The sequence below is a fragment of the Nocardia sp. NPDC005745 genome (assembly GCF_040630775.1).
Classification (GTDB): Bacteria; Actinomycetota; Actinomycetes; order Mycobacteriales; family Mycobacteriaceae; genus Nocardia.
The window spans coordinates 1-57,671 of record NZ_JBEXYF010000017.1; the positions used below are offsets into that span (position 1 = coordinate 1).

A 57,671-nucleotide genomic window follows, 5' to 3' on the forward strand; every position below is an offset into this window, starting at 1 on the left:
GGCGAAACTGTTCCAGCCCGGCGCGCGCACGGAGTCGGCCGAAGGCGCGAGTCTCGATCGCTGGAACGCGAGCCATCGAGGGGCCGCGAACACGCAGCGCCGCAGGCGCTGCAAATCGAACAGAGCTCAGGCGCGCACGCTGAGGCCGACCTTCTGGAATTCCTTCAGATCCGAGTAACCGGCCTTGGCCATCGAACGACGCAGTCCACCAACGAGGTTCAGCGATCCGAACGGATCGTCGGACGGCCCGAACAGCACCCGCTCCAGGCTCGGGCGCACCGTGTCACCGACCGGCTCGCCACCGAGATCCCACGGATCGTCGACGTGCAGCAGCGACCCGCGCGGAACCGAAGGGTGCGCGGCCGCCGACGGCCAGTACCAGCCGCGGCCCGGCGCCTCCGCCGCCACGGCGAGCGGAACTCCGAGCATGGCGGCGTCCGCGCCGCACGCGATCGCCTTGGCCAGCTGCCCCGAGGTGGCGACGTCGCCGTCCGCGATGACGTGCACGTAGCGGCCGCCGGTCTCGTCCAGGTAGTCGCGGCGCGCGGCGGCGGCATCCGCGATCGCGGTGGCCATCGGCACGCCGATGCCCAGCACCTCGCCGGTGGTCGTCGCGCCGGGGTAGGAGCCGTAGCCGACGATGACACCCGCCGCCCCGGTGCGCATCAGGTGCAGCGCGGTGCGGTGATCGCTCACGCCGCCCGCGACCACGGGCACGTCCAGTTCGGCGATGAAGGTCTTCAGATTCAACGGCTCACCGTCGCCGACATGCTCGGCGGAGATGATCGTGCCGTGCACAACGAGCAGGTCGATGCCGGCCTGCAGCAGCGCCGGGGTGAGCGTGCGCGCGTTCTGCGGGCTCACCCGCACCGCCACGGTGACACCGGCGGCGCGGACCTGCGCGACCGCGGCGGCGAGCAGGTCCGGCTGCATCGGCGCGGCGTGCAGTTCCTGCAGCAACGCCACGGCGCGCTCGTAGCCGCCCTTGCCGACCAGCTCGAGCAGCTGGTCGATCTTCGCACCGACATCGGCGTGCCGCGCCCACAGACCCTCGCCGTTGATCACGCCGAGCCCGCCGAGGCGGCCGAGCTCGATGGCGAACTCCGGCGATACCAGCGCGTCGGTGGGATGCGCGAGGAACGGGATCTCGAAACGGTAGGCGTCCAGCTGCCAGGACAGCGAGACCTGCTTCGACGAGCGGGTCCGGCGCGAGGGGACGATATCGACGTCGTCCAGCTCATAGGTACGCCGGGCGGTCCGGCCCATGCCGATCTCCACCATGTCGCGCACGCGAAATCTCCTTAATTTTTGGCAGCGCCTGCGGCGCTGCGTGTTCGCGGCCCCCGATGGCTCGCGTTCCAGCGATCGAGACTCGCGCCTTCGGCGCATGCGCTTCGACCGCTGGAACGCGACCCGGGCCGCGAACGGCGCTCGTAAGACTCACGCCTCCAGTGGTTACTTATGGGGGCAGGTGGGCAGCACGAATGAACCGCCAACTCCCGCGCGGCTTGCTCTCCGCCACAGCCGGTGGGCAAGCTCCATCATGCACGGACCGGTTGGTCCTGTACATGAACCTAGTGGGCTAACCGCGTCCGGTGTAGTTAGGGGCCTCGACGGTCATGGTGATGTCGTGCGGATGACTCTCCTTCAGGCCCGCCGCGGTGATCTGCACGAACTGGGCCTCCTGCAGATGCGCGATCGACTGGGAGCCGGTGTAGCCCATGGCAGCGCGCAGGCCGCCGACCAGCTGGTGGATCACCTGGTTGACCGGGCCGCGGAACGGCACCCTGCCCTCGATGCCCTCGGGGACCAGCTTGTCCTCGGCCAGTACGTCGTCCTGGAAGTAGCGGTCCTTGGAGAACGACTTGGCCTGGCCGCGACCCTGCATGGCGCCCAGCGAGCCCATGCCGCGGTAGCTCTTGAACTGCTTGCCGCCGACCAGGATCAGCTCGCCTGGCGACTCGGCGGTGCCCGCGAGCAGCGAGCCGAGCATCACGGTGGACGCGCCCGCGGCGATGGCCTTGGCGATGTCGCCGGAGAACTGGATGCCGCCGTCGGCGATCACCGGGACGCCCGCGGGCTTGCACGCGGCGACCGCCTCCAGGATCGCGGTGATCTGCGGCGCGCCGACGCCCGCGACGACACGGGTGGTGCAGATGGAGCCGGGGCCGACGCCCACCTTGACGGCGTCCGCGCCCGCTTCGACCAGGGCCGCCGCGCCCGCACGGGTGGCCACGTTGCCGCCGACCACCTGGATTCGATCGCCGACCTCGGTCTTGACCTTGGTCACCATCTGCAGCACCTGCGCCTGGTGACCGTGCGCGGTGTCCACCACCAGCACGTCGACGCCCGCGTCGGCCAGCGTCATGGCACGCGACCACGCGTCCTCACCGACACCGACCGCGGCGCCGACCAGCAGGCGGCCGTCACGGTCCTTGGTGGCGTGGGGGTACTGATCGGTCTTGACGAAGTCCTTGACGGTGATCAGGCCGCGCAGGCGTCCGTTGCCGTCGACGATCGGCAGCTTCTCCACCTTGTGCCTGCGCAGCAGCCCCAGCGCGGCCTCGGCGGTCACGCCCTCCTGCGCGGTGATCAGCGGAGCCTTCGTCATCACGTCGGCGACGCGGCGGTTCTGGTCCACCTCGAACCGCATGTCGCGGTTGGTGATGATGCCCACAAGCGCACCGGTCTCGTCCACCACCGGAAGGCCGGAGATGCGGAACCTGGCGCACATGGCGTCGACCTCGGCGAGAGTGTCGTTCGGGCGGCAGGTCACCGGGTCGGTGACCATGCCGGCCTCCGACCGCTTGACCGTCTCCACCTGGGCGGCCTGGTCGGCTGCCGAGAGGTTGCGGTGCAACACACCCATGCCGCCCGCGCGGGCCATGGCGATCGCCATCCGTGCCTCGGTCACCGTGTCCATGGCCGAACTGACCAGCGGGGTCCGCAGGCGGATCTCCCTGGTGAGCCGGCTGGAGGTCTCGACAGAACTGGGGATGAGATCCGAGGCGGCAGGCAGCAACAGCACATCATCGAATGTGAGGCCGAGCATGGCGATCTTGTTCGGATCGTCGCCACCCGTAGGAGGGCGGACTGCGAGTCGTTCGCCCGGTACGGGATTACTCATTCGGATCGACCCCTCCTGGACGTCGATAGCGACCGGCGCGGGCATGACCTGCGCCGTGACGGCTGATGGGATGGACGTGGTTCGGCGGCGGTGCGGTCGAGACCCGCCGTAGCCTGTGCTCCATGGTATCTGTCCGGTGAACTCGCCGACGAAGTGAGCCCACCACCGAAACTGGCGGGCCGCATCGCTGGCGCAGACCACCCTGTTCTGCGTACCGTGGGGATGTGCGTGACCATCTACCACCTGGCTTGCCGCCGGATCCGTTCGCCGGAGACCCCTCCGACCCGTCCGCCGCGCTCGACGCCATCGAGCCCGGCGAACCGCTGGATCCCCACGAGCGCCTTGCGGTCGAGGAGGATCTCGCCGACCTCGCGGTGTACGAGGCGCTGCTGGCCCACCGCGGCATCCGCGGTCTCGTGGTCAGCTGCGAAGACTGCAGGCAGGACCATTACCACGACTGGGACATGTTGCGCGCCAACTTGCTTCAGTTGCTGGTCGACGGCACGGTCCGCCCGCACGAGCCCGCCTACGACCCGACGCCGGAAGCGTACGTCACCTGGGACTACTGCCGGGGCTACGCGGACGCCTCGATGAACGAGGCTTTTCACGGCGACGGGTTCGACGGATTCGACGGCTGAGACCGCCCTCACCGATACGCACGCGGGCCTCTCGAGGCTCGCGTACCCAGCCCTTGCCGATGTGATTCTCGACGCACACACTCACTTCGGCAAGCGGACATCGAGGCCCCGTCGCGGGCCGACACGCCGATGACTCATGGCCCGATGGGCCTCGCCCCACAGACCGTCGCCGCAAAGACAAAAAACCGACCGCCTGCCGGCGATCGGTTCTTGCCTTACGCGGTTACTTCGTCTATCAGCGACCGGGCGGCACGAACGACCCCGGGTTGGGGATGACGGGCACGCTGAAGGTCGGCGGCTGATTGTTGCCGTTCGTACCGGTGTTGCCCTGTGTGGGAGCGGTGGGCGGCTGCTGCGCCGACGGATTACCGGTGTCCGCCGTGGGCCCACCCGTAGGCGGCGGCTTGACCTCCGTGACCGGCGGCTCCTGCGGAACCGTCGGTTCCACGGTCGCCGGCGGCTGGGTGGTCACCGGAGGCACCGTGGTCACCGGCGGCACCGTGGTCGGCGCGCCGCCACCGTTCGAAGTTCCGCCGCCGTTCGATGTCCCGCCCCCGTTCGGAGCGGTGGCATCGACCGTGGTCGAAGGCTTCGTCGCATCGCCCGGCTGCTGCACGATTGTGGACGTCCCGCCGGTCGACTGGTTGGGCTTCGTGGTCGCGCTGGTGCCGGGGGTAGCGCGCGGATCGGTGGTCTTGGGCACCGTCGACTCGAGCTGGTCGGCCAGTTCCTTATCCACCGTGCGAAGCTTCGCGAGCAACTGCTCCCACTGGTTCATCAGCTCGGCGCGCTTGTCCGGATCGCTGACCTGCGCGGCGTTCTCCTTGGCCCGCTCCAAGCGCACCTTCGCCTCGGCGGGATTCTGCGAGACCAGCGTCGAGGCCTCGTTCAGATCGTTGCCCGCACGCTGCACCACGGTGGTCTGGGCCTGTTCGCTGAACACAACCTCCTTGACCCGCCACAGCGGATCACCCGGCTCAGCGTTGTACGAGAACGCCGTCATGCCGCCGAAGACCAAGGCCAGCGCGGCCGCGGCACCCATGATCGGACGCAGAAGCCTCAGTCGCCCGCCAGTGGGCGCCCCGATGCGAACCTGCCGCGCGCCGATCTCCTGGTTCACCGCGGCCACGATCGCATCCAGGTCCGGTTCGGCCGGCATCGGAGGTGCGATCAGTTCCGCTCGCCAATCCGCGAGCAACGTCGCGAGCTGATACTCCTCGGCGCTGTCGGTATGCACCGGACCATCGCTGGCGATGGCGTCGATCAGAGCATCGTCGCGGCGTACCGCGGCGATGTCGACCGGGCCGGTGTCCCCGGACGCCTCGGCGTAGGGACCGCTGTTTCGCGATCCAAGCCGCGCCTTCCAGTCACCCCGACCGCGCTCGCCATCCCTAGCCATACATTTCACCTGCCCTCGCCACTTGTGACTTGAGTTTCGCGAGTGCCCTGTGTTGGGCCACCCGGATCGCACCCGCCGTACTGCCCACGGCGACTGCGGTTTCTTCCGCTGACAAACCCATGACCAAGCGCAGGATCAAGATCTCTCGGTGCTTCTCGGGAAGCGTCGCGAGCAAACGGTTCATCTGTCTGCTCGTCTCTGATTCGAGAGCTCGTTGTTCCGGTCCCTGGTCGGTGGATATGACATCTGGTACTTCGGCCATCGCCTCCGCCTTGTTACGGGCGGCATTGCGATGAGCGTCGGCGACCTTGTGCGAAGCGATCCCGTAAACAAAGGCCATGAAGGGCCTGCCCTGGTCTTGATACCTGGGCAAGGCTGTCATCACAGCCAGGCAAACCTCCTGCGCAACGTCGTCCGCGGAGAGCTGCCCACGCTCCGCGGCTCCGATCCGCGCGCGGCAGTAGCGCACCACCAGCGGGCGGATCATCTCCAGTACCTGAGCTAAAGCGGATCTGTCGCCCTGCGCAGCGGCAGTGACGGCGAGGTCCAACTCTTCGCCCGTGTGCGTCATCGTCAGAGATATTCCTGGCGTTACAAGTGGCACGGTCCGGTGACGACCAGTGCTTCCACCGAAGGGGCGGAACGGATCTAACAATAGCGACCCGATGGCCGGAACTTGGCAACACGGTGGACTCCGTGATCACCTAGCCGCCACCCAGCGGGCGCAACGCTCCGCCGGCACGGGCGATGACCGCGGCGCACTCGGCCGCCTCGGCCGCCGCATCCGGTGCGCCGGAACCGGCGCGGAGCATGGCACAAGCCCAGCGCAACGGCAGCAGTCCGTGTTCGCGGCACTGCTCGGCGACGTCCTCGGCGGAAACACCGGATCGTCCGCGCGCGTCGCGGGCCGCGTCGGCCGCGGCGACCAGCAGGCGGGACTTGACCTGGTGCCGCACCGACGGGGATCGGTCGGCCAGCTCGAGCGCGGTCGCCGCGTGCGCCGCCGCCGTCTCGAAATCACCTGCCGCCAGGGCGGTTTCGGCGGACACCCAGCCCAGGCGGATCGCCGGACGCCAACCGGCCCCGTACTGCCGTGCCGCCGACGCGCTGCGCCGCAGCAGCCGATCGGCCAGCGCGAGCCGCCCGGTCCCGAGCGCGTCGGCGGCGAGCCCGGTGAGCGCGTCACAGATCGCGTCGGCGCGGCTGGGACGGTAACCGCCCGTCTCCTCCGAAGAACTCCCGGAGCCGGCTTCCGCCCGCGCGCCGGTGGTGAGGATCAGCGCGGCGGCCCGCCCGTCGAACGCCGCCGCACGCTCGTGCCTGCCGAGCTGGCGCAGAAAAGAGCCCGCGGTACTTCCCGCCAGTGAGAGGAGGACCGGGTCGGTGCTGTGGTTGCATACCCTTCGCAATTCGGCACGCGCCGCGGCATAACGCCCCTGGCCGCCGAGGACCACCGCGCGATACCACCCGCCGAGTGCGTCCGAGGCGGGCGGCAACTCGGCGGCAGCGCGCCCCGGATCGGCGCCGAAGGCGGCCTCGGCGAGGACCGCGACGTGAGGATCTCCGAGCGGAGCGGGCGCGAACACGGGCGCACTCTATCCTGTGCGGCACGCGGGCCGGGACGACGAAAGGTGAGCGACCACGGACGGGCCGGCACTCGGCATTTCCGCCGTCGAGCCGATGTTTCCATTAGGTAAATCTAGCCCTGGCAATCGCCGAGCGGCCGCGCCGGGAATTCATGCGCGTTTCGCGTAATTAACCTGCCCGCCCCGTTTCCGCCATCTTCGGATCCGCGCGCCCCGGACCCCCTCGGCCGCGGGCGCGGCCGTCGTCATGCCCGCATCATCCGGGCCGAAGCGGCTCCGCACCACAAAAAGCGGCCCTACCTGCGTAAATCTGATCGCCCACGACACATGCGGATACAACGGGCCTCCGGCCAACCGAACAGTATCGCCGGAACCAACGCGAAAAGTAAACAGTTCGGAGGTTAAATTTCACAGCGCGAGATTTGGAAAAGTGCTGCGCCGAACTATTGACGGAATTTCGCGGCTGGACCTAACGTAGCTCATCGCCACAGACGGCGCCGCGCGAAATTGCAGCGACCGCGAAGGGCGAGCCCGGGCACCGTCGCCGACACGGCGTCGTGGCCCACAACTGTTGCAGGACAACTGCTCGACAACGCTGACGAGCTCGCACCACGAGGAGTTCACCATGCCCATGCCGACCCACCTCCCGGGACCCAACGCCGATATCTGGGATTGGCAGATGCGAGGATCGTGCCGCGGGCAGGATTCCGCGGTGTTCTTCCATCCCGATGGCGAGCGTGGCCGAGCCCGCACCGCGCGCGAGATGCGTGCCAAGGAGATCTGCCGCACCTGCCCGGTGCTCATGCAATGCCGCACTCACGCGCTGAAAGTCAGCGAGCCCTACGGCATCTGGGGCGGCATGTCGGAGACGGAGCGCGAGATGCACGCGCGGCGCAACCGTCGCCGCATGGCCGTCTGAATCAATCCCCTCCCATCCACACGCCACCGGGCGTCGAATTCCTAGCAAATAACGGGCCACTGCAACATGCTCCGGTCGAGCCGCTCACGCGACACGGTGATCGGTTCAGCACCGGTACTCGGCGTGTGGGTTCCGATCGTCACCAACGATCGGCCGGCCGCTGAGCGAGGGCCGGGAACCGTAACTCTGCCGTTTCCGGCACGGTGCGACAGTGCTCGGCGTGTCACGGCGTGTCTCCTCCCGAGATAACCGGCGTGTCGGCGCTTTTCGCAACGCGGCGCCGGTTCCGCGCCGGGCTTGTGGACACCCCACCGGAAGGGAGGTCATAGCGGCACGCTACGGTAGTGACCGATGACACAGAATGGAGCGTTGTGACAACGCGGCCGCCAGCCGCAGAGGGCGACTCGTTCCGAAGAGAAGCCTTCCCACCCACGGTGGATTCTGCGGTTACGGCACGCGCAGCCGAAAGTATCGAGCTCGCCGCGCTTCTGCATCGGTGCGGCCGAGCCGACCAGGAAGCATTCGCCGAACTGTACGACCGGACGTGTGCGCGCGTCTTCGGTCTGGTGTTGCGCGTGCTGCACGATCCTGGATACGCGGAGGAGACCACACAGGAGGTCTATCTGCAGATCTGGCGGATGGCATCGAGCTTCGATCCGGCGAAGGGTTCCGCGGTGACGTGGTTGATGACGCTCGCCCACCGGCGCGCTGTCGACCGGGTCCGCGCCGAACAGGCCCACACCCAGCGCGAGGTCGCCTACGGGATACGGGTGCTCGGCAACGAATTCGACGAGGTCACCGAAGAGGTCGAGCGCAGGCTCGACCAACAGGCCGTCCTGGCCGGTCTCGCCACACTCACCGAAACCCAGCGGGAAGCCATCTCGCTCGCCTACTACGGTGGGCGCACCTATGCGGAGGTAGCCACCTACCTCGACGTAGGGTTACCTACGGTTAAGTCCCGGATTCGGGACGGATTGACACGACTGAAGAAAAGTTTGGGGGTGACGTGAGATGAACGAACGCCAGATCGATCTCGCGCACACCGTCGCGCTCGGATCGATCGACGACGAAGACCATCAAGAAGTGCAGGAACTGTTCGACAGCGAGGACCCCGTGCTACGCGCGGAGTTCATCCGGGAAGTCAGAGACACCAAAGAAGCGCTCTCCGCTCTCGCCACCGCCACGGCGGCCGCTCCGCCGCCCGCGCTGCGTGCTCGCCTACTCGCGGCCATCGCCGCGGAACAGCCGCCGGTCGCCAGCTGAACCCGGCGTCGCGCCAGGCATTCCCGCTCCACGCGTACGGGCCCGACGGTCCGGACCATCCGCCGACCCTTCCGGTCCCGCGGCAGACAGCGTGTCGAGCTTCGGAACCTATCACCGGTAGTCGCGTCCCGTGCCGCGAGAACCGGCAAGGCCCCCGAACCGCGCGGTTCGGGGGCCTTGCCGGTTGTCCTGCCCGACGGCCGGTTCAGTGCGAGTGGCCGTGGTGGCCGTGCTCGTTCTGCTCCTCGGCCGGCTTTTCGACCACGGCGCTCTCGGTGGTGAGCACCATACGCGCGACCGACGCCGCGTTCACGACGGCCGAACGGGTCACCTTCACCGGGTCGACGACGCCATCGGTGAGCAGGTCGCCGTAGGTGAGCGTGGCGGCGTTGAAGCCCTCCTTGCCCTCGGCCACCTTGCTGACCACCACCGCGCCGTCCAGGCCCGCGTTGGTGGCGATCCAGTACAGCGGCGCCCGCAGCGCGGTGCGGACCACCTCGACGCCGACGGCTTCGTCACCGGACAGCGAGTCGCGCAGCTCGACGAGCTTGCTCGCGGCCTGCACCAGCGCGGTGCCGCCTCCGGGCACGATGCCCTCCTCCACGGCGGCCTTGGCGGCGCTCACCGCGTCCTCGACGCGGTACTTGCGCTCCTTGAGCGCGGTCTCGGTGGCCGCACCGACCTTGATCACCGCGACGCCACCGGCCAGCTTGGCCAGCCGCTCCTCGAGCTTCTCGCGATCCCAGTCGGAATCGGTGGACTCGATCTCGCGGCGCAGCTGCGCGACACGCGCCTCCACGTCCGCCGCGGAACCGGCGCCGTCGATGATCGTGGTGTCGTCCTTGGTCACCACGACGCGACGCACCTTGCCGAGCACGTCCAGGCCCGCCTCGCGCAGCGTGATGCCCAGATCCGGGTTCACCACGGTGCCACCGGTGACCACGGCCAGGTCGTCGAGGAACGCCTTGCGGCGGTCGCCGAAGAACGGCGCCTTCACCGCGACGGCCTTGATCGTCTTGCGGATGGCGTTGACCACCAGGGTCGACAGCGCCTCGCCCTCCACGTCCTCGGCGATGATCAGGACGGGCTTGGCGCTCTCCGCGATCTTCTCCAGCAGCGGCAGGAAGTCCGGCAGCGAGCTGATCTTCTCGCGGTGCAGCAGGACGAACACGTCCTCCAGCACGGCCTGCTGGCTGTCGGGATCGGTGATGAAGTAGGGCGACAGGTAACCCTTGTCGAATTGCACGCCCTCGGTGACGACCAGTTCGGTCTGCAGCGTCGAGGACTCCTCGACGGTGACGACGCCGTCCTTGCCGACGGTGGTCAGCGCCTTGCCGACCATCTCGCCGATCTCCTCGTCGCGCGAGGACACCGTCGCGACCTGCGCGATGGCCTGCTCACCGGAGACCGGGGTGGCCAGCGCGAGCAGCGCCTCGGAGACCGCGTCGGCGGCCTTGGCGATGCCCGAGCCGATCGCGATCGGGTTCGCGCCCGCCGCAACGTTCTTCAGCCCGGCGCGAACCAGCGCCTGGGCCAGCACGGTGGCGGTGGTGGTGCCGTCGCCCGCGACATCGTTGGTCTTGGTGGCGACGCTCTTGACCAGCTGCGCGCCGAGGTTCTCGAACGGGTCCTCGAGCTCGATTTCGCGCGCGATGGTGACGCCGTCGTTGGTGACGGTCGGGCCGCCGAAGGACTTCGCGAGCACGACGTGCCGTCCGCGCGGGCCCAGGGTGACCTTGACCGCGTCGGCGAGCTTGTCGACGCCGCGTTCCAGAGCCCGGCGAGCCTTCTCGTCGAACTCGATCTGCTTTGCCATGGGAATTCGCTCCTGTAGTGGATTGCGGCGCTCCGGAGCCCATCGCTCGCACCGCGTGTCCGATGGGTGGTGCTCCCGGGGCCCTCCGTGGTTACGCAGGCTGCCGCCTACGGGCCCGTCGCTCGCACCGCTGTGTCCGATGGGTGGTGCTCCCGGGGCCCTCCGTGGTTACGCAGGCTGCCGCCTACGGGCCCGTCGCTCGCACCGCGTGTTTCAGTGCCGGGGTGTCGGCGCCGAACGCGTTCCGCCCCGGGTCACGAGAGACACCGGGGCGGAACGCATGCGTGCCCGATCGGCTACTTGGTGACGACGGCCAGCACGTCGCGCGCCGACAGGATGAGGTACTCCTCGCCCTGGTACTTGATCTCGGTGCCGCCGTACTTGCTGTAGATGACGGTGTCACCCTCCTGGACATCCAGCGGGATGCGCTTCTCGCCCTCGTCGTCCCACCGGCCGGGACCGACGGCGACAACGGTGCCCTCTTGCGGCTTTTCCTTCGCCGTGTCGGGGATGACCAGGCCGGAGGCCGTCGTCGTCTCGGCCTCGTTGGCCTGGACGAGGATCTTGTCCTCGAGCGGCTTGATGTTCACGCTCGCCACGTTGAGCCCTCCACTTTCAGGGGATTCGGTCGTCCGGAACCGTTGTTCCGGACGCGTCGGTTGGTCACGATGCTGACCCTGCGCATAGCCCCGTCGTCGCGGGTGCCGGGACCCCTGCCCAGTGGTCAAGCTGCTGGCACAAGCACTACACACAGTGCCGACTAGCACTCTATACATGAGAGTGCCAGCGCTCAAGGCTGGGCGGTGCCAACTTTGCCGCGGCGCGCCCGAGACGCTGCGGGCTTGGCGATAAGTTCGGGAAAACAGTAACGTTCGGATAACGGATTGTGACACTATTGACGACGGCTGCGGTCCGGCCGCCGGTTCGTCGCCGATCAGGCGGCGGCGCGGCGACCCAGGGGTACCACAGCGTCGCCGAGACTCGCAGCGCCGCAGCACGATCGTTGCACCACCAGCTTCACCAGAGAGCAAGACACACGTGATCCATGGCCGGTCCCCGCGACCCACACGGACGAGGGGCCGGTTCGTTTCCCGGTCCGGGTCGCGCGTCATCCATACCGCGGTCCGGCAGTTGATTCGAGATGGTCGGCGACACCATGACCATCCGCTCGAAGGGAGGTGAACATGCGAACATCCCTCGGCATCTCGGCCGGGGCCGAGGTCGTGTGCTCGGCGTTGGTCTCCACCGCGCCGAACGGCATGCAGAGCTTCGATTACCGCGTCGTCTCCGCCGACGCGGCCCATTCCGATCTCGGCGACCTGGTGGCGTCCTCGATCGAGTTGATGACCACGCAGCTGCCGACCACGCAGCCGCCGCGCGAGATCATCCGTCCGGTCGGCCGGTTCGCGGGTGGCCCACGCGATTTCGAGCCGATGACCGGTCAGCCGCCCACCAGCGTCGCGGTCGCCTACCGCACCAAGGAGCAGGCGCAGATCATCCGCTCGGCCACCGGCAAACAGCGTGAGCTGCGGCTGATCCCGGAAGGCACCGCCGCGCTGACGTACCTGCGGCACACCGGTCTGCTGGACCGTTACGACACCGTCGCCATCATCGATCTCGGCGCTTCGGGGCTCAGCGTCACCGTCGCCGACCGGGCCGAGGGCTCCCTGCTCCGTTCCGATCGCACCGCGACCGTCAGCGGCAAGGCGATCGATGACCTCATCTACCAGCATCTGGTGGACATGCACTTCGCCAGGCGCGGTACCCGCCCGAACCGCGGCATGCTCACCAACCGAGGCCGCGCGGCGAAGGAGCACCTGTCCATCGCGCCCGCGGTCACCATCGACCACGTCGCCGGGCGTCCGCTGAAGCTGACCAGGGCCGACTTCGAAGAGTTGATCGCCGACCTGCTGCGCGATCTCGCCCGCTTCGTCACGACGGCGTTCGCGCGGTCGCCCCGGCAACCGCAGGCGGTCGCGGTCATCGGAGGCGGCGCCAACATCCCCGCCGTGCTCGACACCCTCACCGCCGCGCTGGACGTCCCGGTGTTCACCGTGCCGGACCCGGAGGCGGTGACCGCGAAAGGCGCGGCCCTGGTCGCCGATTCGGTGCAGCCCTCGGTGTTCCCGGTCGGCGCGCTCGGCGGCGATGTTCCCGCGGGCACGGTCACCAAGGTGTTCGGCACCCTGGCCGGTGCGATCGTGGTCGTCGGGCTGATCGTCGGGTACGGGGTCAAGACGTTCTCCCCCACCGCGGACGACGAGGTCTCCCCCGCCGGGACCACGAGCAGCGCTTCCCAGCTGCCGAACCCGACATCCCCACCGCTCCCGACCGCGGCGGCCGGTACGCACGACCGCACGCCGGACAGCACCGGCGTCGCGCCGACCACCACGGAACACCGGCCGCAGAGCAGCACCGGCGGTGCGACGGCCACGCAGGTGATTCCGCCCACGCAGCCCACGCTGCGCCCGGATCCGAACCTTCCGCCGATCCCGTTCCCCGAACTGCTCGGTCCGCTGTTCGGCAATCCGAATGCCGCGCCGGGCAGTTCGCCGCAGGCGAGCCGGACCTTCGGACCCGTGGCGCCCAGCGCGACGACGCCCGGCACGAGTCCGGCCCAGGCGCCCGCGTGGTCGAGCCTGCCGTTACCGCCTCGGGGTCATTCAGGGGCCTCGTCTGATCCGGGACTCCTGGCGCCGAACTGATCTCCACAGTCGTGAGCCCGGCCGCTCGTCTCCGGTCGTCCGTCGACCGACATCATCGAGGCACTGTCCATCGAGCCCGCGGACGGCATCCGTGTGCCGGTATCGGCCCCGCCGAGCGAGCTGACCCGGCGATCGCAGCGGAACCCGTCGATCCGGCCGGTCACCGAGTACGAGCAGGTCAGCGAACCATACTGACCGACACCGGCAGACCGGGGTCGGTGGCGACCGTCAGCGGCGAAGGGGCCGCGCCACCCGCGATGACATGCGCGCCGAGCGCGGCGATCATCACGCCGTTGTCCGTGCACAGCCGGGGCTTGGGCACCCGCAGCGTCAAACCTGCCGCAGTACAGCGCTCCTCGGCCATCGAACGGATCCGCGAGTTGGCCGTGGCTCCGCCGCCGAGCACCAGCGTGCCGACGCCGACATCCTGAGCCGCCCGAATCGCTTTCATGGTCAGCACATCCGCGACCGACTCCTGGAACGACGCCGCGATGTCGGGGATCGGCAGATCGTCCGCGGCCACGCCGTCGCGCTGCGCCGCCTCCACGTGCCGGGCCACCGCGGTCTTGAGGCCCGAGAAGGAGAAGTCGTAGCGCGGGTCGCGCGGCCCGGTCATGCCACGGGGAAACGCGATGGCGCGCGGATCACCGGCCGCCGCGGCGGCGTCCAGCGCGGGACCGCCGGGGAAACCCAGCCCGAGCAGGCGCGCCACCTTGTCGAACGCCTCGCCCGCCGCGTCGTCGACGGTGCTGCCCAGCTCCACGATCGGCTCGGACAGATCCGTGACGTGTAGCAGGTGGGTGTGCCCGCCCGACACCAGCAGCGCGACGCACGGCGGCATCGGCCCGTGTTCCAGCGTGTCCACCGCGACGTGCCCGCCGAGATGGTTCAGCGCGTAGAAGGGCACATCCCACGCCGCCGCATACGCTTTCGCGGCGGCGACGCCGACCAGCAACGCACCGGCCAAGCCCGGGCCGATGGTCACCGCCAGCGCGTCCGGTTTCGCGATACCCGCCGCCGACAGCGCGCGGCGCATGGCGGGCACGATCGCCTCGAGATGTGCGCGCGAGGCGATCTCCGGGACGACGCCGCCGAAGCGCGCGTGCTGGTCGACGCTCGAGGCGACCTCGTCGGCGAGCAATTCGCAGGTGCCGTCGGGGTTCCTGCGGACGATGCCGACTCCGGTTTCGTCGCAGGAGCTTTCGATGCCCATGATGATCACGACAGCACCTCGTCCGGTGTCCGCCACCGATCCTCGCTGGTCAGCGCGGGTCTACGCATCGTGTACGCGTCCGCGCCACTGGGGTGGTAGTAGTTCTTGCGCAATCCGATGATGTGGAAGCCGTGCTTGGCGTACAGCGCGATCGCGGGCGCGTTGTCGGTGCGGACCTCCAGGAACACCGGTCCACCACGCCTGCCCGCCTCGGCGAGCAGCGCCTCCAGCAGGAGCGTGCCGACCCCGGCGCGATGGCAGCGGGGATCGACACCGATGGTGTGCACCTCGGCCTCGGGGTGTTCGGCGTCACCCAGCAGGGCGATACCCGCGTAGCCGATCATTCGCCCGTCCTCGTCGCGCGCGGTGATGTAGCGGTTGTGCCGGCCGGCCAGCTCGGACTGAAACGCCACGGCGGCCCACGGGTCGTCCTCCGGGAACAGCAACTGCTCCAGTTCCACGCAGCGTGTGATGTCGTCGGCCACCATCGGCTCGATCCGGAACGCCATCAGCCTCACGCTCCCGTCCGGTCGAGTCGGCGGTAAGCGTTCTCGACCGCGTCCGGCCTGCGCAGGTACAGCGGAACCAGCGGCTCCGGCACGCTGCGCGACAGCAGCTCGGGGGCGGCCACGCGCACCAAACCGGCGGGCGAGGGGGTCTCGGCGGGGAGCACGGGAAGATCGAAGAAGTCGACGTGCGAGGCGGATCCGGCGATCGCCGTGGCCTGACCCTCGTCCAATTCCGAGGGCTTGCACACCTCGGGTCCGGCTACGCGCGCGCCCTCCCGGTACCGCGCCCAGTACACCTCGCGCCGCCGCGCGTCGGTCACCACGAGCAGTTCGGCCTCGGGCGGGAGCTCGACCGGGGGTGCCACGGCGGGGTCGACGGCCGCGTCGGCCGCTATCGCGTCGAGGCTGCACACGCCGTACACCGGGATGCCGAGCGCGTCACCGAACGCGGCGGCGGTGGCCATGCCGACGCGCAGGCCGGTGAACGGACCCGGCCCGACGCCGACGACGATCGCGTCGATGTCGGTCCTGGAACGACCTGCCTCGGTGAGGCATTCGAGGATCTGCGGGGTGAGCACCTCGGCATGGGCGCGGGGGTCGACCCGTACCCGGTAGGCGATGGTGCGTGCCCGGACGGGGTCCGCCGCGCCGGCGCCCTGCTCCAGGTCCACCAGTCCCGCTGTGACGGCGGGTGTCGCGGTGTCGACGGCTAGTACAAGCATGATTGGGCCAACGATACCGGGTGGTAGGAGGCACCGACGCAGAGCTACCTGAGAGCTAACCCACCCATTCCCAGATGGCGGTGCGCACATCCGAATCCGGCGCGCGCGACAGCAGCACGCGCAGGTGCCGCTCCGCGAGGTGCTCCACCACGCCGCGCCCCCACTCCACGACGACCACCGCCTGATGCAGATCGGTGTCCAGGTCCAGGGCGTCCAGCTCGTCCAGGTCGCCGCCGAGCCGGTAGGCGTCCACATGCACCAGGGGCACCGACGGTCCGTCCTCGCGCTGCCCGGCGCGGTGCTGGCGGGCGATGATGAACGTCGGCGAGCTGACCCGGCCCTGCACGCCGAGCCCCGCGGCGATGCCACGGGTGAGCGCGGTCTTGCCCGCGCCGAGCGGACCGTCGAGCACCACCAGATCACCGGCGCGCAGATCCGCGGCCAGTTCCCGGCCGAGCGCCTCGGTGTCGGCGACGGTGGGCAGGATTCGTTGCCGTGGTTCAGCCACCGGCCACCTCCGAGCCCGACGGGTCGACCGCGCCCGCGCGCACCAGCAATCGATCCAGCGCGGCGTTGACGATGTCCGGGTACTGCATATGCGGCATGTGCGCCGCGCCTTCCAGCCGGATGAGTTCGCTGCCGGGCAGCGCGGCGGCCAAGGCACGCGAATTGCGAAACGGGATCACCAGGTCGCGCCCGCCGCCGAGCACCAGGGCCGGTGTGCCCGCCAGCGCGGGTAGCGCCGCCGACTCGTCGTGCAGCTCGATCGCCTGGAGGAACTTCACGATGGTCTCCATCGGCGTCTGATCGATCATCAGCGTCGTGAAGCGCGACAGCGTGGGGCTCACCGGGCCGTGGAACGAGCTGACGTGCAGGATCGGGGTGATCACGTGCCGCGCGGTGACGCGGCCCGCCTGCACCAGGGCGGGCGCGGTGTGCACGGCCAGCCGGAAGCCGTCGATCGCGGGATTGCGCAACAGCTGCCCGACACCCGCCGCCGTCACACCGGCGGCAGTGGTCGACAGCAGTGCGATCCCGATCACTCTGGCCGCGAACAGGTCCGGGAATCGCGCGGCCGCGGCCAGGATCGCCATCCCGCCCAGCGAATGACCGACCAAGACCACCGGACCGGCCGGAGCGGTGGCGCGCAGGACGGCGGCGAGATCACAGCCGAGCTGGGCGACGGTACAGCTCGCGGCGCTCGGCACGCCGGAACGACCGTGTCCGCGCAGATCGAACAGCACCATGCGAATGCGTGCGCCCCACCGCTTTTCCAGGTCACGCCGCTGAAAGTGGAAAGACGCCATGCTGTTGCAGAAGCCGTGCGCGAAGATCACCGTCACCGGCGCGTCGTCGGGACCGCAGGTCCGCGTGGCCAGGGGCACACCGTCGTCGGCGAGCACCGTTCCGGCGCGGTCGGCATCGATCAGCCCGAAATTCTCGTCGCGGTAGTCGTCGCCCCTCGCGGGCCACAGCACCCGCGCACCGGCGCGCCGAAGGGCATGGGCGCCGGCCAGCGCACCGACGACACCCACCGTGGCCAGCCCGCCGCGCAGCGGGGTCATCCGGAAGCGGCTCACCGCACGGCACCGGTGTAGCGGCGGGTGACCCTGCCGCGCGGCGAGCACACCACTTCGTAGTGGATGGTGCCGAGCAGATCCGCCCAGTCCTGGGCATGCGGTCGCGCACCGAAGAGGATCGCGGTATCGCCTTCCCGGACGCCCGCCGCGTTGTCACCGAGGTCGACGACGAACTGGTCCATGCACACCCGTCCCACGTTCCTGCGCGGTGCCCCGCCCAGCCAGACGTCGAATCGTCCGCTCAACGGGCGGAACACGCCGTCGGCGTAACCGGCGGGAATCAGCGCGACGGTGGTGTCGTGCGGCGCGATCCATTGGTGCCCGTAGGAGACGCCTTCACCTGCGGCCACCCGCTTGACCAGGACGACCCGGGCCTGGAACGTCATCGCGGGCCGCAGGCCGAAATCGTCGTCCGGAATCGGGGAAAGGCCGTACATGGCGATGCCGGGCCGGACCAGGTCGAAGGCCAGGTCCGGTCGGGTGAGGGTGGCGGCGGAGTTGGCGATGTGCACCAGCTCCGGCTCCAGGCCGTGCTCCTTGGCGGTGGCGATCGCGTCCAGGAAACGGGCTCGTTGCACGTCGTTGTTCGGATGCCCGGGTTCGTCGGCGTGCGCGAGATGGGAGAAGATCGCGCGGAAGCGCACCGCCTGCTCGTCGACCAGCGCGCGCAGCGCGGTCAGGACCTCCGGGTATTCCGCAGGCGACACACCGTTGCGGTTCAGGCCGGTGTCCACCTTCAGTGTCACCGTCGCCGGACGGCCGGTGCCGCGGACCGCGGCCTCGACCGCCCGCAGATGGGCCTGCGAGGACACTCCGATCTCGACGTCGGCGGCCACCGCGGCCGCGAAGTCGGTGTCCGCGCTGTGCAGCCAGCACAGGATGGGCGCCGTGATACCGGCCGCACGCAACTGCACCGCCTCGGCCACCGTCGTCACACCCAGTTCCGTCGCGCCCGCGGCCAGCGCGGCCCGGCCGACCTCGACCGCGCCGTGGTTGTAGCCGTCGGCCTTCACCACTGCCATCACCGCGGCGTCGCCCGCGTGTTCGCGCAGGATTCGCACGTTGTGGGCGATGGCGTCCAGGTCGATGACCGTTTCGACTTGCGCATTCACGGCAGTCCGTTCCGCCTCTCCGGGGATTCAGGCCGTACCAGCCGGGTGGTACAGGATTCGCGTTCAGGTCCCGCGTCCGGTGCCACCTGGGTTCTGGGCGTACCCGGCGAGTTACCCATGTGCTCTCGAGATCAGTCGTTGCGTTGGTTCCGGTCGAGTCTATGGGCGCGCTCGGTTCCGGTTCCACTCGGTTGACGCGCCGGTCGTCCCCTGTGATCGTCGCCATGAATGACACCGATCACGGACGACGGCGCGGCTCAGAAGGGGTGGGCGAGGCCGCGCAGGACGCCGATCGCGGGACGGACGTGCGCGGCCAGGACGCTTGCCGAGATAGGGGTTCCGGCGGGCGCGTGCTCGTGGGCGGCCAGGTTCGCGGCCAGCGCGTGCACTCGGGCTGCCGCGGCGGCCGACCAGGCGGGTTCTCGGCCTGCCGCCAACAGCGTCCCGATGATGCCCGAGAGCACGTCGCCCGCGCCCGCGGTGGCCGCCCACGAGCCGCCCGCTTCGTTGACCAGCACGGGACGGCCCGGGGCGGCGACCAGCGTGGCGCGGCCCTTCAACAGCACCGTGACCTGCCAGGAATCGGCGAGGCCGCGCACAGCGCCGACCCGGTCCTGGCCGACCTCGTTCCCGGTGAGGCGGGCGAACTCGCCCGCGTGCGGGGTCAAGACGGTCGGGGCCGCGCGACCGCGCACCAGTTCCGGCGCGGCGGCCAGCAGGGTCAGTCCGTCGGCGTCGATCACCACCGGAAGATCGGTGGCAAGGATCTCGCGAAGGCGTTGCTCGGCGTCGTCGTCGGTGCCCGCGCCGGGACCGAAGACCCAGGACTGGACGCGACCGGTGGCGGCGAACCGCTGGGTGGCGATCACTTCGGGAAAGTGGTGCAACACCTCGGCCGCCGCGGTTCCCGCATACCGCACCATGCCCGACGTCGCGGCGACCGCAGCACCCGCGCACAGCACCGCGGCGCCCGGATACGTCGCGCTGCCCGCGCATACACCGGTCACGCCTTGGGTGTACTTGTCGTCGGCCGGGCCGGGCACCGGCCACCCGGCGCCGATCGAAGCGGGTTCCAGTGCGACGAGACCCGCTTCCGGAAGACGTAAGCCGATCGGAACCAATTCGATTCGGCCACAGTGCGGCGCGGCAAGGGCGTGCACCGGTTTGTACGCGCCGAAGGCGACCGTGACGTCGGCGCGGACGGCGGGGCCGTCGATCGCCCCGGTGTCGGGGTCGACGCCGCTGGGCAGGTCCGCCGCGACGATCGGAGCCTTCAGCGCCGCAACGATTTCCGCGGCGCGCGGACGCAGCGAACCGCGACCGGATATGCCCACGACGCCGTCGATCACCAGGTCCGGGTCGCCGGTGTCGTCGGCCACTCGACCACCGGCTTTGCGCAGCGCCGCAAGCCCTTCGGCGTGCGCCCGCTCCGGGGCGAGCAAGACCGCGGTGACGGCGACACCGCGGCGGCGCAACTGCGCTCCGGCCCAGAGCGCGTCGCCGCCGTTGTCGCCGGATCCGACAAGCAGGGTCACCGCCCGTCCCGCGACACCGCCGGTACGCTCCCGCAGTTCCCCCGCCACCACCGTGGCCAGGCCGTGCGCCGCGCGCCGCATGGGCACGCCGTCCGGCACCCGGGTGAACAGCTCGGCCTCCGCCGAGCGCACCTCGTCTACGGTGAAATAGCCCCGCTGCGTGGACATCGCCGCTCCCTCCGTCGGTGTGGCCTACTACGCTTGGCCATCATGCCAAGCGTTCGCCGCCGCAACGGGACCGTCCGCGTCGTCACGGGAGTCGCCCTGGCCGGCGCGCTGCTGCTGTCCGGCTGCGGCGGCGACGAATCCGGTTCGGCCGCCACCACTACGAGGAAACCGGCTCGGCCGGCCACCACCACCGCTCAGCAGACCGGTGAGCGCAAGCCCGCCGCCGCCACCGTCACGGTGGACGACATGAAATTCTCCCCCGCCGAGGTCACCGTCAAGGTCGGCGACACGGTCACCTGGAAATTCGGCGACAAGGTGCCGCACACCGTGCAGGGCATCGGTGACAAGGCGATGGGCATCAACAGCCCGATCATCGACAAAGGCGAGTGGAGCTACACCTTCACCGCGCCCGGCGCCTACCGCTACCTCTGCTCGCTGCACCCGGAGATGCGCGGGACCATCACCGTCGGATAACCCGCGGCCGCGCAGCGCACCGGAGCAACCGATTCGGGCACCGGCGGGCTGAGCTCGGTACGCGAATCGCCTCCTGCTCACACCGGGCGGTAGTCCCTGGGCCGCGCCCCGCGGGCGGAACTGGTGTTCAGCGCCTCGACCGCGGCCACCAGCGGCGCGAGTTCCGGGTTGGCGGCCGCTTGACCGAGAGCGCCTGCGAGGGCGGCGTCGTGCGTGGGCCGCGCCTGCTCGAGCAGGTCCAAGCCCGCCGCGGTCACGTCGGTGTAGATGCCGCGGCGGTCGTCCGGGCAGAGGTACCGCTGGAGCAGGCCGCGATCCTCGAGCCGGGAGACCAGCCGGGTGGTGGCGCTCTGGCTCAGCACCACGGCTTCGGCGACCTGGTTCATCCGCAGGTGCCCGCCCGGCCCGTCGTGCTGGCGGCTGAGGACGACCAGGAGTGAGTATTCGCGAACGCTCAGGTCATGGCCGGATTGCAGGGCCCGCTCGATGTGCGCCTCGATCCGGTCGTGCAGCAGCGAGAGTGCGTACCAACCATCGGCGAGGCCGGTCAGAGCGACATCCGCGGTCATCGGCGTTTCCTTCGGCGTCGGGGGATCAGGCCTCCAGGATAGCCAGACTTCACAATAGCCCGCGCTTGCAATTAAAGAGCGTCTGCAATTATTGTCGACGCCTGTAAGGATCTGACGCAACATCATGTGGAGGCTCCCCCATGCCCCTCGCCCTTCTCGCCCTGACCCTCGGGGCATTCGGCATCGGGACGACGGAATTCGTCGTCGTCGGCCTGCTGCCCGACATCGCCGACAGCTACGCGGTGTCCATCCCCACCGCCGGTCTGCTGGTCACCGGATACGCGCTCGGTGTAGTGGCGGGTGCGCCGTTGATGACCGGCCTCGGCACCCGGGTTTCACGCAAACGCATGCTGCTCGGCATGCTCACGCTGCTCGTCCTCGGCAACATCGTGTCCGCCGCCGCACCGACTTTCGCGCTGATGCTCACCGGGCGGATCGTTGCCTCGCTCGCCCACGGCGCGTTCTTCGGAATCGGCGCGGTGGTCGCCGGAACCCTGGTCAGCGCCGACCGGCGCGCCGGCGCCATCGCGATCATGTTCACCGGGCTCACCGTCGCCACCGTGGTCGGTGTGCCGCTGGGCACGCTGCTCGGCCAGCATTTCGGCTGGCGGCTGACGTTCTTGTTCGTCGCGCTGATCGGGCTGATCGGCTTGCTGGGCGTCGCGGCGCTGGTGCCGCAACAGCCCGCCGCCGCGAACGCCCGGCTACGCACCGAACTGACGGTGTTCCGCAATCCCCAGGTGCTGCTGGCGATGGCGATGACGGTGCTCGGCTTCGGCGGAGTGTTCGCCGCGATCACCTACCTGGCGCCCATGATGACCGAGGTGACCGGTTACGCGGAGCGTTCGGTCACCTGGCTGCTCGTGCTGTTCGGCCTCGGCTTCTTCGCGGGCAATCTGATCGGCGGCAAGTTCGCCGACCGCCACCTGATGCCGATGCTGTACATCACCCTCGGCGGCCTCGCGATCGTTCTCGCGCTGTTCACCGTCACCGCCCACGACAAGGTCGCCGCCGCCGTCACGGTCGTGCTGATCGGCGCCCTCGGATTCGCGACGGTTCCGCCGCTGCAGAAGCGCGTCCTCGACCAAGCGGCGGGCGCGCCCACCCTGGCCTCCGCGGTCAACATCGGCGCGTTCAATCTCGGCAACGCGGTGTCGGCCTGGCTCGGTGGCGTGGTGATCGCCGCGGGCCTCGGCTACACCGCCCCCAACTGGGTCGGCGTCGGGTTGGTCCTGGTCGCGCTGGTTCTCGCGGTCGTGTCCGGATACCTCGAGCGCCGCGCTGCGCCCATCGTTCCGGAGGAACCTTCGGTCGCCGTGCGGGCATAGCCGAGATGGCAAGCGGTGGCCGCGCACTCGAACAGTGCGCAGCCACCGAGCTATTCCACGGTGACGGACTTGGCCAAGTTACGTGGCTTGTCGACGTCGTAGCCGCGCGCCTGCGCCACCTCGGCGGCGAAGATCTGCAGCGGAACCGTCGACAACAGCGGCTGGAACAGCGTCGGCGCGCTGGGGATCTCGATGAGGTCGTCGGCGAACGGGCGCACCGTGTCGTCGCCTTCCTCCGCGATCACGATGGTGCGCGCGCCGCGCGCCTGGATTTCCCGGATGTTGCTCAGCAGCTTCGAGTGCAGCACCGCGCGCCCCTTCGGCGACGGCATCACCACGATCACCGGGAGGCCGTCCTCGATCAGCGCGATCGGGCCGTGCTTGAGCTCACCCGCCGCGAATCCCTCGGCGTGCATGTAGGCCAGCTCTTTGAGCTTGAGCGCGCCCTCCAATGCCACCGGGTAGCCGACGTGGCGTCCCAGGAACAGCACGGTCGGCACCTGGGCCAGTTCCCGCGCGATGGTCCGCACCTGCGGGGCGGTCTCCAGCACGCGTTCCACCAGCTTCGGCATCGCCTCGAGTTCGGCGAACTCGCGGGCCACCTCGTCCGGGTACTTGGTGCCGCGCGCCTGCGCCAAGGCCAGCCCGACCAGGTAGTTCGCGGTCACCTGGGCCAGGAACGCCTTGGTGGAGGCGACGCCGATCTCCGGCCCGGCCCTGGTGTAGAGGACCGCGTCGGACTCGCGGGGAATCTGCGCGCCGTTCGTATTGCAGATCGCGAGGACGCGGGCCTTCTGCTCTTTCGCGTGGCGCACCGCCTCCAGCGTGTCGGCGGTCTCGCCGGACTGGGAGATCGCCACCACCAGCGTCGAGCGGTCCAGCACCGGATCGCGGTAGCGGAACTCGCTGGCCAGCTCGACCTCGACGGGCAGTCGAGTCCAGTGCTCGATGGCGTACTTCGCCAGCAGACCGGAGTGATACGCGCTGCCGCAGGCGACGACGAACACCTTGTCGAAATCGCGCAGCTCCTGGTCGGCGAGGCGCTGCTCGTCCAGCACGATCCGGCCCCCGCCGTCGCGATCGGTGCTGAAATGCCCCATCAGGGTGTCCGCGACCGCGGCGGGCTGCTCCTCGATCTCCTTGAGCATGAAGTAGTCGTGGCCGCCCTTCTCGGCGGCCGCCAGGTCCCAGTCGATCGTGAACGGGCGGGTGCGCGCACGCGCGTCCTCGCCCGCGAAATCGGTGACCCGGTAGCTGTCCACAGTGATCACGACGGCTTGGTCCTGGCCGAGCTCGACCGCCTCGCGGGTGTGCTCGATGAACGCCGTGACGTCGGAGGCGATGAACATCTCGCCCTTGCCGACGCCCACCACCAGCGGCGTGGAGCGGCGCGCGGCCACGATCGTGTCCGGGTGGTCGGCGTGTGTGAAGACCAGGGTGAACGCGCCCTCCAGCCGGCGCAGCACCGACAGCGCGCTGGCCGCGAAATCACCGGCGGTCGGGCCGTCGGCGTACGCGCGGGCCACCAGGTGCACGGCGACCTCGGTGTCGGTGTCGCTGTGCAGCTCGACCCCGGCGTCCTCCAGCTCGCGCCGCAGCGGAGCGAAGTTCTCGATGATGCCGTTGTGCACCACGGCGACCTTGCCGCTGTCGTCCCGGTGCGGGTGCGCGTTGCGGTCGGTCGGCGCGCCGTGCGTGGCCCAGCGGGTGTGCCCGATGCCCGTGGTGCCCACGAAACGATCGATGCCGGTTTCGGAGAGCTGGGCCTCCAGATTCGCCAGGCGACCGGCCTTGCGTTCCACCGCCAGCGCGCCCGCGCCGTCCAGGATCGCCACACCCGCGGAGTCGTAACCGCGATATTCCATGCGGCGCAACGCGTCAACGACGACGCCGAGCGCGTCTCGGTACCCGACGTACCCCACGATTCCGCACATGGCTCACCACACTACTTATCGGATAACGTTCACGTCGTGTCGGCGTCTGTGAAATCGCTAATGAGCACCCTGACCAGCCGCGGCCCGCACCGCGTGTTGCGTGGCAATCTGGCCGTCGCCGGCCAGCCGGGGGTGGTGTTCACCCCCGAGGCGGGGCGGAATCTACCTGCCGTCGCGTTCGGGCACGGCTGGCTGACCGGGGTCGCCCACTACCGCACCCTGCTCGAACACCTCGCTTCCTGGGGCATCGTGGCGGCCGCCCCCGACACCGAGCGCGGGCCGATTCCGTCACATCTGGGGCTGGCCGCCGATTTGCTCACCACGCTCGACATCTGCACCGGCGTGCGGCTCGGCGACGGCGAGATCAGCGTGCATCCGGAGCGCCTCGCCCTGGCCGGGCACGGCATGGGCGCGGGCGCGGCCGTCATCGCCGCGGGGCGGCGCGACGTCGCCACCGTCGTGGCGCTGTTCCCCGCGCCGACGGCGCCCGCCGCCGAAGCCGTCGCGCCCGAACTCGACATCCCGGCGTTGATCCTGGCCGGCGCGACCGACATCACCTCGGTGAGTTCCAACGCCATCCCGCTGGCCACCGCGTGGGGCGGCCCCGCGATCCTGCGCGCCATCGACAAGGCCTCGCACAACGGCATCATCGAGGGCAGGCGCTTGCTCGCCGCCGTGGGCGCGGGCAAGCACGAAGCGAAGACCGCCCGCACCACCCGCGCCCTGCTGGCCGGTTACCTGCTCGCCACGCTCGCAGGCGACAAGACCTATCGCGCCTTCGCGGACCTCGAAGAGGTCATCCCGCACACCACAGTCGTCGACCCCGATGCGCCGCAAGAGGAAGAGGCGGCGCCGAAGCTCAAGGTCGGCCAGCTCGCCGCCCTGCTGCGCCGGTAGCAGGCCCACGGCCCCGGAGCACCGGTCAGATCAGCCAGCTCTTGCGTCTGTAGAACGCGGCTTCCTCGTCCTCCTCGTCGACCGGAGTCACCATCTGACCGGCCCGGCGTGCGGCCATCGATCGTGCGATGGCCGCACGCTGCTCGCGTGCCTCGTCTTGCAGCCGTTGCTGGGCCTCCGCCTCGGCGGCGGCCTCGCCCAGCTCGTCGGCGTGCGTCGTCCAGAACTCGTCCATGTCGGCGGTCAGGCGATCGGCGAGCTCTCGGCCGGTCGCCGCGGTCTGCTCGTTGATCGCCTGGATCTCGTCGAGCAGCAGCGACATGCGGCGCTGGTTCTCGGCGGCGAGTTGCCTCGCTTCCTCGGCGTAGTTCACCATGCTGCGCCTCCTCGCGCATCGGGTGTGCGGACTCGGCCCGGCCGGGCTCACAACGGGCCCGCCTCGGCGAAATCCGCGTCCAGCGGCCCGGCTTCGGCGAGTTCCGCGCCGGTGTCCACCGGCGCGTCCGGTTCCGGCATCGGCTTCGGATAGTGTTCGCCGTCCTCCTCGCGCCGGGTGCCCGGTGGGGTTCCGCTCGGCACACCGAGCCGACCGTCGTCGGTTTCCGGCGTCGGGGCCGAGTCGGGCGAATCCTCTTTCTCCTGGACCTCCGGCGCAGGAGCCTCCTCTTGCTTCTGGTTCTCCGGCGTCGGGGCATCCGCGTCCTGCTCGGCCTCGGGCGCCGGAGCATCCGGTGCCGAGGGCTGCGCGTTCTCCGGCTCGGTTGCGGAGATGACCGGTATGCCTTGCTCGTTCAGCTCGACGGTGAACTCCTGTTCCTTGCCGTTGGCATCGGAGAGGAGAAGCCGCAACTGACCGTCCGGGCCCATCTCGAACTTCACATGCTTTCCACCGATATCGAACTCCGCCTCGGGCCCGGAATTCTCGTTTCTCTCCTCGTCTTTCTCGCCGTCGGCCTCGGCGGTCTGCGGATCGACGCTGTGCATAAGCTTTTCGATCGCGTCGTCCACTCCGCTTTCGATGAGGCCACTCAGGGCTGACAGTCCCTGGTTCACCGCCTGGCCGAGACCGGTTGCCAATGGGGACAATTCCTGGGCCACCTGGCTGAGTGCGGCAAGTCCGTCCAGCGACGGCAATCTCGGCGCGGGAGTAACCGGGGTGCTGGGCGTAACGGGGGTGCTGGGCGTAACCGGGGTGCTCGGCGTGGCCGGTGTGCTCGGCGTGGCCGGTGTGGCCGACGCGGGGACATCACTCGGTGTGGTGCTCGCCGGGACCGTGGCAGCGGGTGTGCCGGGCGGCCCGGGAGCATTCGTTACCTGGGGCTTGTCCTGGTTGGCAGGTGTTTCCGGCTGGGGATTGGTCGGACCTTCCGGCCGAGGGTAGGCCCGTTCGGTGACCTGCGCCAACGCGTCGGTCAGGTTCTCGTACTGGTCCTTGAACAGGCGATCGACCTCGGCGCAGACGTCGATGTAAGACGCCAATTTCCGATCGAAGTCCGGTTTGAAGGTCTTGGTCAGCCACTCGTCGGTGACGCTGCGCACCCGGTCGCCGTACGCGCCCATGAGCAGATTCCTGCTGTCGGAGTTGATGAAACCGAGCACGCTTTTGTTGATCTTGTCCTCCGGCACGGCGAGTGCCGGGAATATACGACCGAGGTCGCGCACCTGCTCGGCGTCGATCCATTCCCGCGCATTGTGCACCTCGACGATGACTCTCACGTCGTCCGGAGTCTTACCGTCGATCTTCACCACTTTGCCGCCGCCCACCGGGCCCTCCAGCAGCTCCCGGGTGGCGAACGCCTTCGCGGCCACCGCCGAGCGCAGCGAACTCGCCATATCGGCGATCACCGTCATGGCCGCCCGGGCATGCTGCCGGTCCTCGTCGGCCAGGACCGACTGTTTGCCGAGCATGTCGAGCGCGGCAGCGGCAGCGGTTCCCTGCCACAATTCGGGCAGCCGACGGGTGTAACCCTGCTGCGCGTCCCATTGCCGATCGACCTCCGCCAGAGCGACTTTCAGCGCCTCGCCCGTCTGCTCCAGCTTCTCCAATCGCATGCCGCGCTGCTCGTCGTACATCGCCAGCAGCTTGCCCAGGTCGCCACGCCCCCCGTTGCCGCCGAATGCCGCCTCGTACAGCGGCATGAACTCGATCCAGTACCGCAGCCCCGCGCTACCCTCGTCCAAGAGAGCGTCGATCGCCTTGCCCTGCCAGGAAACCGTCATGATCCCGACTCCTCGAATGTGTGGTGTCGCCGGTGCGAGCACGTGTCATTCGGCGGTCTCATGTGTTGTTCGTCTCGGAGGCACGCTGCTGGTCGGTCTCGGCGTAGGCCACCACGGCGGCCCCGAGCGCGTCAGCGGTGGCGGTGGTGGCGTCGCTCCAGTTCCGCAGCCACGCGCTGATCCGTTCCAGTCCTTGCTGCACCGCGATGCCCTGCGGCGCGTAGTTGCGGCCCGCTTCGTCACCGGCGCCGAACCGGTGATCGGCGACTCGCTTCGCCTGGTCGCGGACCGCGTCCGCCGATCTCCGATAGTCACTGCCCAGCGCACCGAGCTCCCCCGTGCGGACGCCGACCATTTCCGACCCGCCCACGAATCCCCTCCGTCCTCGTAGTGTCATTGCGCCGGTGCGAATCTCGTTCGCACCGAGTCCCGCCGTACTTCCTTCGACGCAACACGCAGACACTCGGTTCCCCCGAATTCCGCTTTCGCGGAGATGGTCAGCTGCCGATTCTGCCCCGGTCGGTGCGAACCCACTCGGAGGTGCCGTCCGGGTGGCGGTGGAATTCCCATGCGGCGTAGTCGCCGTCCTTCTCCACCACGGTGACGTGGTCGGCGAAGCCGTCGTGGTCGTAGTCGGTCCAGACCTGCATCGCCTCGTCACCGGTCGTGGTGATGGTGTCGAGACTGCCGTCGCCATCGATGTCCTGGGTCGGATGCTGCAATTCGATGGCGCCCAGTCCGCCGAGCGACGAGGACGCGTCGATGCCGGGTATATCCAGGCCGGGGAATTCGCTCGAGGTGATCATGATTCCTCCTCAGCAGGACTCGTTCGGTGGCGCGTGCCGCACAAGCGGCATCGTTCCATCCTGACACCCCCGCGCGCTCGACGCAGCCCCCTGGGTCACTTCTTCGGCATCAGCAGCCACAGCACCAGGTAGAGGATGAACTGCGGGCCGGGCAGCAGGCACGACACCACGAACAGCAGCCGGACGACGTTGGCGTTCCAGCCGAGGTACTCGGCGATGCCACCGCAGACGCCTGCGATCCACTTGTCGTGGGCGGAGCGGGTGAAACGGCGGGTGGGGGCGGTCATTGGTCTTCCCTCTCGTGCGGTGATCGCTACGACCTCCACTGTGCCCGCCACCGCGGGCCCCGCCATCGGCCCCGCGGCCGATTCCCACCCTGATTTCTCCCGGGGCCGACCTCAGGGTGCGACCCCGAGCACGGCAGACTCGTGCTGGTGAGCACCACTCTGCATGCCCGCGGCCTGTCGGCCGGTCACGGCGAGCGCACGCTGTTCGCCGACCTCGATCTGACCCTCGCGCCGGGCGACGTGATCGGGCTGGTCGGCGTGAACGGCGCGGGCAAGTCGACGTTGCTGCGCATGCTCGCCGACCGGCGCGCGCCGACCGGCAGCATCACGCTCAGTCCCCCGGACGCGACGGTCGGTTACCTGGCCCAGGAGGCGCAGCGGATCCCCGGCGAGACCGTTCTGGAATTCCTCGCCCGCCGAACCGGAGTCGGCGAGGCACAGCGGGTGATGGACGCCGCCGCCGAGCGCCTCGCCGACGGCGGGCCGGACGAGTACTCCCCCGCGCTGGAACGCTGGCTCGCCCTCGGCGGAGCCGACCTGGACCAGCGCGCCCACGAGGTCGCCGCCGATCTCGGCCTCGCCGAAAGCCTGCCCGGCGGCCTGGACACGCCGATGACCGGGCTGTCCGGTGGCCAGGCGGCCCGCGCCGGCCTGGCCTCGGTGCTGCTGTCGCGCTTCGACATCCTGCTGCTGGACGAGCCGACCAACGACCTGGACCTGGACGGCCTGGCCCGGCTGGAGCAGTTCGTCGGGGGCGTGCGGGTCCCGCTGATGGTGATCAGTCACGACCGCGAGTTCCTGGCGCGCACCGTGAATCGCGTCGTCGAGCTGGATCTCGCCCAGCAGCAGGTCGGGTTGTACGACGGCGGTTACGAGTCGTATCTGATGGAGCGCGAGATCGCGCGGCAGCACGCGCGCGAGGCCTACGAGGAGTACGCCGACACCAAAGCGGGCTTGGAGTCCCGCGCGCAGATGCAGCGCAACTGGCTCGAGCACGGCGTCCGCAACGCACGCCGCAAGGCGCGCGACCCCAGGAAGATGGACTCGGACAAGGCGGGCCGCAAGATGCGTGCCGAATCCACCGAGAAACAGGCCGCCAAGGCCAGACAGACCCAGCGCCGCATCGAACGACTCGAGGTGGTGGAGGAACCGCGCAAGGAGTGGGACCTGCGCATGAGCATCGCCGCCGCCCCGCGCAGCGGCTCGGTGGTCGCGACGCTGTCCGGGGCGAAGGTCACCCGCGGCGACTTCACGCTGGGCCCGATCAGCACCCAGGTCGACTGGGCGGATCGCATCGTTCTCACCGGGGCGAACGGCTCTGGGAAGTCCACCTTGCTGGCGCTGTTGCTGGGAAAGCTCCGGCCGGACAGCGGGACCGCGAGCCTGGGCTCCGGCGTGGAGATCGGCGAGGTGGACCAAGCGCGCGGGCTGTTTCGCGGAACCACCGTGCTGGCGGACACGTTCGGCACCGAGCTACCGGATCTGCCGGAGGCGGAGGCACGCACGCTGCTGGCGAAATTCGGCCTGCGCGGCCCGCACGTGCTGCGCCCGTGCGACACCCTCTCCCCCGGCGAACGCACCCGCGCCGCCCTCGCCCTGCTCCAAGCCCGCGGGGTGAACCTGCTCGTGCTGGACGAGCCGACCAACCACCTGGACCTCCCCGCCATCGAGCAGCTGGAGCAGGCCGTCGAATCCTTCACGGGCACACTGATACTCGTCACCCACGACCGCCGCATGCTGAACACCGTCCGCGCGACCCGCCGCTGGCACATGACCGCGGGCACGCTCACCGAGACAGTCTGACCCCGAGCGCGCCCCGGCGCGACGCAGCATCCACCGAACCGCGCCGGTCGCGGCCCGGCTCACCTTTCGCGCGGCCACGTCCCCGACTGACCACCGGTCATCAGTACGACCGCCGACCACAACGAACCGCGTGCACGCTGCCCAAACCTCGCGCCCCCACGCACCAAGCGCACCCCAACTACCGGTTTCGAGCGAAGCGAAACCGAACATCCGCCGTTCGCGGCCCGGCTCGGTTCGCACGGCCGCCGCGTACGCGACTGATCACCGGTCTACAGGACGACCGCCGATCACGACGAACCACGTGCACGATGCCCAAAGCTCACGCCCCTACACGCCCAGCGCACCCCGACTCCCGGCTTCGAGCGAAGCGAAACCGAACATCCGCCGTTCGCGGCCCGGCTCGGTTCGCACGGCCGCCGCGTACGCGACTGATCACCGGTCTACAGGACGACCGCCGATCACGACGAACCACGTGCACGATGCCCAGAGCTGGCGCCCCGACGCGCCCAGCGCACCTCAACTCCCGGTTTCGAGCGAAGCGAGACCGAGCATGTTCCGTTCGCGACGAAGTCGCGGCCAAACTACACAGCCGCAACCCGCTTGGCGAGGTCGTCGGCGAGCTGGCGTGCTTGGCCGGGGTCGGTGGCCTCCACCATCACGCGCACCAGTTCCTCGGTGCCGCTGGGGCGCAGCAGTACTCGCCCGGAGTCGCCCAGCACGCGCTCCGCTTCCAGCACCGCTTCCCGGATCTCGGGCGCGCGCGCGACCACGGATTTGTCGCTGACCGGCACGTTCACCAGGATCTGCGGCACGGTCTGCAGCACGCTCGCCAGGTCGGCCAGGGTGCGCTGGGATTGCGCCATCCGCGCCATCAGGCGCAGGCCGGTGAGGATGCCGTCGCCGGTGGTGCCGTATCGGGGGAACACCACGTGCCCCGACTGCTCGCCGCCCAGGGTGAAACCGCCGCGCCGCAATTCCTCGAGCACGTAGCGGTCGCCGACGGCCGTGGTGCGCACGGTGATTCCGGCCGCGCGCATGGCGATGTGCAGCCCGAGGTTGCTCATCACGGTGGCGACCAGGGTGTTTTCGGCCAGCTCGCCCGCGTCGTGCATGGCAAGGGCGAGGATCGCCAGGATCGCGTCGCCGTCGACCACATTGCCGTAGGCGTCGACGGCCAGGCAGCGGTCGGCGTCGCCGTCGTGCGCTAGACCGAGATCGGCGCCGTGCTCCACCACCGCGGCCCGCACCTGGTCGAGATGGGTCGAGCCGCAGCCGTCGTTGATGTTCAGCCCGTCGGGCTCGGCGTTGATGGCGATCACCGTCGCCCCGGCCTCACGGTAGGCGGCGGGTCCGACTTCCGCGGCGGCGCCGTGCGCGCAGTCGACCACGACGGTCAGTCCGGACAGGTCCTGGCCGGTCGCCTCCACCAGGTGTTCCACATAGCGTTCGTGGGTGCCCGCGAGGCTGTACTGGTCCGGGATGCTGAGCCCTTGATCGCGCGCGCCCGCCGCGTTGCGCACCCGTCCGATGCCCGCGCCGGTCGGGCGGAACGGCGTCTGCGCGGCCATCAGCGCCTCGATCCGGTCCTCGATCGCGTCGTCGAGTTTGTGCCCGCCTGCGGCGAAGATCTTGATCCCGTTGTCGGGCATCGGGTTGTGCGAGGCGGAGATCATCACGCCGAGACACGCGTCGTACAAACCGGTGAGGTAGGCGACGGCGGGCGTCGGCAGCACCCCCACCGCGAGCACGTCCACGCCCGCCGCGGTCAGACCCGCGGTCACGGCGGCCTCGAGCATTTCCCCGCTGGCCCGCGGATCGCGGCCGACCACCGCGAGCGCCCGCATCTTGCCCCGGCTCAGGATCTGCGCGGCCGCGCCGGAAACGCGCAGCGCCAGTTCCGGACTCAGTGACTCGTTGGCAAGCCCGCGGACTCCGTCGGTGCCGAACAACCGTCCCATACCTCGCCCCTCATTGATGATCTGTGGCGTTGGCGTCGACCTGGGAGGCACCGGCCTGTGCACCACGAAGGCCCCGCGAACGCCGCGTGTTCATACAGCGCGAGAGCAGGCGACCAGCTGTTCGCTGGGAGCCTGCTCTCGTACAGCTGCCGCGACGACCGTACCGCGTCCGGCACCGCGGGGGCGCCGGACGCGGAAGATCGACGATGCCGATATCAGCGCTTCGAGTACTGCGGCGCCTTACGCGCCTTCTTCAGACCGTACTTCTTACGCTCGGTGGCACGCGGGTCACGGGTCAGGAAGCCGGCCCGCTTGAGGGCGGGACGATCCTCGGGGGTGACCTCGATCAGCGCGCGGGCGATGGCCAGCCGCAGAGCACCTGCCTGGCCGGACGGGCCGCCGCCGACCAGGCGGGCGTGCACGTCGAAGGACTCGGTGCGCTCGACGGTCACCAGCGGCGACTTGACCAGCTGCTGGTGCACCTTGTTCGGGAAGTAGTCCTCGATGGTGCGGCCGTTGAGCACGAAGTTGCCGGAGCCGGGGAGCAGGCGCACGCGCACGACGGCCTCCTTGCGGCGGCCGACGGTCTGCACCGGGCGGTCGATCACGACCGGAGCGTAGGACGCCGAGTCCTCGGAGTCCTCGTAGCCCGCGCCGTCCTCGACAGCTTCGGCAGCGTCGAATTCCTCGACGAAGTCCTCGTTGAATTCCTCGGGAGCGGTCACTGGGCCACCTGCTTGATCTCGAACGGAATGGGCTGCTGGGCGGCATGCGGGTGCGTCGGGCCCGCGTAGACCTTCAGCTTGCCCGCGATCGCGTTGCCGAGCTTGTTCTTCGGGATCATGCCCTTGACGGCCTTCTCCACGAGCCGATCGGGACGCGTCTCCAACACCTGACCGACGGTCCGCGACTTGAGGCCGCCCGGGTGCCCGGAGTGGTGGTGGATCAGCTTGTCCTGCCGCTTGTTGCCGCTGATGGCAACCTTGTCGGCGTTGATGATGATGACGAAATCGCCACCATCGACGTGCGGGGCGTAGGTCGGCTTCGTCTTGCCACGCAGCAGATTCGCTGCCTGGACGGCGAGACGGCCGAGCACTACGTCAGTGGCGTCGATGACGTACCACTTGCGGGTCACGTCACCCGCCTTGGGGCTGTACGTAGGCACAGTGCTTCCCTGTCTGTCGTCGGTGTTGCCGGCCCAGCGTGTGGTCGAGGTGTTCCCGGCGGCCGGTGGAGACCCGGGACTCGGCGGACGTTCGGGCGATTCATCAGGAGTCGACCGGACGTTCCACACGCCGACGAGCCACGATACCAGTGGGGTATCGCGGGAGGAAATCGCCTCAGGTCTCGATCGGCGGGCCGAAGTCCATGGCGCCGGGCGGTCCGGGGATCAGGTAGCGCAGGGTGTCGACGTCGGGCCGTCCGCACTCGGCGGCGCCTTCCCGCACTTCCCGCTGGTCCCCGCGAGCGTTGGTGACCCCCGGTCGCGGCTTGGTGATCGCGTAGGGGGCGGTCGCACAGGCGACCGGATCGGTCGCGGCCATCTTCTCCGACACGACCGAACCCGTGTCCAGGACGACCGACTCCGCGGTCAGCTCCACCCGATGATTCCCGGACGGAAGCGCGACCACGGCCAGCGCCACCGCCCCGGCCACGGTATTGGCCCCGAACAGGTTGCCTTTCATCTTGTTCCACAGCTTGCCCTTGCGGTGCCGGTCCTCGTCGTCGGACTCGGCGCCCTGGTCCTGCCATGGTCCCTGGCCGCCGGGGTACTGCGACTGCTCCGGTGCGCCCGGATAGGGCGGCCGTGGGCCGAGGGGTGCCACCGGCCCCCCGGGCGGCGGCCCCGCGAGCCTGCCGCCTGCCTGCTGCTCTTCGGACGCGTTCGGCGGCCGGGTGAAACGGCTGCCCAGCTCGGCGAGGTTCGGCGGGAGACCGCGCGGCGCTTCGTCGGGTCCGATCCTGGTCGTCGCCTCGTCGGGCTGGGTCGGATATCCGGGCCCGTACTGGACGCCGGGCACCGGCCTGCTCGACCGCTGTCCCGCGTCCGCCGGTTGCGGCGGGGCCGTGGCCTGCGACGGGTACTCGACGGGGCGCTGCGGAGCGGGCGCGGGTTCGGTGTGGCCGCTCACCGGTTCCGGCTCACCCGCCTCCGTATCGCTCACCAGTAGGTGCGCCGCGCCGAGGACGAGCGCGTGCATCGGATGGTCGGCGACCTGCAGGCGGTGCCCGAGATGGTTCTGGAAGGCCAGCCGCAGCGCGTCGTTGAAGCGCACATTGCCCGACAGCAGCACCGTCGAGGTGTCCGCGCCGATCGAACGCGCCGCCGCCATCACCTCGATCACGACGTCGTCCGCCGATCGGGCGTCGCGCATGGCCTCCGCGTCCACCGGAACGTCGACCGATTCGGTGGGCTGCTCGTCGTCGCCGTGCACCGCCACCACCAGCATGCTGCGGCCGTCGGAGTACACGCCCGTAGCGCCGATGCCGTTCGGCCTGGACCGGTCGGGCGGGTGCACCAGTCCGAGCGCGCGGACGTAGCCGGACAGCGCGACGCTCTCCGGTAACGGCTCGACGACGACGTCGAGCTGTTCCACCATCGAGGCGTAGACCTCGACCTTCTCGTCCGGCCAGCTGTCCGGGAAAGGCAACGCCACCAGGTCCGGTTTACCGCGCAAGTGCTTGCCGATCTCCGCGAGCGGGTTGTACATGCGCGCGCGGAAGACCAACTCGGCGGGCCAGGTGGCGCCCGCGACCACGATCTGCGGATGTCCGAGGATGTCGCGCACGTCGGCGATCGCCATCCCGAGATCGGGCCTGTTGCGTTCCACGCCCGCCGTGTGCAACCGGCCCGACGAATCCGCCAGCAGATATGCCGGCGGCGTCCACATACCTTCCACTTGCACCGGGCGGATGGGAACGCCACCACCACCCGCGGCCACGGACACCACATCCCAGCCGAGATGCACTGCCCCTACTCGCACCGTCACAGGCATAAGTGTGCCCGGTTCGCGGCCGAGATGCTCGTCGGTGCCGTCCGTTGCCGTCCGGCGCCGTTTTCGCGCACCGGGGCGCTCGCGTCGCGTTCGAACCGCGTCACGCCGACGACTTCTTCAGTCGCAACCGGCGCCACGTCATGACCGCCAGCACCAGGGTGATCAGCAGTAGCACGCCGACGTCCAGCGCCCAGATCTCCGGCTTGTGCTGCCACAGCGTGTCGGGTTGCGCGTTCAGGAACAGTTCGCGGATGTTCACCGTCGACGCACCGCTGGCGTATCCCCACCGAGCCGGGAACAACCAGGACACCTGCTCGAGCACGACCCGCCCGGTGACCGGGATCAGCCCGCCCGCCATCACCAGCTGGCACATGATGGCGACCACCAGCAGCGGCATCACCTGCTCGTTCGACTTCGCCAGCGACGAGAGCAGCAGTCCGACGACCACGCAGCAGATCGCGGTCAGCGCGATATCTATGTAGAGCTCCGCGCTGCCGGACGCCAGCACCGCCCCTTCGCCCGGCCGCTTCTTACCCGCCAGCACGATGCCGACCAGTACCGCCGACTGCAGCAGCGCGGTCAGGCTGAACACGGCGATCTTCGCCATCAGGTACGCCGAGGGCAGCAGCCCGACCGCGCGTTCGCGGTGGAAGATCGTCCGCTCGCCGACCAGGTCGCGCACGGTGAGCGTGGAACCCATGAAGCAGGCGCCCAGGATCAGAACCACCAGCAGCTGCTGCGTCTCACTGCCGCCTTCTGGCACGAATGTGCCATCGGGTAGCGCTTTCAGCGCGCCGCGCTGGAAACCGTTCTTTCCCGGCACCACCAGCGAGAGCCCGCCGAGGATGAACGGCAGGATCACCAGGAACGTCAGATAACCGCGGTCGGCAAGGATCAACCGGACCTGACGACGCGCCAGCGTCGAGAACTGCTTGCCGCGGCTCGATTGCGGCGGACTGCCCGCGGGCCCGTACGGCTGCGCGGGCGGCGGCGGTGGCGGCGCGAACGCCTGGCGGGAGCGATAGGCCGCGAACGCCTGATCCGGGTTGGCCGCGACGTTGGCGAAGATCTCCGCCCAGTCGCTGGTACCGAGCGCCGCGCCGACGCCCGCGGGGTTGCCGCAGTAGGCGGTCTTGCCACCGGGGGCGAGCAGCAGCACCTGGTCGCACATGTCCAGGTGCGCCACCGAGTGGGTGACCACGATCACCACGCGACCCGCGTCGGCCAGTTCGCGCAGCATCACCATGACCTGCCGGTCCAACGCCGGGTCCAGGCCCGAGGTCGGTTCGTCCAGGATGAGCAGCGACGGACCGGTCAGCAGTTCCAGCGCCACCGAGGCGCGCTTGCGCTGGCCGCCGGACAGGCGGTCGACCCTGGTGTCGGCGTGTTCGGTGAGCGAAAGCTCTTGCAGTACACCGTCGATGACCTTCTGCCGGTCCTGCTTGCTGTTGTCCCTCGGCAGCCGCAGCTCGGCCGCGAACCCGAGCGCTTGGCGCACCGTGAGCTGGCGGTGCAGCACGTCGTCCTGCGGCACCATCCCGATGCGGGAACGCAACGCCTCGTACTCGGCGTGCAGATTGCGCCCCTCGAACGTGACCACGCCCCCCGACGGCTGGGTAGTGCCCGCGATCAGCCGCGACAGCGTCGACTTACCCGCGCCGGACGGGCCGATCAGCGCGGTGAGCGTCCCGCGGCTGGCCGACATGTTCACATCGACGAGCAGTTGCTTGTTGCCCTCGACGGTGAAACCGACCCCGTGCACCGCGAGGCCCTGCTCGGCGACCGGCTTCTGCCGGTGCACCAGCGTGCCCTGCTGGACGACGAAGTCGATGTTGCCGATGGTGATGATGTCCCGCTCGCGCAGCACCGCGCGCTGCTGGCGGTGCCCGTTGACGAACGTGCCGTTCGCCGAGCCGAGGTCCTCGATGGTCAGGCCCTCCGCGGAGGCGACCAGGCGGGCGTGCTTGCGCGAGGCCAGCGGATCGTTGACGACGATCTGGTTGTCGGTGGTGCGGCCGATGCCGAGACCGCTCGGGGGAATGCGGTCGGGGCGGGCGATGGGCGCCGTGCTCGCCCTCGCCCGGACCGGCGGCATGTTCGAGGTGTCCGCCCTGGTCGTCATGTTGACGTTCAGCGCGGGCGACGGCGCGTCCTGCGGTGGCGGATAGCTCGGACGCTGGAATTGCTGCGCGGGCCGCCGGACCGCGTGCGGCGGCGGTCCCGGCTGCGGCGCCTGCGCCGGTTGCGGCGGGCGCGCCGAGGGCCGTTGCGGTGGTTGCGGGTTCGCAGGCAGCAGGTGCAGCAGCGGGCCGCTGATCGCGTCACCCAGCCGGACCTGCGTGGGGCGGTCGATCGAAACGGGCTGGGTCAGCCTGCGCGCGTCCACGAACACCCCGTTGGTGCTCTTGTTGTCGGTCAACACCCAGGCGCTGCCCTGCCAGGCCAGCGTCGCGTGCACACGCGAAACGAGCGGGCTGTCGACGAACAGCGTCACCTCCGGCGCACGGCCCATCGTGACCTGCTGGCTCGAATCGAATACTCGTTCGTTTCCATCATGGCGCACGGTGATGGTCTGCGCCCCCGGTGAAGACATGCAGCGGATACTATTCCATCACCCGGACATCGGCGGTGCCCCCGATGCGCCAATTGCCCCGATCCGGCGACCGATGTGAACGTATAGCGGCCGACGAGGGGGAGCCTTGCCGAGAGTCCGTGCGACCGTGCTTGTCGCGGCGCTGCTCAGTATTCTGGCGCTGGTCGGGGGCTGTGTCCGAGTGGTCGACGGCCGGGCCGTCTCCATCTACGACGACCCGTTCAAGGTCGCCGGACTCCCCACCACGAGCGGCCCGAGCGGCCCGCGCACCGGCGTCCCGGACAGCACACTCACCGCGACGAACGGCGACGGCGGGCCCATGGATACGCTGGCGCTCAACGCCATCGACGACATCCAGACCTTTTGGCGCGGCGAATTCGGCAAGGAGTTCCAGGGCGAGTTCAAGCCGGTGGACAAGCTGCTGTCCTGGAGCGCGAAATCCGGGCGCAGCGAGGCGGTCGAGTTCTGCAAGGAGACCACCTACCGCTTGGTGAACGCCGCCTACTGCCGCCTGGACAATTCCATCGGCTGGGATCGGTCGGTGCTGCTTCCCACCATGGAGGAGGCCTTCGGGAAGATGTCCGTGGTGATGGTGCTCGCGCACGAGTACGGGCACGCGGTGCAGACCATGGCCAAGATCGTCGGCCCGAAGGATCCGGTGATCGTGAAGGAGCAGCAGGCGGACTGCTTCGCGGGCGCGTTCATGCGGCACGTCGCCGAAGGCAAGGCCAGGCATTTCACGATCAACACCTCCGACGGCCTCAACTCGGTGCTCGCGGCCACCGTCGCCATCCGCGACTCCGACCCCGACGATCCGGAGAGCGTGCACGGCTCGGCCTTCGAACGCGTCACCGCGGTGCAGATCGGTTTCACCGACGGCCCCAAGGGATGCAAGGGCATCGATCAGGACGAGATCGACCAGCGCCGCGCGAATCTGCCGCAGAGTTTCAGCGACGACCAAGGGCACGGCGAGTTCCCGATCACGAAGGAGACGCTGATCGAACTCACCAAGGCGCTCGAAGCCATTCTGCCGATCGACGAGGAGCCGACCTACGACTACTCGCGGGCCGAGATCGACTGCCGCGACGGTGCGGTCACCGAACCGGTGTCCTATTGCCCGGCGAAGAACACGATCGCCACGGACATTCCCGGCCTCGCCGAGCGGGGAACGTCGAATTCCGGTGAAGACGATCCCCTGCCGCTCAAGGTGAGCGGTGACTACAACGGCTACGTCGTATTCATCTCCCGCTACACCCTGGCCGTCCAGCAGAGCCGTGGCGAGAGCCTGGTCGGCGCCAAGACCGGACTGCGCGCGGCCTGCCTGTCCGGAGTGGTCACCGGCAAGCTCGCCGAATCCGGGCGGCCGATCAGTCAGGGTGACATCAAGCTCGCCACCGGCGATCTGGACGAGGCGGTCTCGGGGCTGCTCACCGACGGCTTGGCCGCGAGTGACGCCCAAGGCAGAACCGTGCCCAGTGGTTTCTCGCGCGTCGAGGCCTTCCGCGCCGGAGTCCTGAGCGGCGAGAGCGTCTGCGCAGCGCGCTATTCGTAGCGTGGCTCAGCGGCCGAACGGCGGCGGCGCGGCCAGTTCGAAGCGCAGCACGCGGTTGCCGAGCATGATCTCGGTGCCCGGTACGAGCACCGTCGACTGGTGCGGCGCCAACCGCACCCAGTCGCGGTAGCCCGGCAGGCGAGTGCGGGTGCCGTTGGTCGAACCACAGTCCACCACCGTGACATCCCAGTTCATCAGGCGGATTTCGGCGTGGGCCCTGGACATGCCGCCGGAGGCGTCGTCGACGCGCAGCGGCACGAGTCCGCTCTCCGCGGCGGGGGAACGCTCCGGATCGCGACCGACTACCGCGTCGGCGGCGAGCATGTAGGTCATGCCGTCGTCGAGGATCAGCATGCCCAGCGGCGGGCGGACCACTTCGATCAGTGCCTGGGTCTGGTCGACCGGCATCCCGCAGACGGTGCAGAACGCCGCCCGCGGATCGCTGGGATGCGCACGCGCGCATTTGAACCCCATCACCTTGACGGTCAGGACGGTGGCCTTCGCGGTCGCCTCCAGCCTGCGCTGCAGTTCCGGGTCGGGCCGCGGCGCGGGATTGGTGCCGCCCACCTGGGTGGGCGCGTGGTGCGGGTCGATCGGCGTCTGCTCGGTCTCCGCGTCGAGCATCGCGGTCGACGGCGCGGTCGGATACCGCGGGCGCCCGGTCACCGGCCGCGGTTGCGGCTCTGGCCGCTCCCGCCGTCCGGTTTCGGCGGGCGGCTCGTGTTCGACGCGCGCCGTGGGCAGCGACGATGTCTCCGGGCGGCGATGCGTGCCCGCGGAACGGGACTCGCTGCCATTACCGGAAATCCCCGCGCGGGGACCGTCCGACCAGACGATCGCGCCACCCGCTTGGGCGATGCCCTCGACCAACCTGCCGATGCCGGGCTCGGGCGGCAGGTCCGGGATGCGGCCCTTCCCGTCGTCGACGAACAAGGCGGCGGCCCGCGCCGGGACCGCCGCGACCCGATCCACCGTGAAGGCCGCGTCGCTGCCGCGATATCGCTCGGGCACGCCGTCGCCGGCCAGCACGGCGGTGATCGCGCCGTGCAGGAAGATCGCCACGCCCCCGTTCTCGGCGGCGGAGAGGATGCCGAAGTCGATCGGCTCACCCGGGCTGATCTGCTCGGCGTGTTTCATCAGCCAGCGCGTCGCCTGTCGCGCCACCAGGGCGCCGGGACCGCCCGGCTCCCGATCGGTCGCGTCGCGCACCAGTTCGGCCAGTGACTCGAGGGCGACGACGGCGGGCGAGTCCTGGGTCGGCCTGCCCGGCTTGCGGTGCGCGACCACGACCACCGCGCCGGCGACCCGGGCCACGGCGTGGCTGCCTACGACGACCTCGACCTGCCGATCCTTCACCGGTATCGGCCTCCGCCGGAGGTGTGGTCAGGGGTCGTCGTCACACCGACAAGGGTACCGACAAAGGGTATTGGCATACGAAGGCCATCGGTCCCCCTCCCCGGCGTCCGTCGGGTAACTTCAGTGTCAGCAACGGGAGGAACGAGGGGCCTGAGATGGTTCGGACGCAACGCATCGCGCTCATCGCGTCATGTCTGACACTGGCAGGGATGCTGGCCGGTTGCTCTGGCGTGCAGGGGACGCCGACCGCGGGCGAGATCGACGTACGCACGCTGGAAGTCGGCACCTATCCCGTCGACAAGCACGAGTACAGCCAGGACTCGGGCGGCAAAGGCGCACTGCTGGAGGGCATGCGGATGTCGGACGCCGTGGTCCCCACCGTGCGCATCGACCCTGTGCTGAAGTTCGGTCGCGGTAGCACCGTCGTCGCGGATGCCGAGCAGGCATTGGGCTTCGTGGCCAAGGTGTCCAGGCCGGTCTTCGACAACCGCAAACTGGTCGTCGGATACGCGGCCAGCGGCGCCGACCGCCCCGATCCGGCAGGCCAGACCAATCCGGCGCCGGATGCCACCGCGGTCACGGACGCCCTGTTCCGTTTTCCCGACGAGGCCGCCGCCAAGCTCGCCGCCCGCGAGCTCGAGGACGTCGACATCGCCGTCTCGCCGGACAACCGCAAACTGACGTCGTCGAAGTATGCCGACGCCTACATCCACTGGCGGCCGGGCGTCCCGAACGTCGGTGCCTTCATGGCGCACAAGGAATTCGTCATCTCCTTGTTCATCCAGCGTCCCGTCGCGGATGGCGACGACCTGGTGAAGTGGGTCGACAAAACGCTGGCCGCCCAGGTCGCGCAGCTGGACCGGTTCACCGCGACGCCGGTGAGCAAACTCGACACCCTGAAGGCAGACCCGGACGACCTGCTCGCCCGCGTCGCGGTAGCCGACCGCAAGAACCGCGCGCCCGACCCGGCGACCTTCGCCGTCTACGGCGGGTACCACACGGTGCACCGCGCCGACGACGAGTCGGTCCACCTGCGCCTGATCGAGGACGCGGGCGTGGACCACATCGGCCTCGTCGACGACAGCTACGTCGCACGCACCCGCGACGCGGCCGCGGCCCAGAAGCTGGTCACCGGCCTGCTGGAAAGCGAAGGCGCGCATTACGACACCCTCGGCGCCCCCAAGGACGTCCCCGGAGCCAAGTGCCTACAGCTCAACAGCAAGGGTGACCCGGACCGGGAGTACAAGTACCGCTGCTACGTCGCGTACAAACGGTACGTCGGAGTCGTCACCAGTGATAAGGAACCGGACGTACGACAGAAGGTCGCCGCGGAGTACGCGCTGTTGGCGAACAGTTTCTGAAACGAACAGCGGTAGGCGCCCGGCGCCTTCGCGATCCCGGGCCACGGGTCGGCCCACGTAGGATCCGGCGCAACTACCGCAGTCAGGGGAGGGAAGAGTGCAGCACGGCGCTATGTCCAGACCGATTCGAACCGCCTGCGCCCTGGTGCTGGCCGGCGCCGTCGCCTTGGGCGGCGGCGCGTGCGACGGCTCCGAGGCCGCGACGGAGCGGCCCGCGCAGCCCGTCGATCTGGCTCAGCTCGACGTGGGCAATTACCCGACGACGCCGCGTGCGCTCGCTACGGCGAAGAATCCCGAGCAGGCGCGCATGATCGAGGCGGAGCGGCTGGCGAACTTCGTCCCGCTGACGTCGGATATCGACCCGGCGTTCGTTTCCGCGAATCCGTCCATCGCCAAGGTGTTCATCGATCCGAAGGGTTCGCTCGGCCGCATCATGCAAGTCTCCCGCTTCGCGGAGGCCGCACCGGATTTCGTCGCCGGGTTCCTCAGCAGCGCGGGCAGCGCGCCGGACAACCGCGGCACCGACCTGGTCAACGCCGTGCTGATCTTCCCGGACGAGCAGAAGGCGGCCGCCGCGGCAGCGGCTTTGGAACGCGTCGACTTCGAGGCGAACAACCGGAACACGCCGGTGCAGATCCCGAAGTACCCCGCCGCGCATGCCCATTGGCAGCCGCAGGAACAGTCGATCGGGTCGTGGTTCGCCACCGGCAAATTCGTCATCTATACCTGGGTCTTCGACTACGTGAAGATCTTCCTGGAGAAGGTCGACCTCCCGCCGCTGCTCAACCTGGTCGAGAAGAGCCTCGACACCGTGGTCCCGGCGATCGGCCGGTTCACTCCGACCCCCGTAGACCAGCTGATGACAGCGCCGATCGATATGGACGGCATGCTCAACCGGGCTCTGCCGCGACCCCGGGAAGATTCCTGGATCGACCCGCCGGGCGCGTACACCGGCGCGGGCGCCCTGCACTTCACCACCGATTCGGCCGAGGACCGCAGGATCATCGAAGCCGCGGGGGTCGATCGGTACGCCACCGACGGGACCGATCTGTTCCGCACGCGCGACGCCGACGCCGCCGTGCAGCTGCGTGAGCAGCGCGGCGGGCTGTCGAAGAAATTCCGCGCCGCCGAGTCGCCGAAAGGCCTGCCCGCCGCGCATTGCAAGGAGTACATCGGCAACAAGACGGTGGTCGTCCGGTTCTACTGCTCGGTGGCCTACGACCGCTACACGGCGTTCGCGTGGTCGCATCAGCTGCTCGACGCGCAACAACGCATCTCCGCCCAGTACGCATTGTTGGTGAATGCCGCATGACGAAATTCCGCACCGCCGTCGCCGTGCTCGCGTGCGCGATGACCGCCGCGATCCTCACCGGCTGCGGTTCGACGATGGCGGGGACCGCGCAGCCGGGTGAGATCGACATTCGCAATCTCGACACCGGCAACTACCCCACCGAGCCGCCGAACGCGCACGACGACGACTACCAGCCGCTGTTCATCGACATGAACAAGGTCGCCGCGATGCGGCTGGCCGACCACGTCGCGTCGGCCTACGACATCGACCCCAGGATGAAGTACAGCTGGACGCCCTCCAGCATCAGCAAAGGGACGCTGCCCGGCGAACTCGGGAACCCGGCAGACCTGCGGCCGATCGCGGAACGCAACCGGATGATGTTCGGGTTCCACACCAACGGCTCGGATCAGGACATCAGCCTGATCGCGTCGGGATGGCCGTCCAAGCCCCGGCCCAATTCCACGACGGTCGGCACGATCGTCATGCAGTTCCCCGACCCGGAGCGCGCCCAGCAGGCCGCGACCGAGTTCTACGACGCCGATTTCGGCGCCTACCGCGAGCAGAACGAGCCGGTCACACTGCCGCGGCAGCCACAGGCGCGAGCGCACTGGCGTCCCGGCTCGCCTTTCCTGCGCACGATGCTCGCGCACGGCTCCTACGTAGTGGCGTTCCTCCTTTCGGCGAACGCTCCCGACCGCGCCGCCCTCGTCGCGCTGGCGGAGAAGGCGTACGACGTTCAGCTGCCCCTGCTCGACCAGCTCCCTCCGCTGACCGAAGAAGAGATGCTGCGGTTGCCCTGGGACCCCGACCATCTGCTCAGCCGCACCCTGAATCCGTCCAAGGTCCAGTCTCCGAGCTACGACGATTCGAACGCGCTGTTCGGTCTGCGCGGAATCATGCAATACACCGGAGACCTCGATTACGCGAAACAACGTTTCACAGCGATGGGCGCCGAGAAATTCGCGGCCAACGGCGACACATTGGTGATCCGCACCGCCGATGCGGAGACGGCGCGGCGGGTTGTCACGGAACGTATCACGCCCACGGTGGTGGCCCGTCCGGCCGATCCGCCGCCGCATCTGCCCGATTCGGCATGTGTGGAGAACCGGTCCGGACTATTCGACGACCGGCGATTCACCTGCGTCGTCGCGTACAAAGAATACGTCGGATTCGTCGCGGCGAATCAACTGCTGGACGCTCAGCAGCGCGCTGCCGCACAATATTCCGTTTTCGCGAACAGCCGATAATGCCGCATTTTCGTCGCACATCGGGTCGAGTATGCTGCGGGGCGAACGCCAGCGGCCCGCGTGGAGTCAGGAGATCGTGAAGATGCCGATGAGCCCCGGGACCATCGTCGGCGGGTACCGCATCCTGCGAGTGCTCGGCGCGGGCGGTATGGGCACGGTATATCTGGCCAAACATCCCAGCCTGCCCAGAACCGACGCGCTGAAGGTGCTCGGTGGCGAACTCAGCCGCGACTACGAGTTCCGCACCCGTTTCGAACGCGAAGCAAATCTCGCCGCCGGGCTCGACCATCCGAACATCGTCTCGGTCTACAACCGCGGTGAGGAACACGGCCAGTTGTGGATCGCGATGCAATACGTGGACGGCACCGATGCCGCCGCCGAACTGGCCCGTGATCCGCACGCGATGAATCCGCTGCGCGCCCTGCGTATTACGACCGAGGTCGGTAAAGGGCTCGATTACGCGCACCGCAAGGGCCTGCTGCACCGTGATGTCAAACCGGCGAATTTCCTGCTTTCCTCCCCCGCCGACGGTGAAGAAGAACGCGTCCTGCTCACGGATTTCGGCGTCGCGAAATCCAATGACGACACCACCGAACTCACCCAGACCGGCAGTTTCGTCGCCACCATCGCCTACGCCCCGCCCGAGCAGCTCACCGGCAGCCCGCTCGACCACCGCGCCGATGTCTACAGCCTCGCGTGCTCGTTCTTCAAACTGCTCACCGGACGTAACCCCTACCCGGGAACACAACCCGCACTGGTGATGATGGGCCATCTCCACGAGCCCCCGCCGCTGGCCACCGCGGTAAATCCCGGCCTTCCGCAGGCCATCGACCACGTCTTCGCCCGAGCCTTGGCGAAGAACCCGGCCGAACGATTCCACAGCTGTCGCGAATTCACCGACGCCGCCGCGAGCGCTCTCACTCCCGGCTACAACCCCGTCGCCACCAACACTTCCCCCACTTATCCGGTCCAGGTCTTCGATCCGCGGCCGGGGACCGATCCCCGAGTCGCCGTCTCCGGTCGGGTGACCGCCGCGCCCCCGCGCAAGAACTGGCTGCTCGCCGCGGCCGCCGGCATCGTGACCGTCGCCCTCGCCGCGGGAATCGGCATCTGGGCGCTGAACCGGGACGAGTCCGGCCCCGCGTCCGCGGCCGCCACGCCGAGCAGCACGGCCGTCCTGGCGCCGCTGGACCGGGCGCGGGCGGACAATCCGGTGTTCCGGGGCAAGACGATCACGATGGTGGACGTGCCACGCGGCTCGCAGGTCTCGATCTTCCTGGGTGGCACACCGCAGACGAAATTCCTGGAGGATCTCGGATTCGTCTACAACCTCGACTACGCACGTCGAGGCGACGAGGCATCGCCTCGGGAACTGACCGGCTCCACCAGACTGGAGGCCGCGGCGGACGGCTACGTGCTGGCCGTTCGCAGCGACGAAAAAGCCGGTGGCGGTGGCCTGCTCGGTCTGCCCTACCAAGTGGCGGGCACGCGCGCCACGGTGATTCCGCTGGACGATCCCGCGGCCGTCGCCGCGGTCCGCAATTGGAGCGAATCGTCCGAACAGACCCTGCTCGACCGTCTGGTACCGGTGCTGCGCAATCGCGTGAAGTGATTCGGTCACCTTCGCTGAAGCGAAGGCTTGGTTGGCTTTTCGAATTCCCGGACCACTGGTTTTCGCCATTCTGCTGGTAGCGGCGAACTTAGGCGTTCGGTAAGGTGTACCGCAGCCAGCCCACTCGCCGATCATTACAGCAGCGAGCAGGGGGAAGGAGGGGAGCCGAGCGCTGGCGTTACAAGTCATGCGGACCCGGATTGCGTCGTGGTCTTCCGAGCAGGCCCGTACGCGGCCGCCGAAATCACGGAAGAGCCGGGCCGAAGGGCGCAGGGCCCTGATCCCGTGGGGCGATGCCGAACTATTTCGAGTCGGATGGAACCGATCAGAGCCACACCGCGTCCAATCAGATGTACAGGCCAACTGAGGCTTCCGCCGTTGGCCGAGACGGGAACCGAAAGGAGCCGAAATGGCAGGACAGCTCGAAGCGAGTGAAGAGGCGATCTCGAAGTTTGTGGACAACTGCCGGCAGCGGCACCAGGATCTGCAGACCGCGATCACCGCACTGAACAGCAAGTCGGATCAGACCACCGCCACCTGGAGCGGTGCGGCGCGTCAGGCGTTCGACACCTTCATGGACAGCTACTTCGCCCAGGCGCGGAAGCTGAACGACCAGCTGGATCAGACGTCGGACAAGCTCGCCCACGCTGGACGGAAGTTCGCCGATCAGGACCAGCAGTTCGCCCAGCAGGTGGCCGCGCAGGCCTCCAGCCTGGACCTTCCCTGATCCGATGGCCGTAACACAGACAACAAGGAGCTCCACATGGTAGCGAACGATCCCGGTCGGATTGCCTCCAACTTCGGCGAGGTCGAGGCGGGCGCCCAGGCCATCGTGTCCGAGGCGCGCAGCGTCATGACCATGCTCGAGGATTTCCACAAGCAGGTCACCGACTTCGTGACGAACTACTGGAAGGGTGACGCGAACGACGCGTTCGCCTCGCTGCAGGCCCAGTGGAACACACAGGTCACGCAGCTCAACACCACGCTGGAAAGCGCGGGCAAGATGGTCAGCAGCGGAAACTCCGACCTGCAGGGCACCGACACCGCGCTGGCGGGCCTCTTCTGAGATCCCGTCTCGGCTGATTCGAGCCTCCGGTACTTTCGGTACCGGGGGCTCGAATCGTTCTGCACAGAGCTACATTCGATCAAGTACCGGCACGTCCGCGCAGGTCACGGGACGACGCGGACGGTGTCTCCGAAATGCGAGCAAGGGGCCTCCAATTGCCCCCACTCGTCTCCCGCGTATTGGCAGCCGATGCTGATCTGAATCCCGAACTCCAGCAAGACATGCCAGTGAACGGTTGATCCGTCTCCCGGATGTTCCAGGTAGGCCAAGCCGGAGCGGCCACCGAACATGACGTCGCGCTGCAAGTCGGTCAGTACCCCCGGCGGCCGCTGAGCCATCTGTGTCTCCAGCTTCGCCGCGACCTGCGCATAGCTGGACGACGCCGTCAGCGGTGCCTGCATCACCGTGATTCGCTGCCGAGCGCCGGCTTCGGGCACCAAATCGAGACGAGCACGTCCGCTATCGGGCGATTGAGTGACGCGCCAGCCGGGCGGGACGCGGAATCGAAGGCGGCCGAACGCTTCCGGTGGCGCCTCATCCGGCGGGCCGATCGGCGGCGGCGCGGCGATCGGCGATGCCGCTCCCGTGCCCGGCGCCGCTGCCGTCTCTTCACCTCCGCGACCGGACAAGACGACCGCACCGGCCACGATCAGAGCGACGACCGCGAAGGCCGCGAGGGCGACGACCGCGAAACGCGTTGTGTCGTTTCGGGGCTGCTGGGCAGCGGCGCGTTCCCGGAGCGATTGCATCCACTCGGTGGGGGCGGTCGACGCTTCGCGCCGGTCGTTCGGCTCGGCCCGACGGCCCTGGACGAGATCGGCACCGGCGACGGTACGTAGCTCGACGTCGGTGCCCGCGGTCTGATCGATCGCGGCACGGAGCAGGTCGAGTTTCGAGGAATCCGCGATAGCGACCACCTGCACGAGATCGATCGGACCGCTGTCCAGCAACCGACCGATCAGGCTGCACAAACCGGCGTATCCCGCTGAACCCGCGGTGATTTCGGCCAATGCGAGGGTCGGCTCGTATTCACAGGATTCGAGATGCACGCCGCGATGGCTGCGGATGACCGCTGAGGCCGTAGTGGCCAGCATTCCGAACTCCAGTACCAGGGTTCGCCTGCTATGACTGGTGCCCTCGTCGGACGCGACCGAACGCACCGCGATGTCCTCGAATACGACGTCCGTGGCGTGGCGGCGCGCCGCCTGATCGAGCACGCCGCGACGGCCGGCACCCCATTCGGTCGGGCAGATCAATGTCATCCGGGCACACGGGGCCTCGACACGCAGATTCTCGAGCAGACCTGCGAAAACAGCGCCCATCGCGTCCACCACCGAAGGCGTGCGTGGTGGCAGGGCGATGGCGTCGGCGGGCACGAACTGGATCACCGAACCGACCTGGGTTGGCGGCGTCAGCGGCTGCCCCACCACGAGGTCGAAATCGTTGCTGCCCAGAACAACCGAGGGCGGCATGTCCCAGTGTGTGTCGGCGCCGCGCGCCCAGATACGCGCTTCCGTGACGACGAGCTCGACCTCGGACATCAGGGCGACGGCATCCACGCCGTCTGCACCAGGCCCTCCATATTCCGGGTGACATACGTGCCTCGGCCCGGGGGCATCGGGCTCGGCCGCTTGGTGCCCATCAGGACGCCTTCGTCCTTGCTGCAGCTCAGGATCAGGCCCGCCGAGCCGAGGTCCCGCATCCTGGCCAGCGTCGCCTCGAACATCGCCCTGCTCGCACCACCCGAACGCCGGGCGATGATCACGTGGAAGCCGAGGTCCCTGGCGTGGGGCAAGTGCTCGAGCAGCGCCTGGACCGGGTTGCCCGCGGAGGTGGCGACCAAGTCGTAATCGTCGATGATGACGTACAGTTCCGGCCCGCTCCACCACGAGCGATCCCGCAACTGCTGCGGAGTGACATCCGAGCCCGGCGTGCGCTTGCTGACATAGGCGGCCAGGTCGTTCATGTTCTGGGTGAACTGCGGCGCCGTGGAACCATAGCCCGCGAGGTACCCCTCCGGGACGAGCCCGAGCATGCTGCGCCGGTAGTCGCCGAGAATGAAGCGGGCCTTGTCGGGGGTGTTGGACGCGGCGATGCCCTCGATCAGCGAGCGCAACAGCGTCGTCTTCCCCGATTCGGTGTCACCGATGATGATGAAGTGCGGGCTCTCCGCGAAGTCGATGTACACCGGCGCAAGCTCGGATTCGTTGATACCGAACGGGATCCGCAGGCACTTGACGTTCGGGTCGACCTGCGAGGGCCAATCGCCGGCCAGGTACAGCAGTTGTTCGCGCGGAAGCTGTTCGGGCAGCATGCGCACCTGCGGGGCATGACGGCCCGGTGTCAGCCTGGCGATGATGGCGACCGCGTCCGCGACGGCCTGGGTGAGGTTGGTCGGGTCGGGGGTGCCGTCGATGCGGGGCAGGCCGGTCAGCATGTGCAGGCACTCGGGGGTCATACCGCGGCCCGGCCGCCCTTGCGGGACCAGCGAGGCGAACTTGCGACCCAGATCGGAGTCCATCGGATCACCGAGGCGCAGCTCGATCCTGGTGCCGATCTGGTCCTTCAGCGCGGGCCGCGCCTCCGCCCAGCGGTTGAGCGCGATGACCACGTGCACGCCGTAGGACAGACCCTGCACGGCGAGGTTCATGATGGTCTGCTCGAGCATTTCGAAGTCCTGGCGGATCGAGCTGAAGCCGTCGATCACCAGGAACACGTCGCCGAACGGATCCTCTTGCGCCCCCGCGGCGCCCGGACTACTGGCCGGGTCCATCGCGCGCAGTCTGCGGAAGTCCGTCATCGATTCGATGCCGAGTTGCCGGAAGCGCGCCTCGCGCTGCCGGACGATGGTGGTCATCTCCGCGATGGTGCGCCGGACCTGGTCCTCGTCCAATCGGCTGGCGACCGAGCCGACGTGCGGCAACCCTTGCAGGCTCGACATGGTGCCGCCACCGAAGTCGAGACAGTAGAACTGCACCTGCTCGGCGGTGTGCGTCAACGACATCGCCATGATGAGGGTGCGCAGCGCCGTCGATTTACCGGACTGCGGACCGCCGACGATGGCGACATTGCCGCGGGCGCCGGACAGATCGATGACCATCGGGTCGCGGCGCTGGTCGTAAGGCCGGTCGACGATGCCGATCGGAGCACGCAGCGTGGACACCGCGGAGTACTCGCCGGTGAGGATGGAGCGCGGGAGGAGTTGGTCGAGCGTCGGTGCCTCGTCCAGCGGCGGCAACCAGATCTCGTGCGCCGGGCGGCCGTGGCCGCGGATCCGGGAGACCAGCATGTTCAGGTTGGACAGCTGCTCGCCGTCCTCGTCCTGCTCCGGCTCGAGGCTCGGTTCGGGCGGCAGCGGAACGCGGTCCGCCGCGCGGAAATCGACATGCGTCGCGGTGAACGGCCGTGCCTTGACGTCGATCTCGCCGGACTGCGTGGCCACGATCATGTCGCGCTGCGAGCCACCGCCGACGTACTGGCCGGAGACATAGGAAGCCTGGAAGCGCTGGATCTCGCCGGAGTCCGCCTTCAGGTAGCCGCCACCGGGGTTGTTCGGCAGGTTGTAGGCATCCGGCACACCGAGCACCTGGCGGGACTCGTTGGCGGAGAACGTCTTCAGGCCGATGCGGTAGGACAGATGGGCCTCCAGGCCCTTGAGCTTGCCTTCTTCCAGGCGCTGCGAGGCGAGCAGCAGATGCACGTGCAGCGAGCGGCCGAGGCGGCCGATCATGACGAACAGCTCCGCGAAATCCGGGTGCTGGGTGAGCAGTTCGGAGAACTCGTCGAGCACCACGAACAGCGCGGGCAGCGGATCCAGGTCTGCGCCGGCCGCCCTGGCCTTCTCGTACTCGGAGACGTTGGCGAAGTTGCCCGCGGCCCGCAGCACTTCCTGGCGGCGGTTCATCTCACCGGCCAGGGCGTCCTTCATGCGGTCGACGAGGTCGGCCTCTTCCTCCAGGTTGGTGATGACGGCGGCGACGTGCGGAACACCCTCCAGGCCGAGGAACGTCGCGCCGCCTTTGAAGTCGACCAGCACCAGGTTCAACTGGTCGGGTGAGTGCGTGGCCAGCAGGCTGAGCACCAGGGTGCGCAGGAACTCCGACTTACCGGAACCGGTGGCGCCGATGCACAGACCGTGCGGGCCCATGCCGTTCTCGGCGGCCTCCTTGATGTCCAGCTCGACCGGAAGGCCGTCGGCGCCCACCCCGAACGGCACGCGCAGGCGTTCGCGTCCGTAGCGCGGCCGCCAAGCGTGTTCCGGGTTGAACGCGCCGATGTCGCCGAGACCCATCAGCTGGCTCCAGGTCGAGATCACCTCGGAGTCGTCGTTTTCCACGTCGCTACTGCGCTGCGTGGCCGCACGGTAGGGCGCGAGCCTGCGCGCCACCTGCTGTGCCTGCTCGGGGCTGATCCGGTCGATCAGTGCGAAGCGCTCCTGATTGCCGGTGGCGCCACGGCCGACGCACTCGCCGTTCTCGACGATCATCTTGATGCCGCGCGACACCGCCAAGCGCGGCGCGTAACCACACAGGTCGATGATGGTGACGCCCTCGTAGCCGGACTCGCGCAGCTGATCGTCCTCGGCCTCGAGCAGACCGCCGTCCACCACGAAGACGATGTGCACCATGTTCGCGTTGGCCGGCTGGTTGCGCGAGTACCTGACCCGATTGCCGAGCAACGGATGCAACCCGGCCATGGCCTCCCGGATCGAACCGTAGAACATGCGCTCGGTGCCGATGCCGTCCTGCGCGTCGGGATGCTGGGTGTGCGGGAGCCACTTGGTCCACTCCCACTCCTGCGCGGTGTCCGGTCCGCAGACGACCGCGACGAGCACCTGGTCCGGCGCCTGGAACATGCACAGCTGCACCAGCATCGCGCGGGTCATATCGCGCGCCTGCGCCCGGTCGCCGTCCAGCGCGATGGTGGCGAAGCCCTTGACCGCGATGGCGGTCGGCAGGTCGGGCACGGTCGAATGGGCGCGCACGAAGCGGCGCAGCGAGACGGCGGCGATCGGCTCGAGTTCCTCGACCGGGCCGGTCTCGGGGGCGACCAGCCTGGTGGCCAGGCGCTGCCCGCCGAGACCGATGCGGGCATGGCAGAAGTCCTTGTCCCCCGCCCGTCGTTCCCACATGCGGCTGGTGCCTGCGAGCATCCAGACCAGTCCCGGCTCCGGGTGGCTCCATTCGACGGAAGCCCGTTGCTGCGCGGCGGTCTCGTCGACGTCCTTACGAACCTGGTCGAGGTAACGCAGGTAATCCTTGCGGTCCTCGTTCGCCTCGGCGGCCTTCTGCCCCTTACCTCCGCCCTGACCGGCGAACATGCCGACCATCGAGAACATCATCATGAGCGGGAACATCATGCTCATCGGGTTGGAAGCGATACCGCCGCCCTGGGTGAACAGCAACGCCATCATGCCGACCATGCCGATCACCATCACGACGGGCATGAGCTTCATGACGAGGTTTCCCGGTGTGACCCGGGGGATTTCGGGCGGGGGCTGCAGCGTGACCTCGCCACCGGGTGTTCGAGGCATCTCGCGGCGCGCACGGCGCTGGAAGCGGACAGTGCTCATCGACGAGATTCCCCCTTCGGCCAGCTGTGATCCGGCCTCAGTGTAGAGGTCACAGCCGACATGTCGTACAGTTCGACCAGCATTCTGCTGCCCGGACCGTGGGTTCGCAAGCTCGCCCCCGGCCTGCGGGGCCGCGGAATCACGAGGTAGAAGACCGAGTTGGGGGAAGCTTGACGCACGCGCGACTTGACCACATCGACGAAGAATCTTCGCGCGGTATCGTCCGCGCACCCGACCTCGCGCGGGTGACGATTCTGGCCAAGCACACTCAGGTCGACATGGCCATACCGGTCGACGTGCCGGTCGCGCTGGTGATTCCGAGTGTGGTCGACATGGTCGCCCAGCACAGCCGCAGCAACGATTTCGACAACGAGGGCGAGCGTTACGAGCCCGCGGAATGGGTGCTCGCCCGGATCGGCCATCCGCCGTTCTCGAACTCGCTCAGTCTCGGCGAGCACGGTGTGCGCGACGGCGAACTGCTCATGTTGGAAAGCGCCTCGCACACCGCGCCGACACCGCTGTTCGACGACATCATGTACAACGTCGCGATCGCCGACACCGACCACTACCGCAGCTGGACGCCGCGAATCGCGCGGATCACCGGCTCGGCGCTCGCGGCGATCACCATGATGGTCGGCTGCCTGGGTCTGCTGCTGTCCCCCGGCTCGCTGCCGATCGGGGTGGGCGGCTCGATCGCGCTGATTGTCGCGATTCTGCTCGTCGTGAGCGCGATGGTGCTGAGCAGGATGTACGGCGACACCGGCACCGCACTGGTGCTCGGCGGGTGCGCGCTGCCCCCCGCGTTCAGCGCGGGCATGCTCTTCGTGCCGGACGATTACGGCTGGGCGCACATCCTGCTCGGATCGGTTCTCGCGGGGGCGACGGCGATCCTGGCCTGGCGGGTCATCGGCGTCGGTCTCGCGTTGTTCATCGGCGTGGCCACGCTCGCGACATACGCGGTGCCCGCGGCGCTGGTCGGCCTGCTCACCGACCATCCGGAGCGCGCGATCGGCGCGGGCGCGGCGGCGCTCGGCCTCGGCGGGCTCTCCCTGGCGCCCCGGGTGTCCATGCTGCTGGCGAAACTGCCGCTGCCCCCGGTCCCTTCGCCGGGCACCCCCATCGATCCCACCGAGGACGACCCGGACGATCACCGCGCGCTGCCGACCATGGAGGCGCTGCGGGTGAAGTCCGAACACGCCCGCAAGTACCTCGCGGGCCTGGTCGCGGCGACCACGCTGGTCACCGCCGCGGGCGCGATCGCCGCCACCGACCCGGCCTCCGACGACCCGTACTGGCAGGGCATCGCGCTCGCACTGGTCTGCGCGGCGGTGCTGATGTTCCGCAGCCGCACCTACGCGGGTGCGGAGCAGGCCGTCGTGCTCATCGCCGGTGGCGCGGGCATCGTGCTGATCATGCTGGTGGGCGCCGGTTTCGCGATGCACCAGCCGCTGGCCGTCTTCGGCGCGGCGATGGTGGTCCTGGTCGCGGCGCTGATCCTCGGCATCATCATCCCGAACCAGTCGGCCACCCCGCCGATGCGCCGCGGCGTCGAACTGCTCGAGTACACGTTCGTCGCCGCGGTACTGCCGCTGGTCTTCTGGGTGACGGATCTCTACGCCCTCGTTCGCGGGCTGTGAACCGGGCGCTGCGCACCGGGGCGGCCGCCGCGGTGCTGTCTTTGAGCATGTCGTTCGGAGTGGGTGCGAGCCAAGGCATTGCCTACGCCGATCGGCCACCGCCGGTGGATCCCGGACAACTGCCCGCGGGGGACCCCGCACGGCCGCTGGACAAGACCGAGCGTCCGGGCAACACGCCGTGCTATTCGACCCAGCAGGGTGGCGACGGTCCCGCCGCTCCCGCACCACAGCGCTCGCTCGACCTGCCGCACGCATGGGAGTTCTCCCGGGGCGAGGGCCAGCTCGTCGCTGTGATCGATACGGGCGTCGCTCGTCACCCCCGCCTGCCCGATCTGGAGGCGGGCGGCGACTTCGTGGCCGACGGCGGCGATGGAGTCAGCGAGGACTGCGATGCGCACGGCACCGTGGTTGCCGGGATTATTGCCGCCAAGCCGCAAGCGGGACAAGGCTTTTCGGGCGTGGCACCTGAAGCGAGAATTCTGTCGATCCGCCAGACCAGCGCGTTGTACGACTACGCGAACCGGCAGGATAGGAAGCCGGAAGATTCGCCTCAGGGCTACGGCAGGGTGGATGCACTCGCCGCCGCGATCCGGCGCGCCGCCGACCGGCACGCTTCGGTCATCAACATCTCGCTCGTCTCCTGCGTGCCCAGTGGCGTGAGCTTCGGCGACGGAGCGGTCGGCGCCGCCGTGCGCTACGCCACCTTGGAAATGGACGCCGTCGTGGTGGCCGCGGCGGGCAATACCGACGACAAATGCAAGGCGAGCAATCCTGGGATCGATCCGCTGAACCCGACCGATGATCCGTGGAACCACGTGACCACCAACGTCACGCCCGCACGCTACGACGATTACGTCCTGTCCGTCGGTTCGATCGACCAGAACGGCGCGCCGTCGAGTTTCACCGTGCCGGGCCCATGGGTCGGGGTGGCCGCACCGGGTGAGGACATCGTCTCGCTGGACCCGCGCGGAACCGGCACCATCACAGGAAAATACAACAACCAAAGCCTCGTGCCGCTCAAGGGGACGAGCTTTGCCGCGCCGTATGTTTCCGGGGTCGTCGCCTTGGTCCGCGCTCATTTTCCCGAACTCAGAGCACTCGACGTGATCAAACGTATCCAGGCCACAGCTCATGCCCCGGGCGAAGGCTGGAACCCTTATGTCGGTTACGGTGCGATCGATCCGGTCGCCGCGCTGACCGCCGAAGTGCCGAAAACGCTTCCGCCGAAGCGACCCGCGGCAGCCCAGAGTGTGCAATTGCAGGTTCCGTCACCACCCCCGCCGCCCGACAACCGCGCCCGCAACGTGGCGTTGATCGGCAGTGGCAGCGTCGCGGCACTCCTTGTCCTCGGCGTGCTCGCGTCGTTCCCGATCCGCCGCAGATTCGGCGTCCGCTCGGACCAGTGAGAGTTTCTCACCACATGATCGAACGACTGTGGCCCGTCGACTGACGGGCCACAGTCCCTACGAATCGCTCGCCTTGGTGGTCAGGTATTCGACTACGCGAAAATACCCTCGTCTGAAACTTATTCCGTTTTCGGTGTCATGGCCAGAAGCACCCACCGGCAATCGGTTCCCTCAGGGGCGGAAACACCTGACAGGAAGCGTCGCGCGCGAAATGAGACACACCATGATCAACGGCACATTGCTGCACTATTCTCGACAACAGGTTTCGACCATGTGCCGTTGATCTTGGACGAGGTGACGGGGTGGGCTTACTGCCCGCGTGCGGGCTCCAGTTTGTAGTACCCGTAACCGTCTTCGACGCAGACCGCTTCCTTGCCGTACATCTGCCGGAAGCTGTCCTTGCCCGTCGTCATGCATTCCTTGTAGGTCATGCCGTGCTTGGTACGCATCGGTGCGGCGGTAGCGGTCGATGTGGCGACAGTGCCGACCACGGTTGCTGCGGTGATACCGATCGCGAAGGCGAACATGGTTCGCTTCATGGGTGAATCCCTCCCTTATCTGTGGCGAAACTCCCTTTCGCCAACTCGGAGGGTACCGGAATCGACACCACAGGCCAATTCGGGGAACTCGGCCTCAATTCTGGTTTTTTAAGAGTTCCTTCGCGGGGTTCGCATCCGGCGCGACACCGTCGTGAGCCACCATCGCCTCCTGACGGCCGAGGGTGGGACCCGATGCGAGCAGGCCGACGATCGGCCATGGAGCGAGTTCGGGTTGCTTTACTCCCGACTCCGTACTCATACCGAGGGCTTTGACCGCGTCGGCATCCTTGATGCCGTACCGGACGCCGGTATCGGCGATATAGAACAGACTGTCCTTACGCTGGCTATCCGGCTCGATGCCGGTGCCCTGTACGAATGCGCCGGAACCGGGCTTGAAATAGACCGAGTCCACTTTCGGACCATCTCCGTCGGCCTGGGCCAGCGGAACGAGACGGGCGTCACCAGGCATCGGCAGACCGACGCCGATGATCAACGATAGCTTCGCGTGATTACCACCGCCGCCCTCCGCGGCGGCGATCGGTTCCCACGACAGACAGCTGGTGGGACGATCCTTTATCTGCGCCAGCGACGGCGGGGTGGCCGGATAGTGTTCTACAGACAGCGCTGTCGATACAGGCGATTCGCTCTTGTCGTATGGGGTGATCGTGGGGTTGCGCCCCGCGGCCGGATCAGAATTCAGAATGATGTTCGCGGTGAGCTGGGAAATCTCTTGGCGACCATCGTGAAGGACCACGTAATACTGCTGCGATCCAGGCTCATGCACTACTTCACCGATCTTGTGGTCACCGATCCGGTACCCGGGCTGCCCCCCTCGATCGTCGATGTGCGGCACCTCGATCCGCTGCACCTCGGGA

General features: G+C 68.7%; 49 protein-coding genes (1 of these 49 running past the window's edge). 18 read left to right on the forward strand and 31 right to left on the reverse strand.

Annotation, left to right across the window (positions count from 1 at the left end; all coding sequences use genetic code 11):
• Positions 1–126: 126 nt before the first annotated feature.
• Together ABZ420_RS19190 and guaB are read right to left on the reverse strand one after the other, a co-directional pair.
• Entirely contained in the window at positions 127–1,290 is a 1,164-nt protein-coding gene (locus tag ABZ420_RS19190) for a GuaB3 family IMP dehydrogenase-related protein (RefSeq protein ID WP_357044861.1), read from the reverse strand.
• 292 nt (positions 1,291–1,582) lie between these two features.
• Entirely contained in the window at positions 1,583–3,127 is a 1,545-nt protein-coding gene (guaB, locus tag ABZ420_RS19195) for an IMP dehydrogenase (RefSeq protein WP_357124280.1), read from the reverse strand.
• Between the two features lie 224 nt (positions 3,128–3,351).
• Here guaB and ABZ420_RS19200 point away from each other — a divergent pair, with 224 nt between their 5' ends.
• Positions 3,352–3,765: a DUF5319 domain-containing protein gene (locus tag ABZ420_RS19200; protein ID WP_039795739.1), complete on the forward strand. Its 414-nt coding sequence runs from the start codon at positions 3,352–3,354 to the stop codon at positions 3,763–3,765.
• A gap of 235 nt (positions 3,766–4,000) precedes the next feature.
• Here ABZ420_RS19200 and ABZ420_RS19205 read toward each other — a convergent pair whose 3' ends face one another.
• The 3 genes from ABZ420_RS19205 to ABZ420_RS19215 all read right to left on the reverse strand — a co-directional run bounded on the left by ABZ420_RS19205 (position 4,001) and on the right by ABZ420_RS19215 (position 6,750).
• Positions 4,001–5,164 carry an anti-sigma-D factor RsdA gene (locus tag ABZ420_RS19205; RefSeq protein ID WP_357124283.1) on the reverse strand — a complete coding sequence of 388 codons (1,164 nt, stop codon included), beginning with the start codon at positions 5,162–5,164 and terminating at the stop codon, positions 4,001–4,003.
• Positions 5,157–5,735, reverse strand: a complete 579-nt coding sequence (locus ABZ420_RS19210; protein ID WP_357044857.1) for a sigma-70 family RNA polymerase sigma factor — start codon at positions 5,733–5,735, stop codon at positions 5,157–5,159. Before ABZ420_RS19210 ends, ABZ420_RS19205 begins: the two co-directional genes overlap by 8 nt.
• Positions 5,736–5,868: 133 nt before the next feature.
• Complete coding sequence (locus ABZ420_RS19215; protein ID WP_357124286.1) at positions 5,869–6,750, reverse strand: hypothetical protein; 882 nt, start codon at positions 6,748–6,750, stop codon at positions 5,869–5,871.
• Positions 6,751–7,375: 625 nt separating this feature from the next.
• Between ABZ420_RS19215 and ABZ420_RS19220 the strand changes: the two genes are divergently transcribed.
• The 3 genes from ABZ420_RS19220 (at position 7,376) to ABZ420_RS19230 (ending at position 8,932) form a co-directional block, all read left to right on the forward strand.
• Complete coding sequence (locus ABZ420_RS19220; RefSeq protein WP_357124289.1) at positions 7,376–7,669, forward strand: WhiB family transcriptional regulator; 294 nt, start codon at positions 7,376–7,378, stop codon at positions 7,667–7,669.
• 434 nt (positions 7,670–8,103) lie between these two features.
• Positions 8,104–8,679, forward strand: a complete 576-nt coding sequence (locus ABZ420_RS19225) for a sigma-70 family RNA polymerase sigma factor (RefSeq protein ID WP_040864969.1) — start codon at positions 8,104–8,106, stop codon at positions 8,677–8,679.
• A 1-nt stretch (position 8,680) separates the two neighbouring features.
• Complete coding sequence (locus tag ABZ420_RS19230; RefSeq protein ID WP_040864968.1) at positions 8,681–8,932, forward strand: hypothetical protein; 252 nt, start codon at positions 8,681–8,683, stop codon at positions 8,930–8,932.
• A gap of 205 nt (positions 8,933–9,137) precedes the next feature.
• On the opposite strand, the gene groL is transcribed toward ABZ420_RS19230, so the two are convergent.
• A complete protein-coding gene (gene groL / locus ABZ420_RS19235) occupies positions 9,138–10,748 on the reverse strand; it encodes a chaperonin GroEL (RefSeq protein ID WP_062973220.1) in 1,611 nt (536 codons plus the stop codon).
• 296 nt (positions 10,749–11,044) lie between these two features.
• Positions 11,045–11,347 (reverse strand): co-chaperone GroES, encoded by a 303-nt coding sequence (gene groES / locus ABZ420_RS19240; protein ID WP_028479292.1) that lies wholly within the window; start codon positions 11,345–11,347, stop codon positions 11,045–11,047.
• A 585-nt stretch (positions 11,348–11,932) separates the two neighbouring features.
• Between groES and ABZ420_RS19245 the strand changes: the two genes are divergently transcribed.
• Positions 11,933–13,453, forward strand: coding sequence for an Hsp70 family protein (locus tag ABZ420_RS19245; RefSeq protein WP_357124292.1), 1,521 nt, complete (start codon positions 11,933–11,935; stop codon positions 13,451–13,453).
• A 178-nt stretch (positions 13,454–13,631) separates the two neighbouring features.
• On the opposite strand, the gene tsaD is transcribed toward ABZ420_RS19245, so the two are convergent.
• The 7 genes from tsaD to ABZ420_RS19280 all read right to left on the reverse strand — a co-directional run bounded on the left by tsaD (position 13,632) and on the right by ABZ420_RS19280 (position 20,292).
• Positions 13,632–14,675: a tRNA (adenosine(37)-N6)-threonylcarbamoyltransferase complex transferase subunit TsaD gene (tsaD, locus tag ABZ420_RS19250; RefSeq protein ID WP_357124295.1), complete on the reverse strand. Its 1,044-nt coding sequence runs from the start codon at positions 14,673–14,675 to the stop codon at positions 13,632–13,634.
• Entirely contained in the window at positions 14,672–15,175 is a 504-nt protein-coding gene (rimI, locus tag ABZ420_RS19255; protein ID WP_357124298.1) for a ribosomal protein S18-alanine N-acetyltransferase, read from the reverse strand. Before rimI ends, tsaD begins: the two co-directional genes overlap by 4 nt.
• A 5-nt stretch (positions 15,176–15,180) precedes the next feature.
• Entirely contained in the window at positions 15,181–15,897 is a 717-nt protein-coding gene (gene tsaB / locus ABZ420_RS19260) for a tRNA (adenosine(37)-N6)-threonylcarbamoyltransferase complex dimerization subunit type 1 TsaB (RefSeq protein WP_357124301.1), read from the reverse strand.
• 55 nt (positions 15,898–15,952) lie between these two features.
• A complete protein-coding gene (tsaE, locus tag ABZ420_RS19265) occupies positions 15,953–16,405 on the reverse strand; it encodes a tRNA (adenosine(37)-N6)-threonylcarbamoyltransferase complex ATPase subunit type 1 TsaE (RefSeq protein WP_357124304.1) in 453 nt (150 codons plus the stop codon).
• Complete coding sequence (locus ABZ420_RS19270) at positions 16,398–17,462, reverse strand: alpha/beta hydrolase (RefSeq protein ID WP_357124633.1); 1,065 nt, start codon at positions 17,460–17,462, stop codon at positions 16,398–16,400. The genes tsaE and ABZ420_RS19270 overlap by 8 nt, the downstream gene beginning before the upstream one ends.
• A gap of 11 nt (positions 17,463–17,473) precedes the next feature.
• On the reverse strand, positions 17,474–18,589 hold the full coding sequence (gene alr, locus ABZ420_RS19275) for an alanine racemase (protein ID WP_357124307.1): 1,116 nt from the start codon (positions 18,587–18,589) through the stop codon (positions 17,474–17,476).
• A 257-nt stretch (positions 18,590–18,846) separates the two neighbouring features.
• Positions 18,847–20,292: an NAD(P)H-hydrate dehydratase gene (locus tag ABZ420_RS19280; RefSeq protein WP_357124310.1), complete on the reverse strand. Its 1,446-nt coding sequence runs from the start codon at positions 20,290–20,292 to the stop codon at positions 18,847–18,849.
• A gap of 42 nt (positions 20,293–20,334) precedes the next feature.
• On the opposite strand from ABZ420_RS19280, the gene ABZ420_RS19285 reads away from it, so the two are divergent.
• Positions 20,335–20,766: a plastocyanin/azurin family copper-binding protein gene (locus ABZ420_RS19285; protein WP_357124313.1), complete on the forward strand. Its 432-nt coding sequence runs from the start codon at positions 20,335–20,337 to the stop codon at positions 20,764–20,766.
• Between the two features lie 77 nt (positions 20,767–20,843).
• On the opposite strand, the gene ABZ420_RS19290 is transcribed toward ABZ420_RS19285, so the two are convergent.
• A complete protein-coding gene (locus ABZ420_RS19290) occupies positions 20,844–21,335 on the reverse strand; it encodes a MarR family transcriptional regulator (RefSeq protein WP_357124316.1) in 492 nt (163 codons plus the stop codon).
• A gap of 140 nt (positions 21,336–21,475) precedes the next feature.
• On the opposite strand from ABZ420_RS19290, the gene ABZ420_RS19295 reads away from it, so the two are divergent.
• Entirely contained in the window at positions 21,476–22,663 is a 1,188-nt protein-coding gene (locus ABZ420_RS19295; RefSeq protein WP_357124319.1) for an MFS transporter, read from the forward strand.
• A 50-nt stretch (positions 22,664–22,713) separates the two neighbouring features.
• Here the strand turns inward: ABZ420_RS19295 and glmS are convergent, their stop codons facing one another.
• Complete coding sequence (gene glmS, locus ABZ420_RS19300; protein WP_040864956.1) at positions 22,714–24,597, reverse strand: glutamine--fructose-6-phosphate transaminase (isomerizing); 1,884 nt, start codon at positions 24,595–24,597, stop codon at positions 22,714–22,716.
• Positions 24,598–24,633: 36 nt separating this feature from the next.
• On the opposite strand from glmS, the gene ABZ420_RS19305 reads away from it, so the two are divergent.
• On the forward strand, positions 24,634–25,494 hold the full coding sequence (locus tag ABZ420_RS19305) for a hypothetical protein (RefSeq protein ID WP_062973203.1): 861 nt from the start codon (positions 24,634–24,636) through the stop codon (positions 25,492–25,494).
• 25 nt (positions 25,495–25,519) lie between these two features.
• On the opposite strand, the gene ABZ420_RS19310 is transcribed toward ABZ420_RS19305, so the two are convergent.
• The 5 genes from ABZ420_RS19310 to ABZ420_RS19330 all read right to left on the reverse strand — a co-directional run bounded on the left by ABZ420_RS19310 (position 25,520) and on the right by ABZ420_RS19330 (position 28,807).
• The gene (locus ABZ420_RS19310) at positions 25,520–25,870 is read right to left on the reverse strand and encodes a hypothetical protein (RefSeq protein WP_357124323.1); all 351 of its coding nucleotides are present in this window, start codon (positions 25,868–25,870) and stop codon (positions 25,520–25,522) included.
• Positions 25,871–25,917: 47 nt separating this feature from the next.
• The gene (locus ABZ420_RS19315; RefSeq protein WP_357124326.1) at positions 25,918–27,714 is read right to left on the reverse strand and encodes a hypothetical protein; all 1,797 of its coding nucleotides are present in this window, start codon (positions 27,712–27,714) and stop codon (positions 25,918–25,920) included.
• A gap of 58 nt (positions 27,715–27,772) precedes the next feature.
• Complete coding sequence (locus tag ABZ420_RS19320) at positions 27,773–28,084, reverse strand: hypothetical protein (protein ID WP_357124329.1); 312 nt, start codon at positions 28,082–28,084, stop codon at positions 27,773–27,775.
• 127 nt (positions 28,085–28,211) lie between these two features.
• On the reverse strand, positions 28,212–28,520 hold the full coding sequence (locus ABZ420_RS19325) for a DUF6802 family protein (protein ID WP_063051496.1): 309 nt from the start codon (positions 28,518–28,520) through the stop codon (positions 28,212–28,214).
• A gap of 95 nt (positions 28,521–28,615) precedes the next feature.
• Entirely contained in the window at positions 28,616–28,807 is a 192-nt protein-coding gene (locus ABZ420_RS19330) for a PspC domain-containing protein (protein ID WP_040864950.1), read from the reverse strand.
• Positions 28,808–28,954: 147 nt separating this feature from the next.
• Between ABZ420_RS19330 and ABZ420_RS19335 the strand changes: the two genes are divergently transcribed.
• Positions 28,955–30,610 (forward strand): ABC-F family ATP-binding cassette domain-containing protein, encoded by a 1,656-nt coding sequence (locus ABZ420_RS19335; protein ID WP_357124332.1) that lies wholly within the window; start codon positions 28,955–28,957, stop codon positions 30,608–30,610.
• Positions 30,611–31,191: 581 nt separating this feature from the next.
• Here the strand turns inward: ABZ420_RS19335 and glmM are convergent.
• The 5 genes from glmM to ABZ420_RS19360 form a co-directional block, all read right to left on the reverse strand.
• On the reverse strand, positions 31,192–32,568 hold the full coding sequence (gene glmM, locus ABZ420_RS19340) for a phosphoglucosamine mutase (RefSeq protein ID WP_357124335.1): 1,377 nt from the start codon (positions 32,566–32,568) through the stop codon (positions 31,192–31,194).
• Positions 32,569–32,783: 215 nt separating this feature from the next.
• Positions 32,784–33,293, reverse strand: coding sequence for a 30S ribosomal protein S9 (rpsI, locus tag ABZ420_RS19345; RefSeq protein WP_062973192.1), 510 nt, complete (start codon positions 33,291–33,293; stop codon positions 32,784–32,786).
• Positions 33,290–33,733: a 50S ribosomal protein L13 gene (gene rplM, locus ABZ420_RS19350; RefSeq protein ID WP_040864934.1), complete on the reverse strand. Its 444-nt coding sequence runs from the start codon at positions 33,731–33,733 to the stop codon at positions 33,290–33,292. Before rplM ends, rpsI begins: the two co-directional genes overlap by 4 nt.
• Positions 33,734–33,908: 175 nt before the next feature.
• Positions 33,909–35,564: a hypothetical protein gene (locus ABZ420_RS19355; RefSeq protein WP_357124338.1), complete on the reverse strand. Its 1,656-nt coding sequence runs from the start codon at positions 35,562–35,564 to the stop codon at positions 33,909–33,911.
• A 100-nt stretch (positions 35,565–35,664) separates the two neighbouring features.
• The gene (locus ABZ420_RS19360; RefSeq protein WP_062973188.1) at positions 35,665–38,157 is read right to left on the reverse strand and encodes an FHA domain-containing protein; all 2,493 of its coding nucleotides are present in this window, start codon (positions 38,155–38,157) and stop codon (positions 35,665–35,667) included.
• A gap of 106 nt (positions 38,158–38,263) precedes the next feature.
• Here ABZ420_RS19360 and ABZ420_RS19365 point away from each other — a divergent pair, with 106 nt between their 5' ends.
• Positions 38,264–39,709, forward strand: a complete 1,446-nt coding sequence (locus ABZ420_RS19365) for a metallopeptidase (protein ID WP_357124341.1) — start codon at positions 38,264–38,266, stop codon at positions 39,707–39,709.
• Positions 39,710–39,715: 6 nt separating this feature from the next.
• Here ABZ420_RS19365 and ABZ420_RS19370 read toward each other — a convergent pair whose 3' ends face one another.
• Complete coding sequence (locus ABZ420_RS19370) at positions 39,716–41,065, reverse strand: FHA domain-containing protein (RefSeq protein ID WP_357124344.1); 1,350 nt, start codon at positions 41,063–41,065, stop codon at positions 39,716–39,718.
• 155 nt (positions 41,066–41,220) lie between these two features.
• Here ABZ420_RS19370 and ABZ420_RS19375 point away from each other — a divergent pair, with 155 nt between their 5' ends.
• The 6 genes from ABZ420_RS19375 to ABZ420_RS19400 all read left to right on the forward strand — a co-directional run bounded on the left by ABZ420_RS19375 (position 41,221) and on the right by ABZ420_RS19400 (position 47,642).
• Positions 41,221–42,426 (forward strand): hypothetical protein, encoded by a 1,206-nt coding sequence (locus ABZ420_RS19375; protein ID WP_357124347.1) that lies wholly within the window; start codon positions 41,221–41,223, stop codon positions 42,424–42,426.
• A 112-nt stretch (positions 42,427–42,538) separates the two neighbouring features.
• Positions 42,539–43,738: a hypothetical protein gene (locus ABZ420_RS19380; protein WP_357124350.1), complete on the forward strand. Its 1,200-nt coding sequence runs from the start codon at positions 42,539–42,541 to the stop codon at positions 43,736–43,738.
• A complete protein-coding gene (locus ABZ420_RS19385) occupies positions 43,735–44,964 on the forward strand; it encodes a hypothetical protein (protein WP_357124353.1) in 1,230 nt (409 codons plus the stop codon). The genes ABZ420_RS19380 and ABZ420_RS19385 overlap by 4 nt, the downstream gene beginning before the upstream one ends.
• A gap of 82 nt (positions 44,965–45,046) precedes the next feature.
• A complete protein-coding gene (locus ABZ420_RS19390) occupies positions 45,047–46,576 on the forward strand; it encodes a protein kinase (protein ID WP_357124356.1) in 1,530 nt (509 codons plus the stop codon).
• Positions 46,577–46,985: 409 nt separating this feature from the next.
• Positions 46,986–47,303, forward strand: coding sequence for a WXG100 family type VII secretion target (locus ABZ420_RS19395; protein WP_039795679.1), 318 nt, complete (start codon positions 46,986–46,988; stop codon positions 47,301–47,303).
• A 36-nt stretch (positions 47,304–47,339) separates the two neighbouring features.
• The gene (locus ABZ420_RS19400) at positions 47,340–47,642 is read left to right on the forward strand and encodes a WXG100 family type VII secretion target (RefSeq protein ID WP_357124359.1); all 303 of its coding nucleotides are present in this window, start codon (positions 47,340–47,342) and stop codon (positions 47,640–47,642) included.
• A gap of 104 nt (positions 47,643–47,746) precedes the next feature.
• Here ABZ420_RS19400 and ABZ420_RS19405 read toward each other — a convergent pair whose 3' ends face one another.
• Together ABZ420_RS19405 and eccCa are read right to left on the reverse strand one after the other, a co-directional pair.
• On the reverse strand, positions 47,747–49,183 hold the full coding sequence (locus tag ABZ420_RS19405; RefSeq protein WP_357124362.1) for a type VII secretion-associated protein: 1,437 nt from the start codon (positions 49,181–49,183) through the stop codon (positions 47,747–47,749).
• Positions 49,183–53,214, reverse strand: a complete 4,032-nt coding sequence (gene eccCa / locus ABZ420_RS19410) for a type VII secretion protein EccCa (RefSeq protein WP_357124365.1) — start codon at positions 53,212–53,214, stop codon at positions 49,183–49,185. Before eccCa ends, ABZ420_RS19405 begins: the two co-directional genes overlap by 1 nt.
• A gap of 245 nt (positions 53,215–53,459) precedes the next feature.
• On the opposite strand from eccCa, the gene eccD reads away from it, so the two are divergent.
• Complete coding sequence (gene eccD, locus ABZ420_RS19415; protein ID WP_357124367.1) at positions 53,460–54,851, forward strand: type VII secretion integral membrane protein EccD; 1,392 nt, start codon at positions 53,460–53,462, stop codon at positions 54,849–54,851.
• 47 nt (positions 54,852–54,898) lie between these two features.
• Positions 54,899–56,257: a type VII secretion-associated serine protease mycosin gene (gene mycP, locus ABZ420_RS19420; protein ID WP_357124370.1), complete on the forward strand. Its 1,359-nt coding sequence runs from the start codon at positions 54,899–54,901 to the stop codon at positions 56,255–56,257.
• 308 nt (positions 56,258–56,565) lie between these two features.
• On the opposite strand, the gene ABZ420_RS19425 is transcribed toward mycP, so the two are convergent.
• Both ABZ420_RS19425 and eccB read right to left on the reverse strand, forming a co-directional pair.
• Entirely contained in the window at positions 56,566–56,796 is a 231-nt protein-coding gene (locus tag ABZ420_RS19425; RefSeq protein ID WP_357124373.1) for a hypothetical protein, read from the reverse strand.
• A 94-nt stretch (positions 56,797–56,890) separates the two neighbouring features.
• Positions 56,891–57,671: the 3' portion of a type VII secretion protein EccB gene (gene eccB / locus ABZ420_RS19430; protein WP_357124376.1), read on the reverse strand. 704 nt of this gene lie beyond the right edge of the window; only the last 781 of its 1,485 coding nucleotides appear in the window; its start codon lies off the right edge, out of view — the gene reads right to left on this strand; it ends in the stop codon at positions 56,891–56,893.

Bases quoted from the DNA above. Each gene is read 5' to 3' on its own strand.
- ABZ420_RS19390 (WP_357124356.1), top strand. From the start codon at position 45,047: ATGCCGATGAGCCCCGGGACCATCGTCGGCGGGTACCGCATCCTGCGA.
- ABZ420_RS19230 (WP_040864968.1), top strand. From the start codon at position 8,681: ATGAACGAACGCCAGATCGATCTCGCGCACACCGTCGCGCTCGGATCG.
- ABZ420_RS19315 (WP_357124326.1), bottom strand. From the start codon at position 27,714: ATGACGGTTTCCTGGCAGGGCAAGGCGATCGACGCTCTCTTGGACGAG.
- ABZ420_RS19310 (WP_357124323.1), bottom strand. From the start codon at position 25,870: ATGGTGAACTACGCCGAGGAAGCGAGGCAACTCGCCGCCGAGAACCAG.
- ABZ420_RS19395 (WP_039795679.1), top strand. From the start codon at position 46,986: ATGGCAGGACAGCTCGAAGCGAGTGAAGAGGCGATCTCGAAGTTTGTG.
- ABZ420_RS19245 (WP_357124292.1), top strand. From the start codon at position 11,933: ATGCGAACATCCCTCGGCATCTCGGCCGGGGCCGAGGTCGTGTGCTCG.
- ABZ420_RS19220 (WP_357124289.1), top strand. From the start codon at position 7,376: ATGCCCATGCCGACCCACCTCCCGGGACCCAACGCCGATATCTGGGAT.
- ABZ420_RS19325 (WP_063051496.1), bottom strand. From the start codon at position 28,520: ATGATCACCTCGAGCGAATTCCCCGGCCTGGATATACCCGGCATCGAC.
- ABZ420_RS19290 (WP_357124316.1), bottom strand. From the start codon at position 21,335: ATGACCGCGGATGTCGCTCTGACCGGCCTCGCCGATGGTTGGTACGCA.
- groL (WP_062973220.1), bottom strand. From the start codon at position 10,748: ATGGCAAAGCAGATCGAGTTCGACGAGAAGGCTCGCCGGGCTCTGGAA.
- ABZ420_RS19330 (WP_040864950.1), bottom strand. From the start codon at position 28,807: ATGACCGCCCCCACCCGCCGTTTCACCCGCTCCGCCCACGACAAGTGG.
- ABZ420_RS19280 (WP_357124310.1), bottom strand. From the start codon at position 20,292: ATGTCCACGCAGCGGGGCTATTTCACCGTAGACGAGGTGCGCTCGGCG.
- rimI (WP_357124298.1), bottom strand. From the start codon at position 15,175: ATGGCGTTCCGGATCGAGCCGATGGTGGCCGACGACATCACACGCTGC.
- ABZ420_RS19405 (WP_357124362.1), bottom strand. From the start codon at position 49,183: ATGTCCGAGGTCGAGCTCGTCGTCACGGAAGCGCGTATCTGGGCGCGC.
- ABZ420_RS19270 (WP_357124633.1), bottom strand. From the start codon at position 17,462: ATGACCCCGCTGCGCGGCGGGCTGGCCACGGTGGGTGTCGTCGGTGCG.
- ABZ420_RS19425 (WP_357124373.1), bottom strand. From the start codon at position 56,796: ATGAAGCGAACCATGTTCGCCTTCGCGATCGGTATCACCGCAGCAACC.
- ABZ420_RS19375 (WP_357124347.1), top strand. From the start codon at position 41,221: ATGGTTCGGACGCAACGCATCGCGCTCATCGCGTCATGTCTGACACTG.
- eccCa (WP_357124365.1), bottom strand. From the start codon at position 53,214: ATGAGCACTGTCCGCTTCCAGCGCCGTGCGCGCCGCGAGATGCCTCGA.
- glmS (WP_040864956.1), bottom strand. From the start codon at position 24,597: ATGTGCGGAATCGTGGGGTACGTCGGGTACCGAGACGCGCTCGGCGTC.
- ABZ420_RS19285 (WP_357124313.1), top strand. From the start codon at position 20,335: ATGCCAAGCGTTCGCCGCCGCAACGGGACCGTCCGCGTCGTCACGGGA.
- ABZ420_RS19355 (WP_357124338.1), bottom strand. From the start codon at position 35,564: ATGCCTGTGACGGTGCGAGTAGGGGCAGTGCATCTCGGCTGGGATGTG.
- ABZ420_RS19295 (WP_357124319.1), top strand. From the start codon at position 21,476: ATGCCCCTCGCCCTTCTCGCCCTGACCCTCGGGGCATTCGGCATCGGG.
- glmM (WP_357124335.1), bottom strand. From the start codon at position 32,568: ATGGGACGGTTGTTCGGCACCGACGGAGTCCGCGGGCTTGCCAACGAG.
- ABZ420_RS19400 (WP_357124359.1), top strand. From the start codon at position 47,340: ATGGTAGCGAACGATCCCGGTCGGATTGCCTCCAACTTCGGCGAGGTC.
- tsaB (WP_357124301.1), bottom strand. From the start codon at position 15,897: ATGCTTGTACTAGCCGTCGACACCGCGACACCCGCCGTCACAGCGGGA.
- ABZ420_RS19205 (WP_357124283.1), bottom strand. From the start codon at position 5,164: ATGGCTAGGGATGGCGAGCGCGGTCGGGGTGACTGGAAGGCGCGGCTT.
- ABZ420_RS19385 (WP_357124353.1), top strand. From the start codon at position 43,735: ATGACGAAATTCCGCACCGCCGTCGCCGTGCTCGCGTGCGCGATGACC.
- ABZ420_RS19360 (WP_062973188.1), bottom strand. From the start codon at position 38,157: ATGTCTTCACCGGGGGCGCAGACCATCACCGTGCGCCATGATGGAAAC.
- ABZ420_RS19380 (WP_357124350.1), top strand. From the start codon at position 42,539: ATGTCCAGACCGATTCGAACCGCCTGCGCCCTGGTGCTGGCCGGCGCC.
- guaB (WP_357124280.1), bottom strand. From the start codon at position 3,127: ATGAGTAATCCCGTACCGGGCGAACGACTCGCAGTCCGCCCTCCTACG.
- ABZ420_RS19210 (WP_357044857.1), bottom strand. From the start codon at position 5,735: ATGACGCACACGGGCGAAGAGTTGGACCTCGCCGTCACTGCCGCTGCG.
- mycP (WP_357124370.1), top strand. From the start codon at position 54,899: ATGTCGTTCGGAGTGGGTGCGAGCCAAGGCATTGCCTACGCCGATCGG.